The following is a 57,671-nucleotide window of genomic DNA, read 5'->3' as shown; positions in this document are numbered from 1 at the left end:
GATTTTGTATTTGAAAAGTAACTTCTTATTTTATTGTACAAAGAATTTTGCAATAAATAAAACAAAATGTATCGGAATCTTTTTGAACAATTTTTGTCATCATGGCATTTACTGTTGCAGAAGAAATCGAGTTTTGAGCTCAAATTTATTATCAAACGAAAAGTGTCGGGGAACCGAAGTTATTGCCAGAAGACGAGATGGAAAATTTGGCGAAGAAGTTTGAAGGGGATGGGCAGCAGTAGAATGAAATGAAAACCCCTCAAAGAAAAAATCTTGAGGGGGTTTTTTACGCTTTCTTCAACAACAAATACATAAAGTAAGGTGCACCAATTAAAGCAACGACAATACCTGCTGGAATACCGCTAGGTTCGACAATATTTCGTCCAATTGTGTCCGCTAGTAGCAATAACCATCCGCCGATTAAAACGGCGATAGGGATGAATATTTGATGTCTTGGGCCTACTAAAGATTTGGCGATGTGAGGAGCCATAAGTCCGATAAAGCTAATTCCTCCTGTTACGGAAACGGCTGCGGCAGCAAGCGCAACGGCTGCAATTAATAAGTATCTTCGTTCTTTTTCAATTTCGATACCGACTCCAATTGCTATTGGTTCGTTTAATGCAAGGATGTTTAATCGGTTGGCTTTATAGAAGACAAATGGAATTAATACGATTAGCCATGGAAGCATTGCTAAAACAAATGTCCAGTCATCTCCCCAAATGTTTCCGGCAATCCATTTTGAAATAAAGTCTACTTTCATACGATCTGCTGATGAGATTAGTACAATCATTGTTCCAGATAGTGCAAAGGCAAAACCGATACCTGTTAATGTTAATCGTATTGGCTGAAGTCCTTCTGTTTTACTGTATGAAAATACGTAAATGAGACAAGCTGTCAGAAAAGCACCGATAAATCCAACGACTGGTAGTAGATAAAGAAATGAACCTACATCTATCGGGAAGTATAAGAAGAAAACTGCAACTGCAACACCAGCACCAGAGTTGATTCCAAGAATACCGGGTTCAGCTAAATCGTTTCGAGTAATACCTTGTAATATAGCACCTGATAAAGCGAGTGCCATACCAGCTAATAATGTAATGACGATTCTAGGTAGTCTTAAAGAATATAAAACGAATTCCTCTTTAAATGTACCTTGTCCCATAAGTGTTGGGATTAATCTGTCATAGGAGAGAGAGGCAGAGCCGAGTCCCATTCCGATCACAATTGTTGTGATAGTAAGTATAAGTAATGCAAGTATGATAAGACGTTGTTTCTTTATAATAGATTGTTGCATCATGAGAACGTTCTTCCCCCTTTACGAACAATAAATAGGAAGACTGGTAATCCTACAATAGCGACAATTGCAGCAACTGGTGTTTCGTACGGAGCGTTAATTGTACGCCCAATTGTATCTGCGAGTAGCATAAAGGAAGCACCAGCGATTGCTGACATCGGTATGACAAAACGGTAGTCTGGCCCAACGATTGGACGAACCATATGAGGTATCATTAAGCCGATAAATGCCATATTCCCGACAAGCGCTACAGAAGCACCAGCAAGCAAGATAATAATGATAAATAAAATCGTTTTAATGACGATAATTTTTTGACCGAGTCCAATGGCAACTTCTTCACTGAAACTAAGGACTGTCAATTTCTTTGCAAGTAAAATAGCGATAAAGATACTTATCGAAATAACCGGAATAATAATTTTTAATTGGCTCCAAGTCGTTCCAATTACGCCCCCAGCCGTCCAAAGTGATACATCTTGTGAAATTTTAAAGTAAATGCCAATACCTTCTGAAATGGCGATTAGGAATGCTGAAACAGCAGCACCAGCTAATACAATTCGAAGGGGAGAAAGTCCGCCCTTTTTCACCATGCCAATTCCAAATACCATAATAGCGCCAATTGCAGCACCGATAAAGCAAGCTAGCGTTAAGTAAAGATAGCTAATGGAAGGATTGAAAGCGAGTGTGAGTGCAAGCGCAGCATTTGCACCGCCAGTTAGGCCAAGTAATCCAGGATCAGCAAGAGGATTTCGCGTTAAGCCTTGCATAATTGCACCAGAAACAGCAAGTCCAGCTCCTACAAAAATAGCAGCAACTTCACGTGGTAAACGTATTTCACGAAGAATAGATAACTTGTCGCCTTTAGCAGAGGAGGTGAGTGCTAACCATACATCTTTTATAGAAGTATCTGCAGCACCGAATACCATTGCTGCCATAAAAATAAGAAAGAATGCAATAACGCTCAAAATTAATTTGTATGTAAAAGCGGTGGAACGTAGATTGTCTTGCTCTTTTGTCATCAATTTCACATCTTTTCTTTTCATAGAATAAAGGAAGAGGAATTCTTAATTTAAGAATTCCTCATTGTTGTATTATTGACCAAGAAAGCTTTTCTTGAAGAAATCTAATTGGAAGTCTAATGTAAGTGGATCATTAAAGTAGAATTCCATCATGTTTGCTTCAAATACACGATTATTTTTTACTGCTGGAATGTTTTTGTATGATTCTGTCTCTTGGAATGAGTTATCAGTATCTTTGTTTTTACTTACGATTAAGTAATCACCAGCAAACTCAGGTAATACCTCAGTAGATAATGCGTAGTAACCTTCTTTTGATGCCTTTTCTTTTACTTTTTCAGGCATTTTTAATTTCATTTCTTGGTAAAGAATTTCTGTTCCACGGCCCCAGTTATCGCCATATACATAAAGCTGTTTGTTGAAGTTTTCAACAACAGAAACTGTTGCATCTTCACCGATCTTCGTTTTAATTTCTTTTCCAGCCGTTTGTGCGCGTTTCTTGAAATCATCAACCCAAGTTTTTGCTTCTTTTTCTTTGTTTAATAACTTACCGATTTCTAAATGTTGTGTTAAGTAATCAACTTTTCCATATGTAAATGTTACAGTAGGAGCGATTTTCTTTAACTTATCGACATTTTTAATATTTGATAAACCAATGATTAAGTCTGGATTTAATTCCGCGATCTTTTCAACATTCTCATCTGATACTTCAGCGACGTTTTTAAGTTTGCTATCAAAGCGAGGATTTTGTTTAGACCATGAATCTACCCCAACAAGATTTACACCTAATGACATTACGTTACCAGCGAATGATGATAGGACAACGACACGTTGTGGATTTGCTGGAACTTCCACTTTACCATTTTCAGATTGGTATGTAATTGTCTCTGACTTCTTACCTTGTGCGTCGTTTTTCTTGTCTGTTGAACCGTTGCTACAAGCACTCATAACAAGGACGAACAGAACTGTTAGTGAAATGAATAATTTTTTCATCGTCTTGCTCCTTTTGATAGCTGATATGTAATACATAATAATTTGTTTAACTTTGATTTTTTGAAAAGCTGGTGGTAATACAAAATTCTTATTAACAATCTTGAATTTGAGATTTCACTATAGAGTGTTCATCATAATTAATGAAAGAAGATGCAATCTACAACTTGCTAATAATTAACAAAATGATAATGATTATCACTATCGATTCTTTAAATAATATAATTGTATATAGATGTATTGTCAATAGTAATTTGGATTGTAAAATTCATAAAAACAAGTTATATTTTATTGAGAATGATAATCAATGATTAGTAGCTGAGGAGTGAGCATGAATGAATCAAGAAGAATTGTTTGATGTAACCGTGATAGGCGGTGGACCTGCGGGGCTTTATTCAGCTTTTTATAGTGGACTAAGAGAGATGAAAACGAAAATAATAGAATTTCAACCACAGTTAGGTGGTAAAATACATGTTTATCCAGAAAAAATGATTTGGGATATTGGCGGATTGTTACCAGTTACTGGTGAGAAATTAATTGAGCAACTTATACAACAAGGATTAACATTCCAACCAGAAGTTATATTAAATACAAAAATAGAATCGATTATTCGTAATCAGGATGGCATTTTTACGTTAAAAACAAGTACTGGAGAAGAACATTTTTCAAAAACAGTGATCGTCGCAACTGGAAGTGGTATATTGAATCCACAAAAGTTATCAATTGAAGGTGCTGAGAGATTTGAAGTCTCAAATTTAAATTATACAGTTAAATCTTTAAAGCGTTTCAAAGATAAAACGGTAATTATTTCAGGTGGGGGGAACTCTGCAATTGATTGGGCGAATGAATTAGAACCAATCGCAAAAAAGGTTTATTTAACATATAGAAAAGAATCATTATCTGGCCATGAAGCACAAGTAAAACAACTTATGAACAGTTCAGCAGAATGTTTCTTTAATACAGCAATTACAAAATTAATTGCTAGCGATAGTCATGAGGCGATTGAGTATGTAGAATTAACGAATCATGAAACTGGAGAGGTTTCTCATGTATCTGTTGATGAAGTTATTATTAATCATGGATATGAACGTGACATTACATTATTAGAAAATAGTGAGCTAGATGTTGCAATTGTGGATAATTATTTTATTGCAGGGAATGCAAATAGTGAGTCCTCGGTAGATGGATTATATGCTGCTGGAGATATTCTAAAGCATGAAGGGAAATTACATTTAATAGCAGGAGCATTCCAAGATGCTGGAAATGCTGTGAATAAAGCGAAACAATTTATTCAACCAGATGCAAGTGAGTACGGAATGGTTTCTTCGCATAATGAAGTATTTAAGAAGAGAAATCGAGAATTGATTAAGCAGATGATGAAATAAGAAAGGAACCAAGTATACCCCATTTACATCTCTATTTCTATGAATGAGAGGTGTAAATGGGGGTTTTCCTGTTTACTATATTTTCATTCATTATCATGACACCGGTTTCATTAGTTCATGTCATATGAATGTATTTCTCCAAAAAGGGAATACAAAGACTTGAACGTTTTATTTGTAAATCTTTCTTGAAAACAATGAATCTATGCTTGATTTGTGTTGGTCAACATCAAATTATGCTGTTCCTTTTGCTTGTTCGTTTGGAAATGGCATATTCTGTATGGAAGAAATGTATTGTTTTCCATGTTTTCGAGCTAACGATTCCAATATTTGACGAACGCGTTTTGTAAGATGACCTTGTTTTTTTATAGCCTCACAATATGCATCATAGAAAGCGTATTTAGCCCAAAGGAAATCATCTTGTTGGAATAAGAAATGATTTTTGTACCATTCACCAATCGTATGGTAACAATTGCTTTCATGTGCTGCTGCACTTTGAGAAAGAATGCGATCGGATAAAGACTTAGATAGATGAGAAATTGTGTTTTCTGTTTCAACTCGTAATGTTTTTTCTAACATTGTAATGATGTGTCGAGTAGCCATATGTTAACTCTCCTTTGTGTAAATGGGTAATACCATTCTATATTTAAAAAAATACTTACTATATTATTATACAATATATGGAATGCATCTACCTGCTTTTTAATTTGCATTTACAAAATCTTTTTTATTTGTTTACAAAAATAAAGTAAAGTAAGGTACAGTATATATATGAAAAAACAATAAAGGAATGAACACATTGTATATAACGATAGAAGAGGCCGCGGAGTATTTGAATTTACCAAAATCGTATGTTGAAGATTTAATTCAGCAAAAGAAAATTCGTGCGTTGTTCGATGGAGAGCAATATTTATTAAATAAAGAACAATTTAATACACATTTAGAACAAATGGAGAAATATAAACAGTTAGTGGAAGAAATATTAAACGAGCCAATTCCGGAAGATATGGATGTTAAAGACGAAGATTAAATTTATGAAAAGATCCCGTATTAAGATATACAGAAATGTATCTTAATACGGGATCTTTTCGTATTAGAAGGTTACATATTGCTCTGAAAGCAATTTCATAATTATAATTTAAAGGGATAAAATTTGAAATATTTTTGGGGTATTGATCAAGAGGAGTTTTTATATGAACAAATTCAAAAGCTTGGTTTATGAAGAAAGAGAAGCTTTAAAAGTATTTTTATTATTATTCTATATTATATTCTTTTTATATGACGTTATCTATTATTTTGTTTATCCTGCTATGGATATTAATGAGGCAACGATAGGTTGGCCAGAAGGTGGTATGGGGATAGGTGTATATATATTAGTAATATCTTTATTTCCTATTTCAATATATCTTCAAAAACAAGGGTATGTTTATTTTGTAAAATATTTATTTTTAATTGGGTACATGCTTACTGATCTTATTAATAACCTAATGATTTGTCTACACAGTGATCGTGTTTTTGAAAGCGGAAATATGGTTGAAATACTGTTAATTTTATTTGCACCGATTTTTGTGAATAGAAAATATTTTTATGTAGTTTCCTTTAGTGTAATTGGAAAATATGTATTTTTTACGTTGGTATTACAAGATATAAAAGTTGTGATTCCGCTTGTTTTATGTGTATTCTTTTTTATTATTTCACATTCTTTGTTAAAACGATTTCAGTCTTATGTAAGAACAGTTGTTGAGATGATGAATATTATGAAAGAGACCGAAAATTTAGCTGTAATTGGGACTATGTCTACAACAATTGCTCATGAAATTCGAAATCCATTAACAGCTCTAAAAGGATTTACACAAATCCAAAAAGAAAGAAACCCTGCTGATGTGATGAGCTATGAGATTATGCTACAAGAAATTGAGAGGATTAACGGGTTTGTTAGTGAATTGATGTTATTGGGAAAACCGAAACCGATTAATTATGAATGGTGTAATATACGAGAAATCCTTTTATATGTTGTACAGTTAATGGAAAGTTATGCGGCTCAATATAAAGTGAAATTCCACTTGCAAGTAGATGGAAATTTACCTGCTATAAATGGCGATGATAAGCAATTAAAACAAGTGTTGTTAAACATTATCAAGAATGGAATAGAATCGATGCCAGAAGGTGGAGACATTCATATTCGTGCATTCAAAAAAGCTGGAGATAATTTGTGTATTTCTGTCGAAGATCAAGGTTTTGGTATAGAGAATGAGAAGATAGAGAAAATCGGAAAGGCATTTTATACAACAAAGGAGAATGGTACAGGTCTTGGGTTAATGATTACATATAAAATTATTGAAGAACATCAAGGTAGTATCGCAATTCAAAGTAGTATGGGCGTAGGAACGAAAGTGAAAATTTATTTACCAACAGCGTAGTGCATTAGAAGAAAAATTTTTTCAGAAAAGTGCTCTTGTTGTGTAAATATAAACATTTTATAAAATGTTTCAAGAAGGGTTTTTTTTATAAAACACTTCGTTTATAATGGAGGAAAATATCGACATGAAGCTTTGAGCTCGTGTAACGGTTCGGTAGTGTTATGAAAAGAAAAGAAGGGGTGCACGCGCATCCTTTTTTCTATGCAGATATGATGAAAGGGGTGGTATGATGGAATTAACATTAAATTCGGCTGTATGTTTACACACGATTCAATTTCGAAAAGAGCAAAAGAATTATATTGTAAAAGATACGATTACAGGAGAAAAATATGAAATGCCGCCACTTTGGATTGATGCACTAGCAATGATGCGTGATGGTTTTTTATTGGGAGAAATTGAGGAGAAATTAAAAGAAGAGTATCCGGCAGAAGAAGTAGACATGTTAGCATTCACGAGGCAAATGTTAGAGCTAGAACTTGTCGGAATGGTAGATGGAGAAGAGATAGCTTGTACAAAGAAGAAAGATAAAGATTATTTAGCTTGGGTACGCCCACGGGTGGAACAATTCTTTCTTAATTTAAATAAAAAATATAGAAGCAAAGGTCAAAAGTGATCTTTGCTTTTTTTGTTGTCCTTAAGTAGTTCTTATTTTAAAAAATAACGGCAAATGCTCTGGCAAAAGCACCATCACTATTTTTAATTTTTAAAGGTGCTGCTGAGAAAAAGAAGCGCTTCGTTTTAATGGAATCTAGATTTGTTAAGTTTTCAATTAAATAAATGTTATTCCCTAGTAATATGTGATGAATAGGTGATGTTTCTGTAGTTACTTCATCAGGAGAAATAAAATCTAAACCGACAGATTTTATTTTTAATTTAACTAGTTCTTCAGCTAATTCTTCGGAAAGATAAAATGCTTCTTTCGCATAAGATTCCGTGTTCCATTTATTAGATAGATTGGAATGGAAAATAACAATATCTCCTTCCTTTATATCGGTAGTATTGAGTACGTCCTTAGGCAACTTTCGTTCTTGAACATGAGTTACATCGATAAGAACAGCTTCGCCTACAAATTGATCAAGGGGTAATCGATCAATTGTTGTTGCGCCAGAAATAAAATGCGCAGGAGCATCGCAATGCGTGCCGACATGAACGACAGAATGAAAATCTGTAACTTGATATCCTGTCTCTTCAACACTTGTAATTGCTTCTAGTTGGATTTTTGGTGTTCCAGGAAATTGAGACATATTGTTTTCAAACGTTTGTGATAGGTCAATTACTTTCATCCTAAATACCTCCAATATATGTTTTTAAAATAATAAAAAGCTCATCTTCCATAATCAAGAAAGATGAGCTTTACATACAGTAGTTAAGTTTTATCTTCCAAAATGCAAAGCATTTTGCAGGAATTAGCACCTATTCAGTTTTTATAAACTGAGGTTGCTGGGCTTCAAAGGGCCGGTCCCTCTGCCTCTCTTGATAAAGGTATATTCAGTTTTAATATTCGGAATTTTTTGTTTGTTTAATTGTAATTCATTTCCTTTTTTAGTGCAATACAAAATAGGTATTCACCCAAATAAAGTATCTCGCATATTGTAGCTTATGTAAGTAGAATGCTGCGAAGGGGTGGGTGCAGTGACAGGGAATGTATTGAACTATTTTGCTGGTGGAAATACAGCTAGAGGATTTTATAGCTTGTATGAAGAGAGTTTAAAAGGGCTAGATAGGTTGTTTATTTTAAAAGGTGGTCCAGGAACAGGGAAGTCTTCTTTAATAAAAGCAATTGGGCGTGAATGGGCTGAAAAAGGATATAATATTGAATTTTTACATTGTTCTTCTGACAATAAGTCAGTTGACGGTGTAATTATTCCGAAGTTAAATGTAGGAATTGTCGATGGGACATCGCCACACGTTATTGAGCCGAAAATGCCTGGAGTTGTAGAAGAGTATATAAATTTAGGGGTTGCTTGGGATTCAAATAAATTAAGAAAGCAGAAATTAGAGATTGAACGATTCGTTTCAGAAGCAAGTAAAGCCTTTCAAGCAGCTTATGGATGTTTTAAAGAAGCGTTAGTTATACATGATGAGTGGGAGAAAATATATATTAATAATATTGATTTTAATAAAGCAAACGAATTAACAGATCAGCTTATACAGAAACTATTTGCAGATAAAAGTGGAGATAAATCGATCGTGAAACACCGTTTTTTAGGGGCTGCTACACCGAAGGGAGCGGTTGATTTCGTTCCTAATTTAACAGAAGGACTGCCGCATCGCTATTTTATAAAAGGTCGCCCAGGTTCCGGGAAATCAACGATGCTTAAAAAATTAGCCAAGGCAGCAGAAGAAAAAGGTTTTGAAGTAGAAGTGTATCATTGTGGATTTGATCCAAATAGTCTCGATATGATTATTGTAAGGGAACTAGGATTTGCAATTTTTGATAGCACAGCACCGCATGAATATTTTCCAAGTCGTGAAGGTGATGAAATTATTGATATGTATGATCTCATTGTTACACCAGGGACAGATGAGAAGTATGCTACGGAAATTCGCGACGTTTCAATTCAGTATAAAACAAAAATGAGTGAGGCGATGTCTTTCTTAGCAAAGGCAAAATCAGTTCGTGATAAATTAGAGCGAATTTATATTGCTGCTATGGATTTTTCAAAGGTCGATGCGTATAAAGAAGAAATTCAAAAAGAGATTGAACGAATTGCAGTTGCTGTAATTGAAAAGAAAAAATAAGTATTTTGTTAGGCTGTCGGGAATTTTCTGACAGCTATTTTAGTATGTAGTAAAATTAGAAGTATATTTGTCGAATTTCCAGGGAAATGATCAAAAAATAGGGAGGGTATGAAATGAAAGGGAAAATTGAATTAGAATTAGAAAGAATTGAAAAAGAGAATGATGTGAAAATTTTATTTGCTGTAGAATCAGGGAGCAGGGCGTGGGGATTTCCGTCGAAAGATAGTGATTATGATGTTAGGTTTGTCTATATACGTCCTGTAGATTGGTATTTATCAATTCATGATAAACGTGATGTAATTGAATATCCAATTAGCGATGATTTAGACATAAGTGGCTGGGATATTAAAAAGGCATTGCAACTATTTGCAAAGTCAAATCCAGCGTTACTTGAATGGATTCGATCACCGATTTTTTATTTGAAAAACTCCAATCTTCCAGAACAACTTCAGCAAATGAGTGAAAAGGATTTTGATCCGAAATCAACAATATATCATTACTTACATATGGCTTCAAAAAACTATCGTGAATTTTTACAAGGTGAAAATGTAAAGTTGAAAAAGTACTTTTACGTATTACGTCCTATTTTAGCCTGTAAATGGTTAGAAGAGAAAGGGACATTGCCCCCAGTAGAATTTGACCGGTTAATTACGGAACTATCAGTAGAGCCTATTGTATTGAATGAAATTGAAAAGTTGCTAATAAAGAAAAAAGCGGGTACTGAATTGGATATTGGTCTAAAAATTAATGTGTTAAATCAATTTTTAGAAGAGCAAATTGATTATTATCAGCAATACGTGAAAGGGATTGAAAAGGGACTAGGCATTGATATTGAAAGCTTAAATACATTATTTCGAAATATGTTGTTTGAAGTATACAAAAAAGAGCATAAGTAAGTTTATGCTCTTTTTTGGTTTGTAGGAATAAAGAAAACAGAGATAGATGCGATAAGACCTGCAAATGAGAATAAGTAAAAATTCCATGCCAAGTCATACTGCATTGTCATAATAATACCGACAAGAACCGGACCGGCGATTGCGCCAATTCGTCCAAGACCAAGTCCCCAGCCTAAAGAGGTAGCTCGGATATGCGATGGGAAGTATTGTGTTACATACGCATTTAATATTTGAGTAATACCGACTGATCCAATTCCAGCAAGACCAATTAAAAGATAAATGATTGTAATGGATGGTTTAATTGTTAATAGTCCGATACATATGGCCGCCATAAGATAGGAGATGCTGATAACAATTTTGGCTCCTATACGATCCGCGATTGCCCCAGCAATTAATGCACCGATAGCTGCAGTAATGTTTAGCATAAGTAGAAATGATAAACTAGATCCCAGTGGATATCCTGCTTGGCGCATCATCTGTGGTAACCAAGTGTTTAAACCGTATATTAAAAACATTCCCATTATATAAGTGGTCCAGAAAAGTAGAGTTGCTTTCATGTATTCTTTTGAGAATAATGTAAGGAATCCGTTTTTCTTTTGTATATTAGTTGATGTTTGAGGAATTTCTTTTCTTACATGTAATTCAATTTGAAAACGATCACGAATTTGTTTCGCTTCTTCTTGCCGATTACGTGACAGTAAAAATTGAATGGACTCAGGTAAATAACGAACAATGAAGGGAATGAGAAGTAGCGGAATCATTCCGATGCCAAACATAATTCTCCATCCGAAATCTTCTAACATAAACATGGACAAAATGGCGCCTAGTACGATACCTAAGGGATAGCCGGTAAACATAATTGCATAAATAAAAGATTGTCGCTTTTGGGGTGAATACTCAACAGTAAGTGCCGAAGCTGTTGGGATAACGCCACCTAATCCAATTCCTCCGATAAATCGAGATAGCCCGAATAATTCCGGAGAAGGAGCAATTGCAGCTAAGCCCATTGTAATAGAAAAAAGGGCTAGACAGCATACGAGTGTCCATTTTCGTCCAATTAGGTCCGTAATGGTTCCAACTAGAATAGCACCAATAAACATCCCAAATAAAGCATAGCTGGCAATTGTTCCAGCGTGAGCTGGTGATAGTGCCCAGCTATTGTCCTCTAGGAGCTTTGGTAGGACGGCACCGTAAATACCTAAATCATATCCGTCAGCTAGAATGGCTAGCCAACAAATAAAAACAACAAGTTTTGTAATAGAGCTTGAAAAGGTAGTTTTTGTAGATTCTAGATGAGGTGGAGCAGAAGGTTGCATAGTATTCACCTCTTTTTTGTAAATTAATATATTATTTTGTTGAATATTAATATTTTCCTTCTTATGTCGAAAATTATCTGAAAAATCTTCATAAAAATAAAGAAGCTCAACGAAATTTCCGTTGAACTTCTTTATTTTTTACTCGTTATCAACTCGTTTCAATGGCTGATCTGCTGGACCTTCGATAACGTCCCCATCAATTGAAAAGCGAGATCCGTGGCAAGGACAATCCCAAGTGCAATCACCGTTGTTCCATTCAACTTCACAGCCGAGGTGCGTACAAGTTGTATCAACAATATGTAATTCTCCTTCTTTGTCTTTATAGGCACCTGCGCGTTTACCGTTGACACGTACAACAGATCCTTCACCAACTTCAAGATCTTCTGGTTTACGTAAAGCAATTTCAACTTTTCCTTCAATTAAATGTTTAGCAACATCAATGTTCTGTGTAAGGAATGACTTTATGTCCGGATTCGAGTGGAAGCGTGATGGTACAAAAAGTTCTTTATAAGGGTTGTGAATTTTTGTAATTGAATCTTTTAGTAAATGAGCTGCTGCAGTTCCAGTAGTCATACCCCATTTACGATATCCTGTTGCAACAAATATATTTGGATTACTTTCATTAATATGTCCGATATAAGGGAGTTTATCTAAAGTAATTAAGTCCTGTGCAGACCATCTATAAGGAACTTCATCTACTCCAAAAGTAGCTTCAGCAAAGGAATATAGTGCTTCATAATGAAGCATCGTATTAATTCCTTGCCCTGTTTTATGGCTTTCTCCACCGATTAAAATTAGTTGTTCACCATTGTCTGTTATATAGCGTAAGGAGCGTTTTGGATCATCAATACTTAAATACATCCCTCCTGGATAATCTGTTTTCGCTTTTATAGCAAGAGCATAGGAACGTTCTGCATACATTCGCGTAAAGAAAAAGCTATTGGCATCATAAAAAGGGAAATGTGAGCAAGAGACGACATATCCACAAGTGATGCGGTGACCACTCTTTGTAATTACTTGTGGATAAACCCCTTTTTCAATATCTAACGCTGTTGTTTGTTCATAAACTGTTCCACCCATTTCCACAAACTTTTCTAAAAGTGTTTTTAAATAAAGGAGAGGATGGAATTGCGCTTGATTCTTCATTACAAGTGCTGATTGTACTGGAATAGGTAGGGGTAGGGATTGAACATAGTCACAAGGAATATTTAATTTTTGATAGGCTTCATATTCTTTCGTTAAATTTCGTAATCCATTATCAGTAGTTGTGTATAAATAGGAATCTTCATTTGTGAAATTACAGTCAATTTTATATGCTTGCACAGTCTCGCTTATAAATTGTAGAGCTTTATTATTTGATTCGTAGTAAAGCCGAGCTTTTTCAACACCAAAATGATTTATTAATTCGTCATAAATAAGATCATGTTGTGCTGTTACTTTTGCAGTTGTATGTCCAGTTGTTCCATTTAAAATAGAGCCAGAATCAATTAAAACAACTTTCAATCCTTCTTTAGCGAGTAAATAGGCAGTGGTAATACCTGTAATACCAGCACCGATGACAGCAACATCTGTCTTTATATTTTCGGATAAATGAGGAAAAGTAGGAAACTGAGTGGATTTAATCCAATAGGATGATGGCAATTGTGGAAATGTGTCATCTGTCATTACGAAAACCTCCTGATTTAGAACAATTTTCCTTTTAATATCTCCATATTATATGGAATTCATGTGTGCTATTTTTGAAGGATTTTAATTTTAATGAACGAAAGATATAATTATTCTAAAATAATTATTTTTAGGGATTAGTATGAAGAGGTATGCTTTATATAAAACTAAATTCAAGTGATCGGATTTGTTAATACGTAGAGAGTTCTTGAGTGAGATAGAGTTTGTAGCTTTTAAGTATATTTATATATATAACGGATAAATCCTTATAAAACCTATACTTTCTCTTTATTGAAATAAGGTATAATTATAAAAATATAACCAACCTTTATTACTAGGTCATAAAAGTTGTTGACAATATAGAAAGTCTATTGTTATGATTCATCATGTGGAAAGGTTGATAGAGAGTAAAAAGAGAAATGTTTTTCATTGATAATAAAAGCGAAAAATAAGTGACGATAGAGTGAGTATATTTTCCTTATGATAAATGCTTTTTGGATCGCCTAGTAAAATCAATCTGGAAGCAAGAATTGATATATGCAAGTTGCGCAGGGCGCGGCATAAGAAAGGGGCAAAAGGATGAAGGAGCTTCATACGTTTGGGTGGTATGCAGCGCGTGTATCACCACATTTGCCAAAAAAAGCATTTAAACCAGTTCCTACTCGTTTATTTGGTGGACTGGCTTATTTACTTGTGGCATTGGCGGGGTTAATAACGATTGGTGTATTTGAATTGAATGTGTGGGCAAATCTAGGAATTGCAATTGTTCTTGGACTATGTTTTGCTTCACTTGGATTTTTAGGACATGAAATTTTACATGGAACGGTTGTAAGAAAGGCATGGCTTCGTGATTTTTTAGGTGCGATTGCATTTATGCCATTATCAACTGGTCCAAAACTTTGGAGAAAGTGGCATAATGCAACGCATCATGTTCACACACAGCATGAAGAGAATGATCCAGATGCATGGCCGACACTTGAGAAACTTAAAAAGAGTAAATTTTTGAGCTGGGTATATCACATGCCTCTTCATGTTCGTTCATTCTTTAGTTTTCTGTCACTAACAATTCAATTTACATTGCATTCGACTCGAATGTTCTTTCATTTTATTAAGGAATTTAAGTCATCCAATCAAAAATCTGTATGGCTTCAACTTCTTTTGCCTTGGACGGTTTGGATTAGTCTATTGTTTATTATGGGACCTGCAAAGTGGTTATTTGCATACGTGATTCCGTTGTTAATTGCTAACTTTATTGTAATGGCATATATCGCAACAAATCATCGCTTAAATCCAATTGTTCCAGTAAATGATCCATTAGCAAACTGTTTATCAGTAACAGTGCCGCGCTGGGTAGACGTTTTACATTTCAATTTCTCATATCATACAGAACATCATCTGTTTCCTGCTATGAGCTCTAAATACTATCCGTTAGTAAAAGAGAAAATTAAAGAAATGTGGCCGGAACGTTATCACGAAATGCCAATGACAAAAGCATTGGCAGCGCTTTGGAATACACCACGTGTGTACTATCAAGGAAGTGAGTTAATTGATCCTCATAAAGAACATTTCTACGGTTCTTTAGGAAATGGACTAGACCCTCATAATATTTCATATCGTGAGGAACATATAGAGGAAAAAGAGGCTATTAAAAAGGTAAATCAATAAAATTAGATATATTTTAAAGTGAAAAAGCAAGCTCTCTTGGAGCTTGCTTTTTATTATAAAGAAACTTCTTTCTTGTTCTTTGTATTGACGTGGACAGAGTTATTTTCTTTTCGTTGTAGTCGTTTTTCTAGAAGACTAACAAGATAAGTAAATAGAAGAACAAGTGCGAGATAGTATACACCAACAATGATATATGTATCTAATTGTTGGAAGTTACCTGCGGCAATCGATAAACCTGATCCCCATAATTCGGACATCCCTACGTAAGCAACAAGGGAAGAATCTTTCAATCCAATAATAAATTGATTCCCTAGAGGAGGAAGAGATAGGCGAAATGCTTGCGGTAAGATAATACGGCGCATCGCTAAAGGATAAGGCATGCCTAAAGAGCGAGCAGCTTCCAATTGTCCCCGGTCAACGGATTGAATTGATCCGCGGAAAATTTCTGTAATATACGCACCGTTATGAATTGCTAAAGCAATTGCTCCTGCCCAAAAAGGGGTAAAAACAACAACAGATGTAATCCCAAAATAGAGAATTGCGATTTGAACAATTAAAGGTGTACCACGAATAATGGCGATGTATACATGAGCAATACTATTTAAAACCTTATTGTTAGAGATTCGAAAGAAGGCGAATAGTAATCCAATTAGTGAACCTAGTAATAGGGATGTTAATGTTAATTGTAATGTGACAATAGTAGCCTTTAAGAGTGTAGGATAGGTAGAAATAAAAATTTCAAACATATGTGTCACCTCATATTGTATGGATTTTAGTAGGGAATGAAATGCCCCACATGAAAAGTGGGGCATGATTTATGGAATCATTGAATAGCTAACTTACTTCGCTTTTGCCTCTTCCCCAAGAATATTACGGCCAAACCATTTTTTACTGATCTTTTCATACGTACCATCTTTAATGATTTCATCTAAAGCTTTATTTACTTTCTCAACCATTTCTTTATCATCCTTGCGAATAGCAATTCCCATTTCATCAAGATTTAATGGCTTTCCAGCTTCTTTTATATTAGATTTTCCTTCTTTTATCATACGTAAACCAACCATCTGGTCAGTGATTACTGCGTCAACACGCCCAGGCTCTAAGTCCATAAGAGCGGTAATGTCACTATCGTATTCTGTAATTTGATCTGTATATTTTGTGACAAGATTTTTAAAGGTACTAGCTTTTACAACACCAATTTTCTTACCTTTTAAGTCTTCTGGAGAAGAGATAGATGTATTTTTTTTAGATACAAAAATTTGGGCACCAGAGCGATAATAAGGGTTTGAGAAATTGACAGCTTTTAATCGTTCTTCTGTGATTGCCATACTTCCTAATATCACATCATATTTTTTTGATTGTAGGCCTTGAATCAATGTTTCCCAAGGATTTGTAACAGGAGCAGGTTTCATTCCCATCTTTTTTGCGAGAGCTTCACCTATTTCTACATCAAAACCGACAAGTTTCCCGTCATTTTCTTTATAGTTAAAAGGCTTGTATAAGCCACTCATCGCGTAACGAAATTCCTTTTCACCGTTTGATGAAGTAGTAGAACTTTCCTTACTACAGGCTCCTAGTATGAAGGATGTACATAATGTAATACTCGCAACAATGGTTAATAATTTCTTCTTCATAAAACCCCTCCTATATATTGATCATACGGATGGTTTTAAGTATGTTATCGAGATATTTTATTTGGACAATTAGTTGTGCGCCGTATGAATGTATTTCTTTACGCTTGAAATAGAAGTAACATTATAAAACGTTACGTAAAAATTGCTTTGCCCGTTCATGTGATGGAGCTGAAAAGAATTGCGCTGGAGGAGCATCCTCTACAATTTTCCCATCATCCATAAAGATGACGCGATCAGCTACATCTCTTGCAAAATTCATTTCATGAGTAACAATAACCATGGTCATTCCTTCTTCAGCAAGCTCTTTCATAACTTGCAATACTTCTCCAACAAGTTCAGGGTCTAAGGCTGAGGTAGGTTCATCAAATAGCATAATTTTAGGATTCATAGCAAGAGCTCTTGCTATCGCAATGCGCTGTTTTTGGCCACCTGAAAGTAGGTGGGGCGTTACGTCAGCCTTATCCTGTAGGCCGACTTTTTGTAGGAGTTGATTCCCAATCTCCTTTGCATTTGCTGTCTCCAATTTTTTAACGTGAATAGGTGCTTCTATGATGTTTTCTAGTGAGGTCATATGAGGAAAGAGGTTAAAGTGCTGAAAAACCATACCGACATTTTCACGGACTTTGTTTAAATTTGAATGCTTTGGATCAATTCGTTCACCCTGAAGGTGAATTTCACCTTCATCGTACATTTCTAAAAAGTTAAGACAGCGAAGTAATGTACTTTTTCCGGAACCACTGGCACCAATTAAAACAACAACTTCTTTTTCTTTTACTTCTAAATCAATTCCTTTTAAAACATCAAGTGAGCCAAATGATTTTACTAGATTTTGAACTTGAATCATACAAAACCTCCAGTCAAAAATATATTTTACAAATGTTGCCCCTTATTTCTGTTATTAGTCATAAATTGTCAGAATCCTTTATTTTTTTCGGTGGATTTGATATTCAAGGAAATAATGATTTTTAAAATCTCTATATCTTTCTATAACGAAAATATGGATAATAATATATAGGTAGTACTTATATTGCTTATAAGAAGGGGGAAAGAAGAGATGGAAAAAGAAAGGAAAACATTTTCCTTTGGCTTGCGTATACAGCTTATGCTATTTACTACAGTTTTAGCTTTAATTACATATTCAACAAGTTTATTTTTTATTTACGTTATATATGATTATTTTCAAAGTTATGTAAGTCAAACTGTTTATAATATTATCGTTATGTTATTAGGTGTAGTATGGTCTGGAATTTTAGCATATGTGGCAGCAATATTCTTAATTAAACCACTTCGGAAGTTAGAGGAAGCTGCAAGGAAAGCGGCTGATGGTGATATTCGTGAAGATGTCCCATTGCCAAATACAGATGATGAGATTAAATCTTTAAGTGTTGCATTTAATATGATGCTAGGAAACTTAAGGGGCATGGTAAAAAATATTGATACTACATTTTCGTATACAAATAATCAAGTTCAGCAAATTAGAAAACAAACAGGCGAAGCGACTAAGCAAGCACAAGGTGTGTCTGAAACCCTTGCAGAGATTTCTTCTGGTGCTGAGCAATCCGCAGCATCGATTCAGGCGATTGTTTCTACTGTTGATACAACGACTTCTATTGCGAGTGAAGTAGAAGAAAAGGCGAAGCACTCTGATCAATTGTCCTCAGAAATGGTTCAAGCTTTAGGGCAAAGTACTCGTGTCTTTACTTCTTTAATTCAAGGTATTCAAACATTGGCGAAAGAAAATGAAGATTCGATGCAAAATGTACAGAAATTAGAAGAAAGAATGAAACAAGTGGAACAAATAGTTTCTGTTGTAAGTGAGATTGCTAGCCAAACAAATTTATTAGCATTAAACGCTTCTATTGAGGCGGCTCGTGCAGGAGAACATGGAAAAGGCTTTGCAGTTGTAGCAGAAGAAGTACGCAAACTTGCTGATGAAAGTGATCATTCTGCCAGAAACATATCGCAATTATTACGGAATATGCAGGAAGAAGTGCAACAAGTCGCCATGAAAATGACCGAGCAAGTGAAAACAGCTAAGGAAGAGGCGAAACGCGGAGAAGCTACAGAATTAATTTTAAAAGAAATGTCATCAAGTATTATGGAAGTCGCCGATGCAACCAAGCAAATTAGTAGTTATATGAATGAACAAGTGAGTCATATTCATCAAACGGGAGCACAAACAAAGGCTGTAGCAGCAATTGCTGAGGAAACGTCAGCTGGGTCGCAAGAAGTGGCACGTGTGACACTACAACAGTCTAAAAATATGGTAGTAATTGATCAATTATTAAAAGATTTAGAGAAGCAAGCAGCTGATTTGAAACGAACAATTGAACGGTTTTCAATGTAAAAAGGAAGAACAGCATTCTGTTCTTCCTTTTTATATATGAAAAGGGGGAATGCTTTGTTGAAAGTGAAAAACGTTGCAAGGGTCATAAAAGGTTTTCACTTTACGCAATCTTTGAAAGTTAGAGCCATAATAACTAGTTTGCCAATTCTTAATGTCGATATCGGGCCAATTGACATAGTCGCCTAGTGTATAAGGATCTAAACTTTCTCGTAAGTCTTTAACCCAGCGTATATTTTGATTTTCTTCATCGTCGCATTTCCAAGAAGTAATATATTCTTGAGCAATGATTGCCTTGCGATGGAAATAAGCGGTTTCATTAGGAGAAATATTTTCTACAGCACCTACGAGTGATTGATGCCAAATACTCGCATCTTTATTTGGTGCATGAGAAAGAAAATATTGCATGGTTTGAATGCCTTTAAGAGGGATAGGTTTATATACGTAGGAACCAGAGCGTTTAAAGTTTTCAGGAATATTACCGCTGTTAAAGAATTGAACAGCCTTTATATATGGGACTTCATCTATAAATAGAGAAGGATTACCAGTTTCAAGAAGAGGAGATAATAAGGAATGGAGTTCAGAGGGAGAGCCAACAAACTCACCTTGTGCTTCGATTTTATTTCGTTGCTTTGCGAATAATTCAATTGATGAAGTGAGACGTTCGTCTATATAAGGCGCCCAGTTTTGCCAAGCTTGAAAGGCAGCAATAAAGTCTTGCCATTCCCATGTAATTGAGAAGATTGATACATTTTTTATAGGATGTACTCGAAAAGTTAAGGATGTAACAATTCCGAAGTTTCCACCACCACCACCACAGCATGCCCAAAATAAGTTAGAGTTTTCTTGCTCGTTTGCACGAATGAGTTTTGCGCCAAATTTTCCGCACGCTTGTACCATTTCAACTTCTACTAATTGATCACATGTTAATCCAAATAAACGTGAAAGCATACCGATGCCACCGCCAAGTGTTAATCCAACAATTCCAACGCTTGCACTTGTACCAGCTGGTATTGTAACACCATAATTCCAAAGCTCTTTATAAACAGTGCCAAGATTTGCACCAGCTTCAATTGTTGCTGTTAATTTATCTGTATTAACAGTAATGCGATGCATTTCACTCACATCAATAATAAGTCCGCCATTTAAAAGAGAGAAATTTTCATAACTATGCCGTCCGCTTCTTAAGCGAAACGGTATATGACGTTCACGTGCCCATTTTAAGGCGTTACACACATCATTTTTATTTTGACAAAAAACAATAATACAAGGGAGTTTTGGAATGCTTAAATTTAAATTTATTCGCGCTATGTCATATTCGGGATCTGAGGGAACAACGATATGACCAGTTAATTTTGTTTGTTTCAATTTATATCTCCTTTCTAAAATAAAATGAGCTTGTATTAGTATATGAAGAGCGTGTTTAACGTGCGTGGACAAGAGAGGGGTAAGGATGAAATAAATAAAGCGTAAGAATAAGGAATCTACATAGAGTTTCATGAAAACAGTTGCAAACTGTTCATATTTTGTTATGATAGTGTTACGAAAACGTTTGCATAAATTTTAATGGGATGCAAAAGGAGAGAATGATTATGAATAAGACATGGTGGAAAGAAGCGGTTGCTTATCAAATTTATCCACGTAGCTTTATGGATTCAAATGGCGATGGTATTGGAGATTTACAAGGTATTATTGCAAAACTGGATTATTTAAAAGATTTAGGTATAGATGTAATTTGGATTTGTCCAATGTATAAATCGCCTAATGATGATAATGGTTATGATATTAGTGATTACCAAGATATTATGGATGAATTTGGTGCGATGGAAGATTTTGATGCGTTACTAGATGAGGTTCATAAGCGTGATATGAAGCTTATTATTGATTTGGTTATTAATCATACAAGTGATGAACATCCGTGGTTTATTGAATCACGTTCTTCTAAAGACAATCCGAAGCGTGATTGGTATATTTGGCGTGATGGTAAAGATGGCGTGGAACCAAACAATTGGGAAAGTATCTTTAATGGTTCTGCATGGGAATATGATGAAGTGACAGAGCAATATTATTTACATTTATTCTCGCGTAAACAACCAGATTTGAACTGGGAGAATAAAGAAGTTCGTGAAGTTTTATACGATACTGTTAATTGGTGGCTTGATAAAGGTATTGATGGTTTCCGCGTCGATGCGATTAGCCACATAAAAAAAGAAGATGGTTTAAAGGATATGCCAAACCCAAAAGGGTTAAAGTATGTGCCTTCTTTTGACAAACATATGAATGTCAATGGTATTCAGCCATTATTAGAAGAATTAAAAGAAAACACATTTGCTAAATACGATATTATGACTGTTGGGGAAGCAAATGGTGTGAAAGTTGAAGATGCTGATCTTTGGGTTGGAGAAGAGAACGGTAAATTCAATATGGTATTCCAATTTGAGCATTTAAGCTTATGGGATGCAGAAAAGAAGAAAGATCTTGATGTTGTTGAGTTGAAAAAAGTATTAACAAAGTGGCAAAAAGGTTTAGAAAATAAGGGCTGGAATGCTTTATACATTGAGAACCATGATAAGCCACGTATTGTGTCTACTTGGGGAAATGATAAAGAATACTGGCGTGAAAGTGCAACAGCTTTAGGAGCGATGTATTTCTTTATGCACGGTACACCGTTTATTTATCAAGGACAAGAAATTGGTATGACGAATGTTCAGTTCCAAAATATTGAAGATTATGATGATGTAGCAATTAAAAATTTATATCGCGAGAAAATTGCAGAAGGAGTATCTCATCAAGATATGATGGAAATTATATGGGCTTCTTGCCGTGATAATTCACGTACACCTATGCAGTGGAATGCTGAAAATAATGCTGGCTTCACAACAGGAACACCTTGGTTTGGGATGAATCCAAACTACAAGGAAATTAATGTTGAAAAGCAGAAAAATGAAGAGGACTCTATTTTCAATTTCTATAAAAAAATGATTGCCTTGAAAAAAGAGCACGATGTATTGAATTATGGTACGTATGATTTAATTTTAGAAGATGATTCGCAAATTTACGCATATACTCGTACATTGCAGGATGAAAAAGTAATTGTAATTAGTAACATTTCGAACCAGGAAGCTGTATATAATGAGAGTACATTCGCACTAGAACGCAAACGTTTGCTCTTAAATAACTATGAAGTTGCCGAACATGATCAATTAACTACAATTACGTTAAAACCTTATGAAACAAGGGTTTATCGCATTTCATAATAAAAAAGGATGCTCTTTGAGCATCTTTTTTTATTAAAAAAAATAAATTTCTATTGCAATGTGAAAACGCTTTTATTAAAATAGATTTATGAAAACGGTTGCGTAACAAAAAAAGAAGGGATGTAAGGAATCGTTTTCATAAGAGAAATAGAAATTATAATTCAAATCATTATGTTGTTATAAATAAAGGGGAGGAAGAACAGATGAAAATTACGTCTTTTGATTTTTGGCAAAAGTTCGGGAAAGCGTTATTAGTTGTTGTAGCTGTAATGCCAGCAGCTGGCTTAATGATTTCCATCGGTAAGTTAATTGGGATGTCTGCTGGGGATATTAACGCAGTTCATACAATTGCTCGAGTAATGGAAGACATCGGTTGGGCAATTATTACAAATCTACACATTTTATTCGCAGTAGCAATTGGGGGATCTTGGGCGAAGGATCGCGCAGGTGGTGCGTTTGCAGCGCTATTAGCATTCGTCTTAACAAACCGAATTACAGGAGCTATATTTGGTGTAAACCCTCAAATGTTAACGGATTCAAAAGCGACAGTTTCTTCGGTATTAGCAGGAGATTTACTTGTAAAAGATTATTTCACTTCTGTACTTGGTGCACCAGCATTAAACATGGGAGTTTTCGTAGGGATTATTACTGGCTTCTTAGGAGCTACTTTATACAACAAATACTATAACTATAATAAACTACCACAGGCATTAGCATTCTTTAATGGAAAACGCTTCGTACCATTCGTTGTAATTGTTTGGTCTACAGTTACTGCGATTGTATTATCACTTTTATGGCCATTTATCCAAAGTGGATTAAATGAATTTGGTCGCTGGATTGCAGCATCTAAAGATAGTGCACCAGTTGTTGCACCATTTGTATATGGAACATTAGAACGTTTATTATTACCGTTTGGATTACATCATATGTTAACAATTCCGATGAACTACACAGAGCTAGGCGGAACATATACGATGTTAACTGGTTCAAAAGTTGGACAAGTTGTAGCAGGACAGGATCCATTATGGCTTGCATGGATTACAGATTTAAATAACTTGTTAGCAAATGGAGACACGAAAGCGTATAATGATTTATTAAATAATGTTGTACCAGCTCGTTTCAAAGCTGGGCAAGTTATCGGTTCAACAGCAGCATTAATGGGTATTGCGTTTGCAATGTTCCGTAACGTTGATAAAGATAAGCGTGCAAAGTATAAACCGATGTTCTTATCAGCAGCATTAGCAGTATTCTTAACAGGTGTTACAGAACCAATTGAATTCATGTTCATGTTTATTGCGCCAGTATTATATGTTGTGTATGCAATTACAACAGGACTTGCATTCGCATTAGCAGATTTAATTAATTTACGTGTTCATGCATTTGGATTTATTGAGTTAATTACACGTACACCAATGATGGTCAATGCAGGTTTAACGAGAGATTTAATCAACTTTGTCATTGTTTCATTAGTGTTCTTCGGCCTTAACTTTACATTATTCAACTTCTTAATTAAAAAATTCAATTTACCAACACCAGGGCGTGCAGGTAACTATATTGATAATGAAGATGAGTCATCAGAAGGAACAGGAAATGTACAAGATGGTTCATTAGCAACAAAAGTTATTGATTTATTGGGCGGAAAAGATAATATTTCTGACGTAGATGCTTGTATGACACGTTTACGTGTAACAGTAAAAAATTTAGACGTTGTTGCACCAGAAGCACAGTGGAAACAAAATGGTGCTTTAGGACTTATTGTAAAAGATAAAGGTGTACAAGCAGTATATGGCCCGAAAGCTGACGTATTAAAGTCAGACATTCAAGATATGTTAGGTGCGTAATAATATGAAATTGCTAACTTTAAATTGTCACTCTTGGCAAGAAGAGAATCAAATTGAAAAAATAAAGTATCTTGCCAAGGTAATTCAAGAAGAAGATTATGATGTAATCGCATTGCAAGAAGTAAGTCAATCTATACAAGCTGAAAATGTATGCGGTAACAAGAAAAAAGATAATTTTGGACTATTACTACTAGAAGAGTTAAGAGCCTTACATGTAAAAGAGTACAATATTATTTGGGACTTCTCTCATATTGGATATGATGTGTACGAGGAAGGATTAGCAATTATAACAAAGCATAACGTTGTAAAAGAAGATACGTTCTTTATTTCAGAAAATAAGGATACAGCGTATTGGAAAACACGCAAAATTGTAAGTGCAACAATTACTTATGATGGTAAGAAGATAACGTTTTACTCTTGTCATCTCGGTTGGTGGAATGATGAAGAAGAATCATTCAAAGGCCAGGTCGATCGTTTAATAGAGCGTGTAGATAGCAATGAACTCTCCTTCTTAATGGGGGATTTTAATAACAATGCTCGTTTGCAAGGAGAGGGTTATGAGTATATTATGAAAAAAGGTTTATATGACACATATGAACTAGCAATGGAGAAGGATGAAGGAACAACTGTCCAAGGTGAGATTGCTGGTTGGGATGAAAATAAACAAAACTTACGAATCGATTTAATATTATGTAACCAAAGTAAAACGGTTAGTTCTTCAAAAGTTATTTTTAATGGTGCAAATCGAAATGTAATTTCAGATCATTTCGGTGTAGAGGTACAATTAGATATATAATAGAAGAAATCCTCACAGATAATAAAAAGCTGTGAGGATTTTTTTGATGAATACAAGTATTTCCAAGAGAAAATAATTGTACTTTTTATGACATTTCCTATATATTTGTTATTATTGAATGTAAAACTAATTTGGTCATTTTGTATGCATACTTTTTTTACTTCGTTATATAATGAAGTAGGTGAAATATTTTATGGGAAAAAATAGTGCATTTTCGTTTAATCCACGATGTAGAAAGTGATATAATTGCAAAATGTATGTATCATTTTCTAAAGAAGGAAAAATATATAATTAGGTGATAGCTTATATGAAACAGATTTGGCGTATTTATAAGACAGATTTACGGAATGTAGCCAAACATTGGGCTGCAATTGTTATTGTATTAGGTTTGATGGTTCTACCATCGTTATATGCATGGTTTAACATTAAAGCCTCTTGGGATCCTTACGGAAATACGAAAGGAATCCAGATTGCAGTTTCTAACCAAGATGTTGGGTCAAATTTAAGAGGGAAAGATATTAACATCGGGAAAGAAATTGTAGATTCACTTAAGAAGGACAAAAATTTTGGTTGGAAGTTTGTCGATGAAAAGCAAGCAATTTATGGAGTAGAGCGTGGAGATTATTCCGCAAGTATTACTATTCCAAAAGATTTTTCTGAAAAGATTGCAACAGTCTTGAATGAAAATCCAGAGAAACCGGAAATTAAGTATTACGTAAATGAAAAGGTGAATGCCATTGCACCGAAGATTACAGCTAAAGGTGCATCAGGTCTTACTGAAGAAATTAGTAAAAACTTTGTTAAAACAGCAAACGGTGAGATTTTTGAAATCTTCAATGACCTTGGAATCGATTTAGAAACTAACTTACCGAGTATTGAGAAGGTCAAGGATCTTGTATTTAAGTTAGAAGCGCAGTTCCCAGAAATGAATACACTCATGGATAAGGCGTTAGATGATGCAACTCGCGCGGAAGATGTTGTGAAAGTAGCTCAGAAAGAGTTACCAGTTGTAGAAAGTGTTATTAATGATGGGCAAGATACACTTAAGAGTTTAGATGCATTCTTTGCGAGAAATGATGAAACATTGAATCGTGCTCCGGGAACTATTAAGAATAATTTAATTGCAATGCAAACAGGTTTGAATGGTGCGGCGGCAATTACGGATTTCTTAAAAAATCCATCTGTTGATTTCAATCTAGCACTTCCAGATCCATCTAAATTCCCAGTGTTACCTAATATAACTATTCCACAGATACCAGAACTACCGCAGGTGAATGGTCAATTGTATAAAGATATTGCTAAAAATATTGATCAAACTGTAAATAATGTATTCGGCTCAATACGTGTTGGAACAACTTATGCACAAGGAGTTATAAACGGGTTACAAAATGGTAATTTTGACCCAGAAAAAGCGAAACAAGATCTTAACAAGGTTTCTGAGAATCTTCAAGGTCGTGCGGATAGTGTTTCATATTTAATTGATGTCTTTACTAAATTTAAAGAATCTGCACCAACTGATTCTGGAAAAGACTTCTTCCAAAAACGAATAGATAAATTAACGAATCTTAAATCAGCTATAGAAAATGCAAATGGCGGCGTTAAAGATATCGCTAATATTATAGGTACAGGGCAAGAAGTGAAACAAGATGTAAGAGATGCTACTAATAAAAAGTTAGATGCGATAAATAGTTTAGTAAACCAAGCGGAGGCAGATTATAATGCAACGTTTGTAGCAGATTTTGAAAAAGCAGTAAGTACGGCTGAACAATTAAAAGATAAAGCTGGAAATGCGCAACAGAATTTAAATCAAGAAATAAAAAAAGTTAACGAGATATTAGACAATGGTAGAGAAGGCTATGATCAGGCTGTAAATAATTACGGCAGATTAAAAACAGAGCTTGAAAAAGCCAGAGAAGACTTAAGTAATAAAGGTGTCAACGGACTAGATTCTACAAAAGTAGCTTTAAATGAATTAAATCGCCAGTTTAAAGCGGGGCTAAATTTAGTTAACGATATGATTCCCGTTATGGAAAATGCGAATAAAGTTTTAGCAGATGTAAATAGTGATAAGAACATGAATAACATGATTTCTAAATTGAATAAAGTAAAAGATGGTTTTCAAAAAGGAATCGATTTAACTGATAAAGGAATTGACTCTATTAATAAAGGTCAAAAACCAGCGGCAGATGTTATTGAGAGCATTAATGAAGTATCTAAAAATGTTTCGGGCCAAATAGGTGACATCTTAGCTAAATACGATTCAGAAATCGTTCCAAACTTTAATGAAGCAATTGCTCGCACAAAAGAGATGTCTAAAAATACATCTCAAATTTTAAGCGAAGCAAACAAAAAGCTTCCAGATGTTAAAAAAATATTAGAAGATTCATCAAAAGGCTTAGTGGACGGTAGAAAGAAATTAGCAGATATTAAAGCTGAAATGCCGGAGACTGAGAAAAAGATTAAAGACTTAGCAAATAAAATTCGTGATTTTGAATCAGAAGAGGATATAAAAGACATCATACGTTTATTGAAAAATGATGTTGAAAAGCAAAGTGATTACTTCGCAAATCCAGTAAATTTAAAAGAGAATAAATTATTTGCGATGCCGAACTACGGTTCAGCGATGTCACCATTCTATACAGTGCTTGCACTATGGGTTGGTGCACTATTAATGGTTTCGTTATTAACAGTAGAAGTACATGAAGAGGGCGCGAATTATAAGAGCCATGAAATATACTTCGGACGCCTATTAACATTCTTAACAATAGGGCTTTCACAAGCATTTATCGTATCGATGGGGGATATATTCTTACTCGGTACGTACGTAGTCGATAAATTCTGGTTTGTGTTATTTAGTTTATTTATTGGTGGAGTCTTTGTTTGTATCGTATACTCACTCGTTTCTATTTTCGGAAACGTTGGGAAATCGATGGCAATCATTTTACTTGTACTGCAAGTAGCAGGATCGGGCGGAACATTCCCAATTCAAATGACACCACCCTTCTTCCAAGCAATTTATCCGTTCTTACCATTCACATACGCAATTAGTGCAATTCGTGAAACAGTAGGTGGAATGCTTTGGGATATAGTAATTAGAGATTTACTCGTGTTAAGTGCTTTCGTAGTAGTCATCGTTGTTGCTGCGATATTGCTAAAAACACCAATTAACAAATCAAGTGAAAAGTTTGTTGAGAACGCAAAAGGAAGTAAAATTATTCATTAAAAATAAAAGGTTCCTACCGAGAGTGGTAGGAACCTTTTTATATTTAAAAATAGGTTTAATCAAATTTTAATTTCTTTAATGCTTCTGCGAATGGATTGTTTAATGGTTCTTCTTCTTTCTGCTGTTGTTTCATATATTTTTGGACGTCACGTTTATCAGCCTTGTTGCCTGATTCTTTCTTACGTCTCTCTTGGAACGTAGAAAGTTTTTCGCGATAGCCACATTTACATGCGAAAATTTGGCCGGATCCTTCACCACGTAGTTCTAGTTTCTTTTTACACTGAGGGCAGCGTGCGTTTGTAGTGCGGGATACACTTTTACGATGACCACACTCGCGATCTTGGCATACAAGCATTTTACCTTTTTTACCGTTTACTTCTAACATTGGTTTACCGCAGTCTGGACAAGACTTCGTTGAGATATTGTCGTGTTTATATTTTTTATCGCTCGATTTAATTTCAGCAACAATTTCTTTCGTATAGTTTTTCATTTCTGAAATAAATACTTCTTTTCTTAATTTACCTTTTGCGATTGCTTCAAGTTTTTGCTCCCATTCACCAGTTAGTGTAGGAGATTTTAGTTCTTCTGGCACTAAATCAAGTAACTGACGCCCTTTTGATGTAATGTGAATATCTTTACCACGTTTTTCAATTAAGAATGAATTGAAGAGTTTATCGATGATATCCGCACGTGTAGCCACAGTACCTAATCCACCAGTTGATTTTAATGTATCAGCAAGTTGTTTGTTTTGCGTATCCATGTATTTTGTTGGGTTTTCCATCGCTGAAAGTAACGTTGCTTCATTAAAACGTGCAGGTGCTTTCGTTTGACCTGATGTTTGGACAATTAGTTTTATGTTTAATGTATCGCCTTTTTCAATGCGAGGTAAGATTTGTTCTTTCAAATCGTCTACTGCATCATCATCTTCAAATCGATTTTCATATACTTCTTTCCAACCAGCATGCAAAATTGTTTTTCCGCGTGCGATGAACGTTTCGCCACCAATTTTTGTACGTAATGTTAGTTGTTCATATTCAAAGGCTGGGAATAAAACTGCTAAGAAACGTTTCACAACTAAATCATAAATTTTACGTTCTTTATCTGTGAAAGCTGAGAAATTTACATAGCTCTCTGTTGGGATGATTGCATGATGATCGCTTACTTTACTATCATCAACAAATGATTTATTAGATTTTACAGGTTTTTGCAATACTTTATGCGCTAAAGGACGGTATTCTCCGACGCCACATGCCTTCAGACGCTCTGGAAGCGTTCCGACGATATCAGATGAAATGTAGCGTGAATCTGTACGAGGATACGTTAAAACTTTATGTTGCTCATATAGTTTTTGCATAATGTTTAATGTTTCTTTTGCAGAGTAACCAAAGATTTTATTCGCATCACGTTGTAGTTCAGTTAAATCGTAAAGACCAGGAGCGAACGACTTCTTTTGTTTCTTATCAATATCTACAACAGTAGCATGTTGCTTACTGATTTTATTCACAAGTGCATCAATTTTTTCTTTATTAAAGCTGCGACTATTTCCTTTTATATCCTGCCAAGTTAGCTTTAATCTCTCCGCTGTTTGAGCTTCGATACCGTAGTAAGTTTGAGCTTTAAAATTCTTTATTTCGTCTTCACGGCCTGCAATAATGGCTACAGTAGGTGTTTGAACACGACCACAATTTAGTTGGGCATTAAAGCGGGTAGTTAATGCTCGAGTCGCATTAAGACCGATATACCAGTCAGCTTCTGAACGTGCGACAGCTGAAGCGTATAAATTGTCATATGCTTTGCCAGGCTTTAAATTTGCGAAGCCATCTTTAATTGCTTTATCAGTAACCGATGAAATCCATAAACGCTTAATCGGTTTGTTCATTTTAACTTTATCGATAATCCAGCGCGCTACTAATTCACCTTCACGGCCAGCGTCTGTAGCTATAATGATTTCACTTACATCTTTTCGAAGTAGCTGGCTTTTCACAGCGTTAAATTGTTTTCCTGTTTGTTTAATTACCGTTAGTTTTAAACGCTCAGGTAACATTGGTAAATCTTCTAAATTCCACTTTTTATATTTTACATCATAGCTTTCTGGATCTGCTAATGTAACGAGGTGGCCTAAAGCCCAAGTAACAATATATTTACTACCTTCAAGGTAGCCGTTTCCTTTTTTATCACATTTCAGTACACGTGCGATATCACGTGCAACAGAAGGCTTTTCAGCAATTACAATACTTTTTGCCATTTTAAAAACATCCTTTCAAATTTCCATACGTTAAATATAGCATACATCTTTGCTGGATTCAGTTATGCTACAGGTTTGAAATATTTCCGATTAAATGAATGAGGGAGGATTTACGTATATGAATAAAAGTTTGATATAAATGTCAGATTTTTGAGTGTATCCGTTGACATTGTAAATGAATTTCATTATCATTAAAGGAGGTTACCAAAATATTGCCAAAATAATATATGGGAAAGTTGATTAATACATATAAATTATGTTCTTAATTGATAATGAAATTCATTTTAATCATAAGAAGGCAAGAAAAGGTTTTACCAAAAGAGTTATGATTTCTATCATTCTATAAATAGATGAGGGGGATAAAATGATAGGATTATAATCTGTTTAAAATCAGATGATGGCGACAGAACATAATCTGCACCATGAATAACTATGAAAAAAAGATATTTGTTTATTATGCTTATTGTTTTATCGATTGCTTCTATTTTCATTGGTGTAAAAGATATAAGCCTCATGGATATTGTGCATTGGGATCAAGATAAAATGCAAGTTGTATTCATTAGTAGGTTGCCACGTTTAATCAGTATTATCGTTGCTGGTGTGAGCTTAAGTATAAGCGGCCTAATTATGCAGCAATTGAGCAAAAATAAATTTGTATCTCCGACAACTGCGGGTACGATGGATAGTGCGAAGCTTGGGGTGTTAGTGTCGTTAATGTTATTTACGACAGCGAGTCCTCTTGAGAAAATGCTTGTTGCATTTGTCTTTGCATTAGCTGGTACATTTTTATTTATGCAAATTTTAAAGAGAATTAAGTTTAAGGATGCGATATTTATTCCACTTGTAGGGATTATGTTTGGGAACATTATTAGTTCCGTTACAACATTCTTTGCTTATAAATATGACTTAATTCAAAATATCAATTCCTGGCTACAAGGTGACTTTTCAATGATTATGAAAGGGAGATATGAGATTTTATATTTAAGTATCCCGCTTGTAATCATCGCCTTTTTATATGCAAATCGCTTTACCGTTGCTGGAATGGGAGAAGACTTTGCTGCGAATTTAGGGATGAATTATAATCGAGTACTAAATATTGGACTTGTTATCGTTTCTTTAATTTCCGCGTTAGTTGTTTTAACTGTAGGAATGATTCCATTTTTAGGGCTTATTATTCCGAATATTGTTTCTATTTATCGCGGAGATAACTTGAAGAATAGCTTACCGCACACTGCCTTGTTAGGAGCAGTTTTCGTACTAGCTTGCGATATACTTGGTCGGGTCGTAATTTATCCGTACGAGATTTCTATTGGTCTTACAGTAGGAGTAATCGGAAGCGGAATTTTCCTTTATTTATTGATGAGGAGAAACGCATATGCAGCTTAGAAAACAAAGAAATTATAAGATGATTTTGGCATTACTAGCCATTGTATCAGTTATAGCCATTGGGATATTTTTATTTATTAACTTAAATATGAACACATTAGATTATGCCTTGCCGAGAAGAGGTAAGAAATTGTTAGCGATGATCATAACAGGCGGAGCGATTGCATTTTCGTCAATGATCTTCCAAACGATTAGTAATAACCGTATTTTAACACCGAGTGTTATCGGTTTAGATTCACTTTATATGTTTATTCAAACGTTTGTTGTGTTTGTATTTGGATCACAACATTTCACGATGATGAACACAAACGTAAACTTCCTTATATCAGTAAGTTTAATGGTGATTTTCTCACTATTTCTTTATAAGTTTCTGTTTAAAAGAGAAGGGAATAATATTTACTTCCTACTTTTAATCGGATTAATATTCGGTACATTCTTCCAAAGTTTATCGTCCTTTATGCAAGTGCTCATTGATCCAAATGAGTTCCAAATTGTACAAGGGAAAATGTTTGCAAGTGTAAATAATGTAAAAACAGAGCTACTTGTAACGTCTATCATTGGAATTGTATTGGTTATTGCTTATGTGTATAAAGAGCTGAAATTATTAGATGTACTATCACTCGGAAGAGATGAGGCAATTAATTTAGGAGTAGATTATGACAAAGTCGTGAAGAAGCTTTTAATTGTAATTGCAATTTTAGTATCTATTTCCACAGCGTTAGTAGGACCCATTACATTTTTAGGACTGCTTGTAGTAAACGTTGCACGTGAATGTTTGCATACATACAAACACAAATATTTAATAATAGGTTCTATCCTTATTAGTATTATCGCCTTAGTAGGAGGACAATTGATTGTTGAAAGAGTGTTTGAATTTAACACGACTTTAAGTGTCATTGTTAACTTTGTTGGTGGCGTGTACTTCATTTATCTTCTATTAAAGGAGAGCAAGTCATGGTAGAAGTAAGAAACATATCAAAGCAATATGGTAATAAAAATGTTGTTGAAGATGTCTCTATTAAAATAGCAAAAGGAAAGATCACATCTTTTATTGGTCCAAATGGAGCAGGGAAAAGTACGGTTCTTTCTATGATTAGTAGGTTATTAAAAAAAGATGCTGGTGAAATCTACATTGAAGATAAAGAAATTGGGGAATGGAAGAGCGATGAGCTTGCTAAGAAAATCTCAATTTTAAAGCAAACGAATCATATTAATTTAAGGCTTAGCATTCGAGAATTAGTTAGTTTCGGTAGATTTCCATATTCACAAGGTAATCTGACAAAGGAAGACTGGAGCCATATTGAGGAAGCTATTCGCTATATGGAACTTGAGGACATCCAGCATAAGTATTTAGACCAACTCAGTGGTGGGCAGAGGCAAAGGGCGTATATCGCAATGGTTATTGCTCAAAATACAGAATACATTTTATTGGACGAGCCACTGAATAATCTAGATATGAAACATTCTGTACAAATTATGAAAGTACTGAGACGACTTGTTGAAGAGCTTGGAAAAACGGTTGTTATCGTAATTCATGATATTAATTTTGCTTCTTGTTATTCCGATCATATCGTTGCTTTGAAAGATGGAAAAGTAATGAAAGAAGGTCCAACGAGCGAAATTATTGATAAAGCTGTTTTAAAAGATATTTATGATATGGACATCCATATAGAAGAGATATCTGGAAACAACATTTGTATTTATTTTTCATAAGAGGAAGTTATTTTTGATGGTGTAAATGTGCTATCGATTTAAATAATTTTAAAAATTTTATTGAGGTGATTGAAGTGAAGAAATTAGCGATGCTATTATTAACTTTCATGCTTGCTGTTGTCGCTGTGGCATGTAGTAATGGTGCTTCTACTGACAAGAAGACCGAGGCAAGTGAAAGTAAATCAAAAGAAATTACGATTAAGCACAAATTAGGCGAAACGAAAGTTAAAACGAATCCGAAAAACGTTGTAGTATTCGACTTCGGTTCATTAGATACATTAGATAAACTAGGTGTTGACGTGGTTGGTGTGCCGCAAAAAAGTGTACCAGAATACCTTTCTAAATATAAAGATAAAAAGTATAAAAACGTTGGTGGTTTAAAAGAACCAGACTTCGAAAAAATCAATGAAATGAATCCGGAATTAATTATCATTTCTGGACGTCAAGCTGATTCATATAAAGAATTCGAAAAAATTGCTCCAACAATTTACGTAGAACAAGATACAAAAGAATACATGAAATCATTTAAAGAAAACACAGAAACATTAGCAAAAATCTTCGATAAAGAAGATAAAGCGAAAAAAGAAATTGCAGCAGTTGAAAAAGACGTGGCAGAATTAAATGAAAAAGCGAAGAAAAGCGATAAAAAAGCTTTAGTTATTTTAGCGAACGATGGTCAAGTAAGTGCATACGGCCCTCAATCTCGCTTCGGCATTATTCATGATGTGTTTGGCGTAACTCCTGTTGACCCAGAAATTAAAGCAGATACACATGGTAATAAAGTTTCATTTGAGTACATCCTTGAGAAGAACCCTGATTACTTATTTGTAATTGATAGAGGCGTAGTAACTGGCGGGAAATCTTCTGCTAAGCAAGTTGTTGAAAATGAACTGGTAAGTAAAACAAACGCTGTGAAAAACAAAAACGTAGTTTACCTTGATGCAAACTACTGGTACTTATCTGGTGGTGGACTTGAGTCTGTATCAGCAATGGTGAAAGAAGTATCAAAAGCTATAAAATAATAGTATGAAAAGAGTGATAGGATTCCCTATCACTCTTTCTGTATAAGAAAGTAAAGAACTTGTTATTTCACTAGAATGAGAGTAGACTTTGAAGTAGATGAATAAAAAAGCACATGGGAGTTTGCGGATGCAAACTGAGAGTATGACTAACCCGTCATTGACCATTTGAACCTGTTGGATAATGCCAGCGTAGGGAGAGTGTAAAAGCACATGTTCAGACACTTTGCATACGCAAAGTGTCTTTTTGTGTATCTCCCATCATTAAAGTTAGGAGATGAAAAGAATGAATGTACAAGAAATTAGTAAAGTAGTGGAACTGGTAAGAGAGTCTAATCCACTCGTGCATAATATTACAAATGTCGTTGTAACAAACTTTACAGCAAACGGTTTGTTAGCGTTAGGAGCATCGCCTGTAATGGCATATGCGAAAGAAGAAGTAGCTGAAATGGCTAGCATTGCTGGAGCTCTTGTTTTAAATATGGGTACACTTCGTCCTGAAGAGGTAGAAGCGATGTTACTTGCTGGTAAATCAGCAAATACAAATGATGTACCGGTATTGTTTGATCCAGTCGGTGCAGGAGCAACTTCTTATCGAACAGAAGTTGCGAGACATATTCCAGCTGAAATAAATTTAGCGATACTTCGTGGAAATGCAGCAGAAATAGCTAATGTTATTAATGAAAAATGGGAAATCAAAGGTGTAGACGCTGGTACTGGAAATGGTAATGTAGTAAGTATTGCAAAACAGGCAGCGGATGAATTAAATACAGTTGCTGTGGTCACTGGGCAAGAAGATATCGTTACAGATGGAGAGCGAACTATTCTTATTCGAAATGGCCATAGCATTTTAACGAAAGTTACTGGAACAGGCTGTTTATTAACTTCTGTAATAGGAGCATTTGCAGCAGTTGAAAAAGATTATGTGAAGGCAGCTGTCGCAGCATTAACATTTTATGGAGTAGCTGCGGAACTGGCAGCAGCCAAAACGGTAGAAAAAGGACCTGGTAGCTTCCAAATTGAGTTTTTAAATCAATTAGCGAATACAACTTCAGAGGATATTGAGAAGTATGGAAAGGTTGAGTTTGTACAGTAAGGAGGGGAAATAGATGTCGCGTATTACAATGGATGAAATGTCTAAATTACTACCAGTATATTTTATTATGGGTAGTAACAATTGTACGAAGGAGCCACTGCAAGTATTGAGAGAGGCACTAGAAGGCGGTATAACACTTTTTCAATTTCGTGAAAAGGGAGAAGGGGCTTTAACTGGTGAGAAACGTATTCGTTTTGCGAAAGAACTACAAACACTTTGCAAAGAGTATAATGTGCCGTTTATTGTGAATGATGACGTTGAATTAGCTCTTGCATTAGATGCAGACGGTGTACATGTTGGACAAGATGATGAAGGAATAACATCTGTTCGTGAAAAAATGGGAGATAAAATTGTTGGAGTATCTACACATACAATTGAAGAAGCACGCTGGGCGATTGAAAACGGAGCTGATTATTTAGGAGTTGGTCCTATTTTCCCAACGAGTACGAAAAAAGATACGAAAGCAGTTCAAGGAACGAAAGGGCTAAAGTATTTTAGAGAACACGAGATTACAATACCGATTGTTGGTATTGGCGGAATTACAATTGAAAATACAGCTTCTGTTATAGATGCCGGTGCGGACGGTATTTCGGTTATTTCTGCGATTAGCTTAGCTGATTCTGCGTATGAAAGTACGAAGAAATTAGCTGATGAAGTAAATAAGAGTTTGTAAGAGAAGATCATGTGGCATAAAATGCTACGTGATCTTTTGTCGTATAAAACAAAATATGCCGCTTAAACTAGTATGTATAAACATATATTGTTTCGGAGGCGAAGGTATGATTGTATTCCAGGATATTATAACTGCTTATGAGAAAATGAAGGGTATTGTACATATGACACCGCTAGATTATTCGAGCACATTTAGTGAATTATCACAGAATGATGTTTATTTAAAGCTTGAGAATTTACAAAAGACAGGTTCCTTTAAAGTACGTGGCTCTTATAATAAAATGGTTTCTCTTGAGAAAGGTGATTTAGAAAATGGTGTTGTTGCGGCGTCTGCTGGAAATCATGCACAAGGGGTTGCGTATTCTAGTAATATGCTCAGTATTCCTTGCACGATTGTAATGCCAAAAGGTGCGCCGTTAAGTAAGGTGCTTGCGACGAAAAGGTATGGTGCTCATGTGGAATTACAAGGTGATGTATTTGACGATGCATTAGCTTACGCACTAGATTTAAAAGAGAAGACAGGAGCAAAATTTGTACATCCATTTGATGATGAAGCAGTAATTGCGGGTCAAGGGACAGTCGGATTGGAAATATTACAACAGCTTGAAGACGTAGAAGCTGTTATTTGTCCTATTGGAGGCGGGGGATTAATTGCAGGAGTTGCGATGGCAATTAAAGAACAAAAACCATCAGTAAAAATATATGGTGTGCAGACACTTGCTTGTCCAGGAATGAAACAATCACTTGAGGAAAAGAAAGTAATAACGGTAGATTCGGCGCCAACCATGGCAGATGGAATTGCAGTTAAAAGGCCAGGAGATTTAACTTTTGAACTTGTACAACGTTATGTGGATGATGTGTTTTGTGTAGATGAAATGGAAATCGCTCGGACGATGTTAATGCTTCTTGAGCGGAATAAATTGTTGGTCGAAGGGTCCGGCGCGAGTTCATTGGCTGCTTTGCTTTATCAAAAAATCCCAATAAGAGAAAAAAAGGTCGTATCCGTACTAAGCGGTGGAAATGTCGATGTAAACTTTATTTCACGTATTATTGAGCATGGAATGGTTGAAGCAGGGCGTTTCGTTCATATTGCGACAACGATTAAAGATAAGCCGGGGTATTTGCAACGCTTACTCGAGGTTGTAACAAGTTTTGAAGCGAATGTATTAAATATATATTTAGAACGAATTGGTACAAAGGTATTTCCAGGATATGCGCAATTGCACTTATCATTAGAAACTAAAGATAGAAATCATATCGAAGAAGTATTGAGTGGTTTAAAAAAGAAAGGATATACTGTAGAAGTTATCGATTGAAAAGATTTAAACAAACGTTTGATTAAAAAAGCACAAACCCCTTAAAATCATAGGTTTGTGCTTTTTCTTTAAAACATAATTGAAATTAAGAGCATTCCAATTCCGATAGAAGTAAAGGTTGCGATCAAGCCAGGAATCATAAAGCTATGATTTAAAACATATTTACCTATACCAGTTGTACCAGTGCGATCAAAGTTGATTGCAGCAACGATTGTTCCGTAGTTTGGAATGAAGAAGTATCCATTTACTGCAGGGAACATCGCAATAAGTAATGCTGGTGGAATGCCAAGAGATAATCCGAGTGGTATTAATGCACGAACTGTTGCTGCTTGGCTATACAGTAAGATAGATAGAATGAATAATGCGATAGCAAATAGCCACGGTGCACTTGTTACTAAGTGTTGAATTGATCCTTGAATCATATTTAAGTTACCGTTGAAGAAAGTATCTCCCATCCAAGCGATACCGAAAATGGCAACAACGGCTGTTGCGCCTGCTTTAAAGACGTTACCAGATACAATGCTTTCCACATTTGGTTTACAGAAAATAATAATAAGAGCAGCAATGGTTAACATAACCATTTCAATTGTGTTTGGCATTGAAAGATGAACTAATTTTCCATCCACCATCCACCCTGGACGCAGTGTTTCAAATGAGCCGAGAAGTACAACAAGGAAAGTTGAGACTAGGAAAAGGATAACTGATAATTTCGCGCCCTTTGTACCTACAAACTCTTTTTTCTCTTCAAGTTTAGGAATCATTCCTTCTTTTAATCGCTTCAAGTATTCAGGGTCTTCATTTAATTCCTTTCCCATTTTACTAGCAACGAATGCAGCTACCATACAAGCGATGAAGGTAGAAGGGATACTGACTTTTAAAATATCTAATAAAGTGATTTTATAGTCGGCTAACATTGCTAAAAGTGCAACAGTTGCAGCCGATATTGGACTAGCTGTAATTGCCTGCTGGGAAGCAATTACGGCAATTGACATTGGTCGTTCAGGTCTAATTCCTGATTCACGAGATACTTCGGCTATAACAGGAAGTACAGAATAAGCAACGTGACCAGTTCCCGCGCATAGCGTAAATAAATAAGTAACAATAGGAGCAAAAAATGTAATGCGCTTTGGATTTTTTCGTAATGCTTTCTCGGCAAGGTGGACAAGATAATCCATTCCTCCAGCAGCTTGCAGGGCGCCGGCAGCTGTAATTACTGCTAAAATCATAAGCATTACATCAATAGGAGGAGCTGTAGGTTGTAAGTGGAAGACAAAAACGAGTATTGCCATACCAACTCCACCCATTACTCCTAAACCAACTCCACCTAGGCGTGCGCCAATAAAAATACAGAGTAGTAAGGTAAGAAATTGTAGCCAAAACATGATAAACTACCTCCGAAATTCATAAGTTAAGATATATTCGAATAGTTTAATTTGAATGAAAATTAAATAATTATTCGAAGTAATCCTTGAATTATATACATTTTTTATTATATAACACAAAAAAAGTAACATTCACGCATTTTGTTAAATTATTTCGAAAAAATAATACATTAAAACTTTATATTTATATCTCTAAATAAGTGGACATCTTAATACTTATGTTGTAATCTTTGAAAGAGAATATTTTAATTCTCATAGAACTCCCATATCGTTCAACTCGTTCAGCGAGAAAGGCAAACTGATGGAAACATGAGGACGCAAAACTACAGGGGCTAAGGTCGAGAGGCTAAGCTAGCCAGTTACCGGACGGATAGGGTTGGTCTTGACCAATGCTTTTTACATTGGTCTTTTTTTTATTTGTAAACAAGTGAGAATGATTATCATTTGTTAAGGTTTATATTTTAATAGTTTTACTTTATATTACGTTAATTAAGAAAGGTGATGTTAATGAAAAGATATTGGCGCAAGCTTTCATTTCTTCAAAAAAATGTATTTTTAACTGTGTTAGTTATTTTGACGCTTGTTGGTACTATGGGAGCGTTAAGCTTTAACATGTTTCAAAATAGTATGATGTCTTTATTTGAACGGCATTCTTTTGAAACAGGAGATACGGTATTACATAAATTAGACGCAGAAATAGTGAGAGATGTTGAAAAAGACCCAACGGCACAAAGAGAAAAGAGAGAGAAGTTAACAGAGCAATTAGATGAAGTAACGAAAGAATTGAACAGTGTTGGACAAACGTATGTTGTTGGAGCAAAAACAAATGAAAAAGGTGAGTTACAAATCGTCGGTTTGGCTACAGGATTAGCAAATGTTGTTCAAGTAAAGCCAGGAGACTATTATAAACAACCAGATCGTTGGATGAAAGCATATGATAAAGTAATGAGCACGAAAAAAGCAAACATGACAGAAGTATATGAGGACGAATTAGGATCATGGGTAACGATATTAGAGCCAATTAAAGATGGAGAAGAAAATATTGTCGCAATTGTTGCCGCTGATGTAGATGCCTCTATTGTTCCTAGTACAAAGAAAAAATTCATTATACAAGGTTTAATGTTTATTTGTATTTCTGTTTTAATTGCAACTGTTATTCAATTCTTAATTGTGCGTAACGCACTTGCTCCATTGCGAGATTTACGTGAAGGCTTGCGCAAAGTGGGTGAAGGAGATTTAAGTATTAAATTAGAGGAAAGAGCAGATGATATTGGTATTATTAATACCTATTTTAATAATACAATCGAGAAGTTTAAAGGAATTATAGATAAAGTGAAGCAGACAGCAGAACAGGTTTCCTCATCTTCACAAGAATTGTCAGTGAGTACGAAAGAGAATAGCATGGCAGTTCAAGAAATCGTAAGTTCTATGGTTGGGTTAAGAGCTGGCGCTCAGTCTCAAGAAACTTCAGTACAACAGTATTTAGGTATTGTATATGAAATGGAAGATAAGATGGAAGAGATAGCGAATGCTGCAAAACAAATGGCGACAGCGTCTGAAGGTATGGAGCATCATTCAGTAAAAGGAAATGGCGTTATTGAACAGGCGATTAATCAAATGAGCATAATACAAAATGCAGTACAAGATTTATCTTCTATCATTTATTCTTTGGAAACAAGATCCAAAGAAATTAGTGATATTGTAACTGTAATTACAGGTATTTCAAATCAAACTAATTCGCTAGCTTTAAATGCTTCTATTGAAGCTTCACGTGCTGAGGTAACCGGAAGGGGATTTGCCGTTGTTGCTGATGAAGTGCGTAAATTAGCAGAGCAGACGGAAGCATCAGCAAAAGATATAGCAAAATTAATAGGAGAAACACAAGATGAAACGGAAGAAGCTGTTGTTTTAATGCAAAAAGGTTCAAAAGAAGTAGAATCTGGAATTAAACTTGTTCAAAGTAGTGGTGCTTTCTTTGAAAAAATTTCAAAATCAGCACAAGCTGTTACAAATCAAGTTAGAGCTGTTTCTAGCAATTCAAGTGATATACTGCAAAATAGCCAAAATATTGTTCGTGTTGTAAATGAACTATCACATGTCGCAAATACGTATGCGAATAGTAGTAGTAATATTGAAGAGGGGATGAAAGAACAGGAAATGTCTGTACAAGATATTGCCGAATTAGCTACTTCTTTAAGCTGGCTTTCACAGGAGTTACAAGAGTTAATTGGGGAATTTAAAAGTTAAAAGTTAAAAGTTAAATGAAATGATTATGCATGCTTTTGTTTGTTCAATAAAATAAATCATGCTACAATGAAAACGAATTAAGAACCGGGGAGCCAATTGGCTGAGAGGATGTAAGTATACATCGACCCTCAACCTGATCTGGATAATGCCAGCGTAGGGAGTTACTTTAAAGTGATGTAGCATAAGTTATTATAGAATAACTTGCATACAAGGCTTTCCTACATGGTAGGAAAGCCTTTTCTTTTTTCGAAAACATATTTTGTAAGGGGGATTTTATTATGTCACAACAAGTTACAATTTCATTTTCAGTAGTACCACAAGCGAAATCAAAAGATGTGTATTCTGTTGTTGATAAAGCGATTGAAGTTGTACAACAATCGGGAGTTCGTTATGAAGTAGGGGCAATGGAAACAACGCTGGAAGGAGAATTAGATGTACTTCTTGACGTCATTAAACGCGCACAACAAGCTTGCGTCGATGCTGGAGCAGAAGAAGTTATCACTTCTATTAAAATTCACTATCGTCCAAGTACGGGCGTAACGATTGACGAAAAGGTTTGGAAGTACCGTGATGAATATGCAAAACCAGAAGCGATCTAAAATAATTACAACAATTTGGCTTATCCTTCTCATTGCTATATGGGAAGGATCTGTTTCGTTATTTAAAATTGAGCCGTGGATTTTACCAAAGCCTTCTGCAATTGTACAAGAATTAATTGGAATGAAAGATTTATTATTACCAAACACAATACAAACGTTACAAGAAGTTGTTATTGGATTGTTTTTTGCGATTTTACTCGGAACGAGCATTGCTATCATTATGGATGTTATTCCTTTATTTCGGATTTTAATGAATCCGTTGCTCGTTATTTCGCAAACCATTCCAATCGTTGTGCTCGCGCCATTATTTATTATTTGGTTTGGGTACGGAATGTTGCCAAAGGTAATGGTTGTTATTCTTGTTTGTTTCTTCCCAATTGCGCTTAGCATTTTAGAAGGCTTCCAAACGGTAGATAAAAATATGCTGAAGTTGTTACAAACGATGAAGGCGACAAAGTGGCAAATTTATCAGAAAGTGAAATTTCCAGCAGTACTTCCATACTTTTTCTCAGGTTTAAAAATTGCCGTTACATATAGTGTGATGGGAGCGATTATTGGGGAGTGGCTTGGAGCGAGTGAAGGGTTAGGCGTTATGCTCACAAGAGCGACAAAATCCTTTTTAACAGCTCGTGTATTTGGTGTTGCAGCGATTATCGTCATGGTGACATTATTCCTGTACTTTATTGTTGAATTTATGGCAAGAATAACAGCACCATGGATATACAGAAAGGGCGGCAGAAAATGAAAAAAGGTTTGAAAATTATGTTAGCTGCATTATTAGCAGTTGGTGTTGCCGGATGTAATGCGGCGAAGAAAGAAGAGAGCACAAGCAAAGAAAAGAAAGTGAAAGTCGTTTTAGATTGGTTCCCAAATACAAACCATACTGGTTTATATGTGGCGAAGACTAAAGATTATTATAAAAAACAAGGGTTAGATGTAGAAATCATTCAACCAGGTGATAATGTTACGGCCGAACAAATGATAGCTTCAGGAAAAGCTGATTTTGCGATAAGTGCACAAGAAAATGTAACATTGGCTCGCGTTGAAGGTATTCCTGTTGTGTCGGTCGGTGCAATTATTCAACATAATACATCTGCTTTTGCATCGTTAAAGAAAGATAATATTGCTTCAGCGAAAGATTTTGAAGGTAAACGTTATGGTGGCTGGGGAGGACCAGCAGAAGAAGCGACGTTAAAGACAATTATGGATAAACATCAAGCTGATTTTAATAAAGTTGAAAAAATTATTCTTGGACAAACAGATTTCTTTAAATCAATCGGTCGTGATGCAGACTTTGAATGGATTTATTATGGATGGGATGGAATTGAAGCGAAGCGTCAAGGAAAAGAGTTAAATACAATTATGGTGAAAGACTTAGATCCAGCGCTCGATTTCTATAGTCCTGTCATTATTACAAGTGAAAAACATACGAAGCAAGATAAAGATTTTGTGAAAAAGTTTATGACTGCAACGACGGAAGGTTATAATTTTGCAATTAAAGAACCGAAAGAAGCTGCTGATATTTTAATTAAAGCTGTTCCAGATGTGAATAAAGAATTAGTACAAGAAAGTCAAAAGTGGTTAAGTACAAAGTATCAAGATGATGCAAAAGCGTGGGGAGTACAGAAGGAAGAGATTTGGACGAATTACATGAATTTCTTATATGACAACAAAGTTATTAAAAAGAAAATTGATGTAAAAGATGCTTTTACAAATGAATTCCTTCCAAGTGAAAAATGAGTGGATTACAAATAAAAGATATTGTAAAAGCTTTCGATGGAAAGAATGTATTAGCAAATATTAGTGCTTCCATACAAGAGGGAGAGTTTGTCTCCTTTGTAGGCCCAAGTGGTTGTGGAAAAAGCACATTATTAAATATGATTGCGAGTGTTGAACAACCAACGAGTGGAGAAGTGTTTTATAACGAGAATTATGTAAAAAAACAAGATGTTGTTAGTTATATGCCACAACAAGATTTATTACTACCGTGGCGATCTGCTTTACAAAATATAGTTCTTCCATTAGAAATCGAAGGGAAGCCTAAAAAACAAAGGCTGACAGAAGGAATGGAAGCATTAAAGCAGTTTGAGCTAGATGAATATGCAAATCATTACCCAGATGAGCTATCAGGTGGAATGCGTCAAAGAATTAGTTTCCTTCGCACATATTTATGTGAAAAGCCAATTATGCTACTCGATGAGCCTTTTGGAAAATTAGATGCATTTACAAAAATGGAAGTACACAGTTGGCTTTTAAATTCTTGGCATCAAGAAAAGCAGACAATTGTTATGGTTACACATGACTTAGATGAGGCAATTTTGCTTTCTGATCGCGTATTTATTTTATCTCAAAGACCGGCATCAATTGTTGGAGAGGTACAAGTGAAATTACCTCGACCGCGAACAATGGATATGTTAACATCTCTGGAGTTAAAGAAAGATAAGGAAGAAATTTTAAGAGTATTGGCTCCTTATATGAAAAAATAGAAAAAGCCTCTTAACAGTTTTAGTATAATTACTGTTAAGAGGCTTTTTTGCAGAACATGAAATGAATAAGAAGGAACAAAAGGAAAAATAGCGAATAGAATATAACAGAGTAGTTTATACTCGTAATATAACAAATGTAAAAGGAGTGAAAGGATAAAATGACTTTATCGACTGTTCTTCAAATGGTTTTAGCTTGATACGGGAGAAGTCTGCCCATTTTTAAAGATTAAGCTAAATTGAAGACAGCAGGTAAAGAACCTTAATCCTTTTTTACGATAATAAATTGTAATGGGTAAGGTGTATTCACCTTACCCATTTTTATATGTACAACTAAATAAGGCTTTATACTGTTGTTCTCTCTATTTAGCTTATGAACTATAAGTAGAGGAGAGAGATAAAATGAGTATATTAACAGTAGAAAATGTAAGCCATTCATATGGTGAGAAAACTATTTTATATAATGCATGTTTTCGATTATTAGAGGGCGAACATGTTGGGTTAGTAGGGAAAAATGGAATTGGAAAATCAACATTGTTACGCCTGTTAACAGGAGAGCTTATACATGATGATGGGAAAATTGAATGGTTTCCACATGTGAAGGTTGGCTTTTTACAGCAACATATGGATTTACAAGAAGGTATAACAATTGAAGAATACTTGCAAAGTGCATTTTCTAGTTTGTATGCGATTGAATGTGAAATGTTAAAAATTACAGAAGAGATGGCTATAACGGAAGAGATAGGGAAACTATTAGTAAAGTATGGCGAGCTACAAACGATACTTGAAGGTTCTAATTTCTATCAAATTCGTACAGAAATTGAAGAAGTAGCAACCGGTTTAGGCTTGTTTGAAATAGGGATGGAAAAGGATGTTTCAAAGTTAAGTGGTGGTCAGCGGACAAAGTTATTACTTGGAAAACTCCTTTTAGAAAAAGCGGATGTTTTATTATTAGATGAGCCAACTAACTATTTAGATACAGCGCATATAGAATGGTTGCAATCGTATTTAAAAATGTATGAAAAAGCTTATATTATCATTTCGCACGACGAGGCATTTTTGAACAATATTACGAATGTTATTTATCATCTAGAAGAACGAAAGGTTAAGCGCTATGTAGGAGATTATGAAGCCTTTTTGCAAAGTTATCAATTACAAAGGAAACAATTACAAGCGGCGTATGCGAAACAACAAAAAGAAATTGCACATTTAGAAACCTTTATTCAAAAAAATAAAATTCGAAAAGCGAAACAAGCAAAAAGTCGTGAGAAGGTATTAGAGAAAATGCAAAAGGTGGAAAAGGTTAACGATGTACCTCGTGCGCGTTTTGATTTTAATGTTTATACTGAGCCAGTGAGTCGTATATTACAGGTAGAGAAACTGAAAATTGGTTATGGTGAACCGTTATTTCCAGAATTGGATTTTCAAGTAAAAAAAGGGGAAAAGATTGCAATTGTTGGTCATAATGGGGTTGGAAAAACAACAGTGTTAAAAACATTACTAGGACAAATAAAGCCGTTAAGCGGTTCAGTTTTTATTGGTGAACGGGTAAAACCAGCTTATTTTGCACAAGAGGAATTCGCTTCAGAAATAACTGCACTAGAAAGAGTATGGGCAGGGAGACCAGATATGACAAGAAAAGAAATCCGACAAGCATTAGCAAAGTGCGGATTGAAAGAAGATCATGTTTTAAAACCTATCCATTTATTAAGTGGAGGGGAACAAACGAAAGTACGATTATGCGAACTTATCGTAACTCAAAGCAATGTTTTAATTTTAGATGAACCAACTAACCATTTGGATACAGAGACTAAGATGGCTTTGCAGGAAGCGTTAAAACAATATAAAGGTACGGTTTTAATTGTTTCACATGAGCCCTCTTTCTATAAAGCGTGGATAACAAAAGTATGGAATATTGAAGAATGGAACGTTTAAAAATAATCACAAAGAAAAGGCATTAGCTTTTATGAGCTAATGCCTTTTCTTTGTAATTAACATGATTTTCGAGAATTCTTACATGAGAATTGTATGAAGAAGCACTCTTATGGTGCGCTTATAAGCGTGCTTTTTCTGCGATTATATTTATAATAATACTAGATGCCTTTCCCTAATAGGCCACTATCTTTCTTTGTATATATATAGATAGTTTGAAGTGGAATAAAAATTATTCCTATATGTAAAGGATAATGTGATTAGTATGGGAAGACAATAGTAATTAAAGGAAATTCATGTAAAATTCAGCTGAGCTTCATACAAACTTCATATTAGAAACTAAATATAAATATAATATATTATTAGAATGTTGATTTTTTACTTTTTATAAAATTAAAAGTTTGAATTTAGGAATTAACGTTAAAAACTAAACGTAACCTTATTGAAATAATTAAATAAGGTTACGTTTAGTTTTCACTAATGACTGCATTTAAAAGTTCAGCAGGATTTCCTGTTCCTGCGCCTCTGATTCTAACGAATCCACCCGGAGGAATTTCGCCACTCCATCCTACATTAGTAATTACATAACGATTATTTGTTTTACTACTAATTTTAGAATCCAAAACTTGTGTGTCTTTGCTATTGCGTAATGTAGCAGAAAATTGAAATTTCATGTAAAATAATAGTAAAAATATGTAAAGGAGGGAATAGTGTGGATGTGTTTTTGAATATTGCTGAAGAAAAAATTCGTCAAGCAATACGGAATGGAGATCTCAATAATAGGCCGGGAAAAGGAAAACCACTACAATTAGAAGACCTTTCAATGGTACCTCCAGAATTAAGAATGAGTTATAAAATATTGAAAAATGCGGGTATGATTCCACCAGAAATGGAATTGCAAAAAGATATATTAAAAATAGAGGATTTAATCGCTTGCTGTTATGATGAGGTTGAGAGAATAAAATTACAAGAAGAACTAACAGTAAAAACTTTGCGTTTTCAGCAGTTAATGGAAAAGAGAAAAATTAAAGACAATTCAGCATTTCGTATGTATCAAGATAAAGTATTTCGCAAATTACGTTAAGAGGGATAAGATGAATCATTTTCAAACGGTAGAAGAATTAGCGACATATATTGAAGAACAGCAGTTAGTACTTCTGTTTATAAAAACGGAAAATTGTGGTGTTTGTGATGTTATGTTAAGGAAAGTAAATTATGTATTAGAGGGTTATGATTACGTAAAGAAAGTAGAGGTTTTACTACAAGACATGCAAGAGATTGCGGGTCGATATTTAGTATTTACAGGGCCGACAGTTCTATTATTTCATGAAGGGAAGGAGATTCTTCGTGAATCGCGCTTTATTTCACTTGAAAATATAGAGAGAGTACTTCAATTGTTAGAAAAATAAGGGAGGTTTTTATATGGGGTTTGTTATTGCAGCGTTACTATTTTGTGTTTTAGTTTGGATGATTGCAGCATCAGTTAAATCAAATAATCGAAGAGCAAACCTTACTAAAAAAAGTAATGCACATAATATTTCTAACACCTCATCACCATCATTTTTCTTTGCTGGATCTGATAGTAATAGTTCACATGATGGCGGTCATTCACATGATTGCGGAGGATCTTTTGGCGGAGATAGTGGAGGTAGCTGCGATGGAGGCGGCGGTGGTGATTGATGAGAAATACGCCTTATACGGGCGTATTTCTTTTTAAACAAACGTTTGATTAGTGGAATTACATACACATAAAAAACAGTTAAACAAACGTTCGATTAAAGTTTCACTTTATAAACATGTTATAAGGGGAATGGAAATGAAAAGGGAACCGAAAGTGAAAAACAAAGGGAAAGTAGCATTATTTTTATTAGTTGCTGGAGGCGTATTTCTTGTTAAACTGGGGTTTAAATTTGGAACAATACACATGATTCGAGTTTGGTTTGAAAATACGTTTTCGTAAATAAGGAATATAGCCTCTTGCGATAGAGGTTTTTCATTTGTTATTATTAGACTGAACGGTCGGTTTAAAGAGGTGTGAGAATGAGAAAAAGCGCAGAAGAGATAAAGAAAGAAATTGCATATAAAGCAGAGAGTCTGTTTTCACAAAAAGGCTATGCAGCTACATCTATGGAAGATATTTGTGAGATTACAGGGCGAAGTAAGGGAAGTATTTATTATTACTTTAAAAGTAAAGAAGAATTATTTTTATTTGTAGTGAAACAGCATACGTATGATTGGCTTGAGAAATGGAATGAAAAAGAGAAGTTGTATATTACTAGTACTGAGAAATTATATGGCTTCGCAGAATATCATGTAGAGGATATACAGCAACCTATTTCTAATGCAATAGAGGAATTTTCTATGAGTCAAGTTGTAAGCAAAGAGATTTTAGATGAAATGCTAGCTTTAACTAGAGAATCATATGGTATTTTTGAGAAATTAATTGAAACAGGTATACAGTCTGGAGAGTTCCGTGAAGATAACACTCGTGATCTTATGTATATTGTAAACGGCTTATTATCGGGGCTGGGAGTGCTCTACTACGAGCTTGATAATAACGAATTAAAACGAATTTATAAAAGGGCAATAGATGTATTGTTAAAAGGGATGGCAGCTGAATAATAAATCAGCAGCTTTTCTTATAAAATAAATTAGACCGAACGGTCGGTTTATAAAAGGAGGAGTGAAAATGAAAGCTTTATTTAAAAATCGAGCATTTATGCTCGTTATGGCATCTGATATTTTACAGCAATTTGCAATTTGGATAAGGAATATGGCTCTTTTGTATTTCATAATGGAGCGAACGAATAATGATCCAATGTCAGTGTCACTATTATCAGTTATGGAATATGCACCTATTTTTATTTTCTCGTTTATTGGTGGTGCGCTAGCAGATCGCTGGAACCCGAAAAGAACAATGGTCGCTGGAGATGTATTAAGTGTACTGTCTATTATAGGAATTGTTTTGTTGTTAAAGATTGATTACTGGCAGGCAATATTTTTTGCAACACTCGTTTCCGCAATTGTAGGTCAGTTCTCTCAGCCGTCATCTTCACGTATATTTAAGCGCTATGTAAAGGAAGAACAGATAGCAAGTGCTATTGCATTTAACCAAACATTACAGTCGTTATTTATGATTTTTGGACCAGTTGTAGGTTCAATTGTGTATACACAACTTGGCTTATTTACGTCACTATATAGCTTGATCATTTTATTTTTGTTATCGGCTATTGTTCTTTCGCTATTACCAAAATGGGTTGAACAAGAGCAAGCGGTGAGAGGTTCATTAAAAAATGATATAAAAGAAGGATGGAAATACGTTCTTCATACGAAAAATTTACGTATGATCACGATCACTTTCACAATTATTGGTTTAGCAGTTGGATTAACGAATCCATTAGAAGTATTCCTTGTGATCGAACGTTTAGGCATGGAAAAGGAAGCAGTTCAATATTTAGCTGCAGCTGACGGGATAGGTATGTTAATCGGTGGTATTGTTGCAGCAGTTTTTACTTCAAAAGTAAATCCGAAAAAAATGTTTGTATTCGGCATGAGTATATTAGCGATATCATTTTTAGTAGAAGGACTGTCTACATCGTTTTGGATTACTAGTTTGATGCGATTTGGCACAGGAATTTGTTTAGCCTGTGTAAATATTGTGGTCGGGACGCTTATGATTCAACTTGTACCAGAAAATATGATTGGAAGAGTAAATGGGACAATTTTACCACTGTTTATGGGTGCTATGTTAATTGGAACTTCACTAGCTGGAGGATTGAAGGAAATGACTTCACTAGTTATTGTATTCTGTATAGCAATGTCACTTATTTTATTGGCAATTTTGCCAATCTTACGTATGAGGATGAATAAAGAAGAGATTGTTAATCAAGAGGAACTAACGAATGCAGTGGTTTCGAAATAGCCATTGTAAGGGAGCAGAGCTGCTCCCTTTTTCTATGGGAATCTTTTGACAATGAAATGTACCAACTATATACTGATGTTGTAAAAATAATTTTACAGGTTAGGAGAAATAATGTGGAAAATCAAATCTATGAATTACGCACTGAAAATAATATTTCACAAGGTGCATTAGCTGATATGTGTAAAGTTTCAAGACAGACGATAAATGCAATTGAGAATAATAAATATGACCCAAGTTTAGCATTAGCATTCCGTTTAGCCGAAGTATTAGGAACAACTGTTGATAAACTATTTTTGTACAAGCAGTAGGGGGAGTAGTTGTTGGGGAAAGAGAAAATAAGTCTTTTAGTTACGGCATTAGTAGCTATAAGTACGCTAGTGTTTGCACTTTACTATTGGTTAACTGAACTTCAAGTAAACTGGTATGCACTATTTATTTGTAGCATCGCATTACATTATATGTTTAAAAGTTTGGTATCGCATAATGTTGAAGGGGCAACTGAGGAGAACGAAGATTTAGAAAAACATGTATTAAAAACAAGTGCAAATGTTACATATTATGTACTAGTTGTATTAATTTTTGGTTTGTTTTTCGCATCGGTAGGTTTTAATAAATGGATTGATTTTCATAACATACCGCTTCTGTTTGCGTTATGCGCTGCTATAGTTGTAAAGCCAGCTATAGAGTTTTTAATTGTAAGGCGTTATCGTTAAAAATAAAGAAAAAGATCCTCTTCTTGTGTGAAGAGGATCTTTTTCTTATATTGTTTTAGTTTTAGGATTAGGTGGCGTAACGGACGTATCATTTTCAGGCACTCTAGTTAATAGGAATCCCCCGATAATAAATAGGACAATAACACTAAGGACACCAGCGTTAGTTTTTCCTGTTAATTGTGTTGTGACACCAACTAATACCGGACCCATAATTGCTGCGAATTTACCGAAGATATTATAGAATCCGAAGAATTCATTTGCAGATTCTTTCGGTACTAGTTTTGCGAAGTATGAACGGCTAAGTGCTTGAATTCCGCCTTGAGAAGTAGCAACTAGCATTGCTAAGATCCAGAAATCAAGTGTCGTTTTTAAGAAATAAGCATATGTGCAGATAATGATATAAATAATAATACCGACATATAGCATTTTTTTACCGGTAAATGTTTCCGATAATTTTCCGTATAATAAAGCGAATGGACAAGCGACAATTTGTGTTACAAATAAGATGATTAATAGATTAGTTGCACTAATACCGAGATCTGTTCCGTAAGCGGTAGACATAGTAATAATTGTATCTACCCCGTCAATGTAGAAAAAGTAAGCTATTAGGAACATAAATACAGTTTTATATTCTTTAATATTTTTAAAAGTATTAGCAAGGCGCTTGAAGCTCATTGCAATTGGTCTTGGCTGACGTTCAATATAGTGTGTTTGCTCTACATTTTTTAGCATTGGAATTGTAAATAGTCCCCACCAAAGAGCTGTTATTGCAAAGGAAATTTGACTAGCAATGCCGACCGATAAGGGGATAGTTCCTTTTTGAGCAAGAATAATAAGAGCAATACAACCGATAAAAGGAATTGTACTCCCAATATAACCTAATGCAAAACCTCTCGTAGAAATTTGGTCCATTCTATCTTTAGAGGTAACATCTACTAAAAATGCATCATAAAAAATATTTGCCCCAGCAAAGCCGACTAATGCGAGCATATAGCAACCTAGTAATAAGTACCACTGAGATGTTGGAACAACTGCTAGCATACTTGTAAATACGATACCGAGTCCAAAGAAGAATGTGAAAAATCGTTTTTTAAATCCTTTATAATCAGCAACTGTGCCGAGAATAGGAGCAAGTATAGAAATTAAAAGTGTAGCAAACGAGTTTGCATATCCCCAATAAGCTGTTGAAGTTGCACCAGATAGTCCGGCTTCTTTTGCAGCTGCTTTAAAGTAAATAGGAAATACTGCAGTTGTAATGACTAGCGAATATACCGAGTTTGCCCAATCATATAATATCCAGCTTTTTTCTTGCCTGGACATTCTTTTCATATAATGTTCCCCCTTAAATTTGTTCTACTAACAGTGTACAAAAATAAAAATTGTAAAAAGAGAAACAAGGATGATTTTTACATAACTTTTACATATATACACAGTTCTTTACAATTGAAGTAAATCCTCTACAATTGCTCCGTCTGTTTCACCTAAGTACAAACCGAGTAATCTAGCGATAGTGGGACCTTCATCAATGAGTCTCATATAAGGGATTGTAACGCCACTTTGAATACCTTTTCCGGCAGCTATAAAAATTGTTTCATAGTTAGGTTTTGTTGGGGAATATCCGTGTGTTCCAAATGTATATTTTTTACTAGAAGTAACATCTTTTTTAGTAATCTCTTTTATGAAATCACCTATATGATTCTCAATGAAGTAATACCCTTCCATGGCTTCTAGCATAAATAAGCAATTACCATCAGCACCGCGTTCTTTTGCATCTTCATCGTGTAGAATAAATTCAATTCCGTTTTGTTTATTCTGAAGAAGCTCTTCGAGAAGAAGTTGAATCTCTTTAATCGTTTCAGTATCATTTTTATCTTTTACATGTACGTATGCAGATCCGTCACAGCTTTGGCAATAAGCTTTCCAATCTTGTACTTTTCCATTTTTGTTTACGGATATAAGCCCTTTTTGACGGAATAGGACATTTAATTGGATTGCTTTGTTTTCACTTAAAGCGCTATGATCGCCAAGTGCAATAATTGTACTTTCTTCGTATATACTACTTTCTTTTAATGCATGAATAATTTTTCCTAGACGTTCGTCGTGCCTATGGACTGCAGCTAGTGTTTCTTTAGACTCAAAACCATGATAATGTCTTTGCGTGTCTAAATCAGTAAAATGTACAAACATAACATTAGGTTTTTTCGTCTGAATTGTATGGACAGCGGAAGCAAGGACGAAATCATCAAGCTCAGGCTGTGACAATCCATTTCGTATATGGCCAAAACGACGATTTAAATCTAATTGATATAGAGGACTACCGCTAAATAATGAAACTAAAATTTGATTTTGCCATGGTCTATTTGGAAAGATTTCTGGTAAATTGTAATCAATATTTGCTCTTCCAGTAACAGGCCATAGTAGGGCAGCTGTCGTTAAATTTGCTTTACGTGCTTCATCGTATAAAGTTGTTCCTTTAATGGACTTTCGATACCAATGCCAATCTGGTGACTCACGTCCTGGTTGAAGTAATGTATTACTGACAACGCCATGTTTATTAGGATAATTACCGGTTATAATTGTTGTATGACTCGGATATGTTACAGAAGGATAAATCGGCTCTACTTTTTCCGCAACAGCGCCCTTTTTCATTAAAGATTGGAAATTAGGGAGTTTTTGTAATATCGGAAGATCTAAAGCTGATAAACAGTCAAAAGATAATATGATGACGTGATTTGTTAATGCTTTATCCATAAAGTAGACCTCCTGATTATATAAAACCTATTCTTATATATTACTATTAATACCTGGTGATAAAAATATGTTTTTGAATAAAATTTATTGTTTATTTTCAGAAAACTTAAACATATAATGATTATAAGGGAATGAATGTAAGGAGGGAATACTATGGATTGGCTGGATGGCTTTGGTACCTTTTATATCATTGGTGGAATCACAATTTTCCTTGTATTTGCAATTTCTTATTTACTAAAGAAACGTTTTCCAGACAAACAGTTTGATATTATATTTTCACTTATTTTAATACTTCTTTGTTTAGCTTTCTTTCCTGTTACAATGATCGTTATCGGTGGATGGGAAGGAATGGGATACGGATTTATTTGTTTCTTTGTTTTAATTGGTACACTTATTGGCATGGTTGCTCATCAACTTGTAAAAATCGTTCGGAAAAGTTATGTATAAAATAACAATAACTGAAAAGAATGTATAAAAATAAGAAAATTTACTCTTGTTTTGCAATAAAATTTATATTATGATATTCAACAAATTTATTTCGTTATAACGATGAAAAAGGACTAGTACATGTCTTACCTTTTTTGTAGAGAGAGAATCCTTTTGGCTGGAAGATTCTTAAAAAGGCGATATGGAACCTACCTTTGAGTTCTGCATATGCAGCGGGGAATTCCCGTTATCAAAAAGAGAGCATACTCAATTTTTTGTGTATGAATCAGGGTGGTAACGCCGACAAAGCTCGGTCCCTATTTGGGGACGCGGGCTTTTTTTATTTTCTAAAGGAGGAATAGTGACTATGGCAAAAGAACAAGTACAGGCCATTACGAAGATGGAAGATGACTTTGCTCAGTGGTATACCGATATTGTGAAAAAAGCAGAGCTTGTTGATTATTCAAGTGTGAAAGGTTGTATGATTTTACGTCCATACGGTTATGCATTATGGGAAAATATGCAGAAAGTGATGGATGAAAAATTAAAAGCATCTGGTCATGAAAATGTGTATATGCCAATGTTTATTCCAGAGAGTTTATTACAAAAGGAGAAAGATCATGTTGAAGGATTTGCTCCTGAAGTGGCATGGGTTACTCATGGTGGGGATGAGAAATTAGCGGAAAGACTTTGTGTACGCCCTACATCTGAAACTCTATTTTGTGAGCATTTTTCAAAAATTGTTCAATCATATAATGATTTACCAAAGTTATATAACCAGTGGTGTTCAGTAGTTCGTTGGGAGAAGACGACGAGACCATTTCTTCGTACAACTGAATTTTTATGGCAAGAAGGTCATACCATTCATGAAACAGCAGAAGAATCTCAAACTGAAACATTAAATATTTTAAATTTATATGCTGCTTTTTGTGAAGAGTATTTAGCAATTCCAGTTATTAAAGGGCAAAAAACAGAAAAAGAAAAGTTTGCAGGAGCGAAGGCAACCTATACGATTGAAAGTTTAATGCATGATGGAAAAGCGCTTCAGACAGGAACATCTCATAATTTTGGAACGAACTTCTCTGAAGCATTTGATATTAAGTTTTTAGACCGTAACGGTAAGTGGCAATACGTACATCAAACATCTTGGGGTGTATCAACAAGAATGATAGGTGGACTTATTATGGTTCATAGTGATAATAATGGACTTGTAATGCCACCGAAAGTGGCACCATTACAAGTTGTTATCGTTCCTATTGCTCAGCATAAAGAAGGTGTGTTAGAAAAAGCAATAGAGTTACAAGGTCGTATTCAGAAGGTTGCACGTGTAAAAATAGATGCTAGCAATAAAACACCTGGCTGGAAATTTAATGAGTATGAAATGAAGGGTACTCCAATTAGATTAGAGGTTGGTCCAAAGGATATTGAAAAGAATCAAGTAGTACTTGTAAGGCGAGATACGAAAGAAAAAGAGTTTATATCAATGGATCAATTAGAAGAACGTATTCCATCATTACTAGAGGAGATTCATCATTCTTTATTTAATAAAGCAAAAGTATTTCGAGATGAGAATACTTATAGTGTGACGAATTTCGAAGAGATGAAAAAAGCAGCTGATGAAAAGCAAGGTTTTATTAAGGCGATGTGGTGCGGAGAACTAGCTTGTGAAGAAAAATTAAAAGAAGAAGTTGGAGTATCTTCACGTTGTATTCCGTTCGAACAAGAAAGCTTAGCGGAAGAATGTATTTGCTGTGGTAAAGAAGCTAAGCACATGGTGTATTGGGGAAAAGCGTATTAATATTTTTGCATATAGATGATAAAAAGGACTTTGGATTGAATAATAAATTTCAATCCAAAGTTCTTTTATTTTAGTTTTATAATTTGTATCGTGTATTTTTTAGATGGAAGGATGTTGCTTTTTTATTTTGCATTTTTGCGACGAATAAATAGTACCATACCAATTAGGAATGCTGAAATCCCCATTAATACATCCTTTTGTAATATTTCATAGGGAAAAGGATTTTACACAAAAAACAATATATAGAAAAAGAAGTTCATAATTTTTATGTTCATATTCTAATATTCAAAATAAATATTCCGGAATGATATGTTAAGATTAATAGTAAGACGGATAAAAAAAAGGGGGGCTGAAGAATATAGGATTGCTTATATTCTTATAAAAATTATGAAGCAAATAACAAAACAAATCATAACAGGTACATTTCTAGCAACAGCAGCATCTTTTGTTTCGACTCATGCCTTTGCAGAAAGTGATAATCTAGCGACAGTAAATGCAACAAACTTAAATATACGTGAACAACCTACAACTCAAGGTAAAGTTGTAGGAACAGTAAAACAAGGAACAACTGTACAAGTTTTAAGTCAGGAAAAAGAATGGGCTAAAATCTCTCATGATGGAAAAGAGGGGTATGTTTCATTACAATTTTTGAAATTGTCGGGTAAAACCCCAGGTGCTGAACAACAACAACCAACAATTAATAATGGACAAAAAGAAGAGGGAATCGTTACGGCGACTCGTTTGAATGTACGTAATAGTCCAGTTTTAGGTAGTTCAATGATTGGCTATGTTCAAAAAAATGAAAAAGTAACGGTATTAGGAAAAGCAAATGGTTGGGCAAAGATTGAATATAAAGGAAAAGAGGGGTATGTATCTTTAGAGTTTTTAAAATTTGGAGATGCAATTCAAACGCCTGACGCTTCTAGTCAAAAACAGCAGCAACCAACAATTAAAAATGGTGCAGAAGAAACAGGAACAATAAACGCAACAAGTTTACGAGTAAGAAGTGCGGCAAATACAAGTAGCGCAGTTCTAGGAAACTTAAAAAATGGCGAAAAAGTAACAGTGTTAGGAAAAGCAAATGGCTGGGCGAAAATTAGTTATCAAGGAAAAGAAGGCTATGTATCCTTAGAATTTGTGAAATTAGAAGCAGGAAAACAAGAAGAAAAGCCAGCGGAAAACATTACAAATGGAACGCAAGAAATTGGAATAATCAATGCGACAAGTTTACGAGTAAGAAGTACAGCAAATACAAGTAGCGCAGTTCTAGGAAACTTGAAAAATGGCGAGAAAGTAACAGTGTTAGGAAAAGCGAACGGCTGGGCGAAAATCAATTATCAAGGAAAAGAAGGTTATGTGTCGTTAGAATTTGTGAAATTAGAAGCAGGAAAACAAGAAGAAAAGCCAGCGGAAAACATTACAAATGGAACACAAGAAGTAGGAAAAATTAACGCGACAAGCCTCCGAGTAAGAAGTGCAGCGAATACAAGTAG

The 57,671-nt window shown here is 34.8% G+C and carries 51 protein-coding genes, 1 pseudogene, 4 riboswitches and 1 other annotated feature; of the genes and pseudogenes, 37 read left to right on the top strand and 15 right to left on the bottom strand.

Features of this window, described 5'->3' with window-relative positions; genetic code table 11:
• Window positions 1-101: 101 nt before the first annotated feature.
• Window positions 102-242 (top strand): annotated as a pseudogene (locus tag BAU28_RS07900) (fuculose phosphate aldolase); the annotation flags it as partial.
• A 44-nt stretch (window positions 243-286) separates the two neighbouring features.
• Here the strand turns inward: BAU28_RS07900 and BAU28_RS07895 are convergent.
• From BAU28_RS07895 to BAU28_RS07885, 3 genes are read right to left on the bottom strand one after another with little or no spacing between them, the layout of a single operon-like run.
• Window positions 287-1,294, bottom strand: a complete 1,008-nt coding sequence (locus BAU28_RS07895) for a FecCD family ABC transporter permease (protein ID WP_071718280.1) — start codon at window positions 1,292-1,294, stop codon at window positions 287-289.
• Complete coding sequence (locus BAU28_RS07890) at window positions 1,294-2,334, bottom strand: FecCD family ABC transporter permease (RefSeq protein ID WP_071718262.1); 1,041 nt, start codon at window positions 2,332-2,334, stop codon at window positions 1,294-1,296. Before BAU28_RS07890 ends, BAU28_RS07895 begins: the two co-directional genes overlap by 1 nt.
• A gap of 48 nt (window positions 2,335-2,382) precedes the next feature.
• A complete protein-coding gene (locus BAU28_RS07885; RefSeq protein ID WP_071718261.1) occupies window positions 2,383-3,300 on the bottom strand; it encodes an iron-hydroxamate ABC transporter substrate-binding protein in 918 nt (305 codons plus the stop codon).
• Window positions 3,301-3,632: 332 nt separating this feature from the next.
• On the opposite strand from BAU28_RS07885, the gene BAU28_RS07880 reads away from it, so the two are divergent.
• Entirely contained in the window at window positions 3,633-4,682 is a 1,050-nt protein-coding gene (locus tag BAU28_RS07880) for an NAD(P)/FAD-dependent oxidoreductase (protein ID WP_071718260.1), read from the top strand.
• 231 nt (window positions 4,683-4,913) lie between these two features.
• On the opposite strand, the gene BAU28_RS07875 is transcribed toward BAU28_RS07880, so the two are convergent.
• Window positions 4,914-5,282 carry a hypothetical protein gene (locus BAU28_RS07875; protein ID WP_071718259.1) on the bottom strand — a complete coding sequence of 123 codons (369 nt, stop codon included), beginning with the start codon at window positions 5,280-5,282 and terminating at the stop codon, window positions 4,914-4,916.
• Between the two features lie 187 nt (window positions 5,283-5,469).
• Between BAU28_RS07875 and BAU28_RS07870 the strand changes: the two genes are divergently transcribed.
• The 3 genes from BAU28_RS07870 (at window position 5,470) to BAU28_RS07860 (ending at window position 7,712) form a co-directional block, all read left to right on the top strand.
• A complete protein-coding gene (locus tag BAU28_RS07870; protein WP_029953170.1) occupies window positions 5,470-5,709 on the top strand; it encodes a helix-turn-helix domain-containing protein in 240 nt (79 codons plus the stop codon).
• Between the two features lie 163 nt (window positions 5,710-5,872).
• Window positions 5,873-7,099, top strand: a complete 1,227-nt coding sequence (locus BAU28_RS07865) for an ATP-binding protein (RefSeq protein WP_071718258.1) — start codon at window positions 5,873-5,875, stop codon at window positions 7,097-7,099.
• 229 nt (window positions 7,100-7,328) lie between these two features.
• Complete coding sequence (locus BAU28_RS07860) at window positions 7,329-7,712, top strand: hypothetical protein (RefSeq protein ID WP_025150548.1); 384 nt, start codon at window positions 7,329-7,331, stop codon at window positions 7,710-7,712.
• A gap of 37 nt (window positions 7,713-7,749) precedes the next feature.
• Here the strand turns inward: BAU28_RS07860 and BAU28_RS07855 are convergent, their stop codons facing one another.
• Window positions 7,750-8,382: a cyclase family protein gene (locus BAU28_RS07855; protein WP_071718257.1), complete on the bottom strand. Its 633-nt coding sequence runs from the start codon at window positions 8,380-8,382 to the stop codon at window positions 7,750-7,752.
• Between the two features lie 87 nt (window positions 8,383-8,469).
• Window positions 8,470-8,582, bottom strand: a riboswitch (SAM riboswitch).
• Window positions 8,583-8,731: 149 nt separating this feature from the next.
• On the opposite strand from BAU28_RS07855, the gene BAU28_RS07850 reads away from it, so the two are divergent.
• Window positions 8,732-9,841, top strand: a complete 1,110-nt coding sequence (locus BAU28_RS07850) for a PRK06851 family protein (RefSeq protein WP_048375523.1) — start codon at window positions 8,732-8,734, stop codon at window positions 9,839-9,841.
• A 113-nt stretch (window positions 9,842-9,954) separates the two neighbouring features.
• A complete protein-coding gene (locus BAU28_RS07845; protein WP_071718256.1) occupies window positions 9,955-10,737 on the top strand; it encodes a nucleotidyltransferase domain-containing protein in 783 nt (260 codons plus the stop codon).
• Between the two features lie 2 nt (window positions 10,738-10,739).
• Here BAU28_RS07845 and BAU28_RS07840 read toward each other — a convergent pair whose 3' ends face one another.
• Together BAU28_RS07840 and BAU28_RS07835 are read right to left on the bottom strand one after the other, a co-directional pair.
• Window positions 10,740-12,053, bottom strand: coding sequence for an MFS transporter (locus BAU28_RS07840; RefSeq protein ID WP_071718255.1), 1,314 nt, complete (start codon window positions 12,051-12,053; stop codon window positions 10,740-10,742).
• Window positions 12,054-12,191: 138 nt separating this feature from the next.
• Window positions 12,192-13,718 carry an FAD-dependent oxidoreductase gene (locus BAU28_RS07835; protein ID WP_071718254.1) on the bottom strand — a complete coding sequence of 509 codons (1,527 nt, stop codon included), beginning with the start codon at window positions 13,716-13,718 and terminating at the stop codon, window positions 12,192-12,194.
• 579 nt (window positions 13,719-14,297) lie between these two features.
• Here BAU28_RS07835 and desB point away from each other — a divergent pair.
• Window positions 14,298-15,383 (top strand): Delta(10) desaturase DesB, encoded by a 1,086-nt coding sequence (gene desB, locus BAU28_RS07830; RefSeq protein WP_025150542.1) that lies wholly within the window; start codon window positions 14,298-14,300, stop codon window positions 15,381-15,383.
• Between the two features lie 53 nt (window positions 15,384-15,436).
• Here desB and BAU28_RS07825 read toward each other — a convergent pair whose 3' ends face one another.
• The 3 genes from BAU28_RS07825 to BAU28_RS07815 all read right to left on the bottom strand — a co-directional run bounded on the left by BAU28_RS07825 (window position 15,437) and on the right by BAU28_RS07815 (window position 17,861).
• Window positions 15,437-16,129 carry an amino acid ABC transporter permease gene (locus BAU28_RS07825; protein ID WP_025150541.1) on the bottom strand — a complete coding sequence of 231 codons (693 nt, stop codon included), beginning with the start codon at window positions 16,127-16,129 and terminating at the stop codon, window positions 15,437-15,439.
• A gap of 93 nt (window positions 16,130-16,222) precedes the next feature.
• Complete coding sequence (locus BAU28_RS07820; protein ID WP_071718253.1) at window positions 16,223-17,017, bottom strand: ABC transporter substrate-binding protein; 795 nt, start codon at window positions 17,015-17,017, stop codon at window positions 16,223-16,225.
• A 121-nt stretch (window positions 17,018-17,138) separates the two neighbouring features.
• A complete protein-coding gene (locus tag BAU28_RS07815) occupies window positions 17,139-17,861 on the bottom strand; it encodes an amino acid ABC transporter ATP-binding protein (RefSeq protein WP_000616905.1) in 723 nt (240 codons plus the stop codon).
• A 210-nt stretch (window positions 17,862-18,071) separates the two neighbouring features.
• Here BAU28_RS07815 and BAU28_RS07810 point away from each other — a divergent pair, with 210 nt between their 5' ends.
• Window positions 18,072-19,364, top strand: a complete 1,293-nt coding sequence (locus BAU28_RS07810; RefSeq protein ID WP_071718252.1) for a methyl-accepting chemotaxis protein — start codon at window positions 18,072-18,074, stop codon at window positions 19,362-19,364.
• A gap of 30 nt (window positions 19,365-19,394) precedes the next feature.
• Here the strand turns inward: BAU28_RS07810 and BAU28_RS07805 are convergent, their stop codons facing one another.
• Window positions 19,395-20,729: an FAD-binding oxidoreductase gene (locus BAU28_RS07805; protein ID WP_071718251.1), complete on the bottom strand. Its 1,335-nt coding sequence runs from the start codon at window positions 20,727-20,729 to the stop codon at window positions 19,395-19,397.
• A 224-nt stretch (window positions 20,730-20,953) separates the two neighbouring features.
• On the opposite strand from BAU28_RS07805, the gene BAU28_RS07800 reads away from it, so the two are divergent.
• From BAU28_RS07800 to BAU28_RS07780, 4 genes are all read left to right on the top strand, one after another.
• Window positions 20,954-22,618 carry a glycoside hydrolase family 13 protein gene (locus BAU28_RS07800; protein WP_071718250.1) on the top strand — a complete coding sequence of 555 codons (1,665 nt, stop codon included), beginning with the start codon at window positions 20,954-20,956 and terminating at the stop codon, window positions 22,616-22,618.
• 203 nt (window positions 22,619-22,821) lie between these two features.
• Window positions 22,822-24,459, top strand: a complete 1,638-nt coding sequence (locus BAU28_RS07795; RefSeq protein ID WP_071718249.1) for a PTS transporter subunit IIBC — start codon at window positions 22,822-22,824, stop codon at window positions 24,457-24,459.
• Window positions 24,460-24,463: 4 nt separating this feature from the next.
• Complete coding sequence (locus BAU28_RS07790; protein ID WP_071718248.1) at window positions 24,464-25,255, top strand: endonuclease/exonuclease/phosphatase family protein; 792 nt, start codon at window positions 24,464-24,466, stop codon at window positions 25,253-25,255.
• 307 nt (window positions 25,256-25,562) lie between these two features.
• The gene (locus BAU28_RS07780) at window positions 25,563-28,478 is read left to right on the top strand and encodes a YhgE/Pip domain-containing protein (protein ID WP_071718246.1); all 2,916 of its coding nucleotides are present in this window, start codon (window positions 25,563-25,565) and stop codon (window positions 28,476-28,478) included.
• 55 nt (window positions 28,479-28,533) lie between these two features.
• Here the strand turns inward: BAU28_RS07780 and topB are convergent, their stop codons facing one another.
• On the bottom strand, window positions 28,534-30,723 hold the full coding sequence (gene topB, locus BAU28_RS07775; protein WP_071718245.1) for a DNA topoisomerase III: 2,190 nt from the start codon (window positions 30,721-30,723) through the stop codon (window positions 28,534-28,536).
• A 432-nt stretch (window positions 30,724-31,155) separates the two neighbouring features.
• On the opposite strand from topB, the gene BAU28_RS07770 reads away from it, so the two are divergent.
• The 7 genes from BAU28_RS07770 to ilvA all read left to right on the top strand — a co-directional run bounded on the left by BAU28_RS07770 (window position 31,156) and on the right by ilvA (window position 37,925).
• Window positions 31,156-32,109 (top strand): ABC transporter permease, encoded by a 954-nt coding sequence (locus BAU28_RS07770; RefSeq protein ID WP_071718244.1) that lies wholly within the window; start codon window positions 31,156-31,158, stop codon window positions 32,107-32,109.
• A complete protein-coding gene (locus BAU28_RS07765; protein ID WP_082148035.1) occupies window positions 32,099-33,070 on the top strand; it encodes an iron chelate uptake ABC transporter family permease subunit in 972 nt (323 codons plus the stop codon). Before BAU28_RS07770 ends, BAU28_RS07765 begins: the two co-directional genes overlap by 11 nt.
• Window positions 33,064-33,822 (top strand): iron ABC transporter ATP-binding protein, encoded by a 759-nt coding sequence (locus BAU28_RS07760; RefSeq protein ID WP_002174674.1) that lies wholly within the window; start codon window positions 33,064-33,066, stop codon window positions 33,820-33,822. Before BAU28_RS07765 ends, BAU28_RS07760 begins: the two co-directional genes overlap by 7 nt.
• A gap of 74 nt (window positions 33,823-33,896) precedes the next feature.
• Window positions 33,897-34,844 carry a siderophore ABC transporter substrate-binding protein gene (locus tag BAU28_RS07755; RefSeq protein WP_071718243.1) on the top strand — a complete coding sequence of 316 codons (948 nt, stop codon included), beginning with the start codon at window positions 33,897-33,899 and terminating at the stop codon, window positions 34,842-34,844.
• 103 nt (window positions 34,845-34,947) lie between these two features.
• Window positions 34,948-35,057: riboswitch (TPP riboswitch) on the top strand.
• Between the two features lie 70 nt (window positions 35,058-35,127).
• Window positions 35,128-35,937 (top strand): hydroxyethylthiazole kinase, encoded by an 810-nt coding sequence (gene thiM / locus BAU28_RS07750; RefSeq protein ID WP_071718242.1) that lies wholly within the window; start codon window positions 35,128-35,130, stop codon window positions 35,935-35,937.
• Between the two features lie 13 nt (window positions 35,938-35,950).
• Window positions 35,951-36,610 carry a thiamine phosphate synthase gene (thiE, locus tag BAU28_RS07745; RefSeq protein ID WP_071718241.1) on the top strand — a complete coding sequence of 220 codons (660 nt, stop codon included), beginning with the start codon at window positions 35,951-35,953 and terminating at the stop codon, window positions 36,608-36,610.
• 106 nt (window positions 36,611-36,716) lie between these two features.
• A complete protein-coding gene (gene ilvA / locus BAU28_RS07740; RefSeq protein ID WP_071718240.1) occupies window positions 36,717-37,925 on the top strand; it encodes a threonine ammonia-lyase in 1,209 nt (402 codons plus the stop codon).
• 68 nt (window positions 37,926-37,993) lie between these two features.
• On the opposite strand, the gene BAU28_RS07735 is transcribed toward ilvA, so the two are convergent.
• A complete protein-coding gene (locus BAU28_RS07735; RefSeq protein ID WP_002174679.1) occupies window positions 37,994-39,307 on the bottom strand; it encodes an anaerobic C4-dicarboxylate transporter family protein in 1,314 nt (437 codons plus the stop codon).
• A 282-nt stretch (window positions 39,308-39,589) separates the two neighbouring features.
• Window positions 39,590-39,674, top strand: a riboswitch (cyclic di-GMP riboswitch).
• A gap of 140 nt (window positions 39,675-39,814) precedes the next feature.
• Here BAU28_RS07735 and BAU28_RS07730 point away from each other — a divergent pair.
• The 14 genes from BAU28_RS07730 to BAU28_RS07660 all read left to right on the top strand — a co-directional run bounded on the left by BAU28_RS07730 (window position 39,815) and on the right by BAU28_RS07660 (window position 51,203).
• Window positions 39,815-41,554 (top strand): methyl-accepting chemotaxis protein, encoded by a 1,740-nt coding sequence (locus BAU28_RS07730; protein WP_071718239.1) that lies wholly within the window; start codon window positions 39,815-39,817, stop codon window positions 41,552-41,554.
• A gap of 75 nt (window positions 41,555-41,629) precedes the next feature.
• Window positions 41,630-41,731, top strand: a riboswitch (TPP riboswitch).
• A 101-nt stretch (window positions 41,732-41,832) separates the two neighbouring features.
• Window positions 41,833-42,153, top strand: a complete 321-nt coding sequence (locus tag BAU28_RS07725) for an MTH1187 family thiamine-binding protein (protein ID WP_002174681.1) — start codon at window positions 41,833-41,835, stop codon at window positions 42,151-42,153.
• A complete protein-coding gene (locus tag BAU28_RS07720) occupies window positions 42,125-42,898 on the top strand; it encodes an ABC transporter permease (RefSeq protein WP_002174682.1) in 774 nt (257 codons plus the stop codon). Before BAU28_RS07725 ends, BAU28_RS07720 begins: the two co-directional genes overlap by 29 nt.
• The gene (locus BAU28_RS07715; protein ID WP_002174683.1) at window positions 42,895-43,893 is read left to right on the top strand and encodes an ABC transporter substrate-binding protein; all 999 of its coding nucleotides are present in this window, start codon (window positions 42,895-42,897) and stop codon (window positions 43,891-43,893) included. Before BAU28_RS07720 ends, BAU28_RS07715 begins: the two co-directional genes overlap by 4 nt.
• Entirely contained in the window at window positions 43,890-44,639 is a 750-nt protein-coding gene (locus BAU28_RS07710; protein WP_025150523.1) for an ABC transporter ATP-binding protein, read from the top strand. The genes BAU28_RS07715 and BAU28_RS07710 overlap by 4 nt, the downstream gene beginning before the upstream one ends.
• A 399-nt stretch (window positions 44,640-45,038) precedes the next feature.
• Window positions 45,039-46,571 (top strand): ABC-F family ATP-binding cassette domain-containing protein, encoded by a 1,533-nt coding sequence (locus BAU28_RS07705; protein WP_071718238.1) that lies wholly within the window; start codon window positions 45,039-45,041, stop codon window positions 46,569-46,571.
• Between the two features lie 709 nt (window positions 46,572-47,280).
• Window positions 47,281-47,652: a DnaJ family domain-containing protein gene (locus BAU28_RS07695; RefSeq protein ID WP_071718237.1), complete on the top strand. Its 372-nt coding sequence runs from the start codon at window positions 47,281-47,283 to the stop codon at window positions 47,650-47,652.
• A 10-nt stretch (window positions 47,653-47,662) separates the two neighbouring features.
• Window positions 47,663-47,977, top strand: coding sequence for a thioredoxin family protein (locus BAU28_RS07690; protein WP_002174687.1), 315 nt, complete (start codon window positions 47,663-47,665; stop codon window positions 47,975-47,977).
• A 13-nt stretch (window positions 47,978-47,990) separates the two neighbouring features.
• Complete coding sequence (locus tag BAU28_RS07685) at window positions 47,991-48,248, top strand: hypothetical protein (RefSeq protein WP_071718236.1); 258 nt, start codon at window positions 47,991-47,993, stop codon at window positions 48,246-48,248.
• Between the two features lie 136 nt (window positions 48,249-48,384).
• Entirely contained in the window at window positions 48,385-48,528 is a 144-nt protein-coding gene (locus BAU28_RS07680) for a hypothetical protein (protein WP_025150520.1), read from the top strand.
• Between the two features lie 80 nt (window positions 48,529-48,608).
• Window positions 48,609-49,190, top strand: a complete 582-nt coding sequence (locus tag BAU28_RS07675; protein ID WP_071718235.1) for a TetR/AcrR family transcriptional regulator — start codon at window positions 48,609-48,611, stop codon at window positions 49,188-49,190.
• 67 nt (window positions 49,191-49,257) lie between these two features.
• On the top strand, window positions 49,258-50,490 hold the full coding sequence (locus BAU28_RS07670; protein WP_071718234.1) for an MFS transporter: 1,233 nt from the start codon (window positions 49,258-49,260) through the stop codon (window positions 50,488-50,490).
• Window positions 50,491-50,546: 56 nt separating this feature from the next.
• Window positions 50,547-50,798: a helix-turn-helix transcriptional regulator gene (locus BAU28_RS07665; RefSeq protein ID WP_083594600.1), complete on the top strand. Its 252-nt coding sequence runs from the start codon at window positions 50,547-50,549 to the stop codon at window positions 50,796-50,798.
• 12 nt (window positions 50,799-50,810) lie between these two features.
• Window positions 50,811-51,203 carry a hypothetical protein gene (locus BAU28_RS07660; protein WP_071718232.1) on the top strand — a complete coding sequence of 131 codons (393 nt, stop codon included), beginning with the start codon at window positions 50,811-50,813 and terminating at the stop codon, window positions 51,201-51,203.
• Window positions 51,204-51,248: 45 nt separating this feature from the next.
• On the opposite strand, the gene BAU28_RS07655 is transcribed toward BAU28_RS07660, so the two are convergent.
• Together BAU28_RS07655 and BAU28_RS07650 are read right to left on the bottom strand one after the other, a co-directional pair.
• On the bottom strand, window positions 51,249-52,532 hold the full coding sequence (locus BAU28_RS07655; RefSeq protein WP_071718231.1) for an MFS transporter: 1,284 nt from the start codon (window positions 52,530-52,532) through the stop codon (window positions 51,249-51,251).
• 108 nt (window positions 52,533-52,640) lie between these two features.
• Window positions 52,641-53,954 carry an alkaline phosphatase family protein gene (locus BAU28_RS07650; protein ID WP_071718230.1) on the bottom strand — a complete coding sequence of 438 codons (1,314 nt, stop codon included), beginning with the start codon at window positions 53,952-53,954 and terminating at the stop codon, window positions 52,641-52,643.
• A gap of 153 nt (window positions 53,955-54,107) precedes the next feature.
• Between BAU28_RS07650 and BAU28_RS07645 the strand changes: the two genes are divergently transcribed.
• The 3 genes from BAU28_RS07645 to BAU28_RS07635 all read left to right on the top strand — a co-directional run.
• Window positions 54,108-54,401: a YesK-like family protein gene (locus BAU28_RS07645; protein WP_048375479.1), complete on the top strand. Its 294-nt coding sequence runs from the start codon at window positions 54,108-54,110 to the stop codon at window positions 54,399-54,401.
• A 93-nt stretch (window positions 54,402-54,494) separates the two neighbouring features.
• Window positions 54,495-54,702 (top strand) — a binding site (T-box leader).
• A 45-nt stretch (window positions 54,703-54,747) separates the two neighbouring features.
• Window positions 54,748-56,178 carry a proline--tRNA ligase gene (proS, locus tag BAU28_RS07640; RefSeq protein ID WP_071718229.1) on the top strand — a complete coding sequence of 477 codons (1,431 nt, stop codon included), beginning with the start codon at window positions 54,748-54,750 and terminating at the stop codon, window positions 56,176-56,178.
• 387 nt (window positions 56,179-56,565) lie between these two features.
• On the top strand, window positions 56,566-57,671 hold a 1,106-nt coding region (locus tag BAU28_RS07635; RefSeq protein ID WP_165615153.1), incomplete at its 3' end, for an SH3 domain-containing protein.

It is taken from the genome of Bacillus paramycoides (assembly GCF_001884235.1).
In the GTDB taxonomy this organism is placed as follows: domain Bacteria; phylum Bacillota; class Bacilli; order Bacillales; family Bacillaceae_G; genus Bacillus_A; species Bacillus_A paramycoides.
This window is presented reverse-complemented; position numbering and strand designations above follow the sequence as displayed.

Excerpts from the sequence above, each read along its gene's own strand:
- BAU28_RS07835 (WP_071718254.1), bottom strand. The coding sequence starts at position 13,718 with ATGACAGATGACACATTTCCACAATTGCCATCATCCTATTGGATTAAA.
- BAU28_RS07735 (WP_002174679.1), bottom strand. The coding sequence starts at position 39,307 with ATGTTTTGGCTACAATTTCTTACCTTACTACTCTGTATTTTTATTGGC.
- BAU28_RS07880 (WP_071718260.1), top strand. The coding sequence starts at position 3,633 with ATGAATCAAGAAGAATTGTTTGATGTAACCGTGATAGGCGGTGGACCT.
- BAU28_RS07650 (WP_071718230.1), bottom strand. The coding sequence starts at position 53,954 with ATGGATAAAGCATTAACAAATCACGTCATCATATTATCTTTTGACTGT.
- BAU28_RS07730 (WP_071718239.1), top strand. The coding sequence starts at position 39,815 with ATGAAAAGATATTGGCGCAAGCTTTCATTTCTTCAAAAAAATGTATTT.
- BAU28_RS07665 (WP_083594600.1), top strand. The coding sequence starts at position 50,547 with ATGTACCAACTATATACTGATGTTGTAAAAATAATTTTACAGGTTAGG.
- thiE (WP_071718241.1), top strand. The coding sequence starts at position 35,951 with ATGTCGCGTATTACAATGGATGAAATGTCTAAATTACTACCAGTATAT.
- BAU28_RS07655 (WP_071718231.1), bottom strand. The coding sequence starts at position 52,532 with ATGAAAAGAATGTCCAGGCAAGAAAAAAGCTGGATATTATATGATTGG.
- BAU28_RS07710 (WP_025150523.1), top strand. The coding sequence starts at position 43,890 with ATGAGTGGATTACAAATAAAAGATATTGTAAAAGCTTTCGATGGAAAG.
- BAU28_RS07760 (WP_002174674.1), top strand. The coding sequence starts at position 33,064 with ATGGTAGAAGTAAGAAACATATCAAAGCAATATGGTAATAAAAATGTT.
- BAU28_RS07815 (WP_000616905.1), bottom strand. The coding sequence starts at position 17,861 with ATGATTCAAGTTCAAAATCTAGTAAAATCATTTGGCTCACTTGATGTT.
- BAU28_RS07875 (WP_071718259.1), bottom strand. The coding sequence starts at position 5,282 with ATGGCTACTCGACACATCATTACAATGTTAGAAAAAACATTACGAGTT.
- BAU28_RS07890 (WP_071718262.1), bottom strand. The coding sequence starts at position 2,334 with ATGAAAAGAAAAGATGTGAAATTGATGACAAAAGAGCAAGACAATCTA.
- BAU28_RS07765 (WP_082148035.1), top strand. The coding sequence starts at position 32,099 with ATGCAGCTTAGAAAACAAAGAAATTATAAGATGATTTTGGCATTACTA.
- BAU28_RS07705 (WP_071718238.1), top strand. The coding sequence starts at position 45,039 with ATGAGTATATTAACAGTAGAAAATGTAAGCCATTCATATGGTGAGAAA.
- ilvA (WP_071718240.1), top strand. The coding sequence starts at position 36,717 with ATGATTGTATTCCAGGATATTATAACTGCTTATGAGAAAATGAAGGGT.
- BAU28_RS07680 (WP_025150520.1), top strand. The coding sequence starts at position 48,385 with ATGAAAAGGGAACCGAAAGTGAAAAACAAAGGGAAAGTAGCATTATTT.
- BAU28_RS07825 (WP_025150541.1), bottom strand. The coding sequence starts at position 16,129 with ATGTTTGAAATTTTTATTTCTACCTATCCTACACTCTTAAAGGCTACT.
- BAU28_RS07795 (WP_071718249.1), top strand. The coding sequence starts at position 22,822 with ATGAAAATTACGTCTTTTGATTTTTGGCAAAAGTTCGGGAAAGCGTTA.
- BAU28_RS07810 (WP_071718252.1), top strand. The coding sequence starts at position 18,072 with ATGGAAAAAGAAAGGAAAACATTTTCCTTTGGCTTGCGTATACAGCTT.
- BAU28_RS07845 (WP_071718256.1), top strand. The coding sequence starts at position 9,955 with ATGAAAGGGAAAATTGAATTAGAATTAGAAAGAATTGAAAAAGAGAAT.
- BAU28_RS07725 (WP_002174681.1), top strand. The coding sequence starts at position 41,833 with ATGTCACAACAAGTTACAATTTCATTTTCAGTAGTACCACAAGCGAAA.
- BAU28_RS07780 (WP_071718246.1), top strand. The coding sequence starts at position 25,563 with ATGAAACAGATTTGGCGTATTTATAAGACAGATTTACGGAATGTAGCC.
- thiM (WP_071718242.1), top strand. The coding sequence starts at position 35,128 with ATGAATGTACAAGAAATTAGTAAAGTAGTGGAACTGGTAAGAGAGTCT.
- BAU28_RS07770 (WP_071718244.1), top strand. The coding sequence starts at position 31,156 with ATGAAAAAAAGATATTTGTTTATTATGCTTATTGTTTTATCGATTGCT.
- BAU28_RS07670 (WP_071718234.1), top strand. The coding sequence starts at position 49,258 with ATGAAAGCTTTATTTAAAAATCGAGCATTTATGCTCGTTATGGCATCT.
- BAU28_RS07840 (WP_071718255.1), bottom strand. The coding sequence starts at position 12,053 with ATGCAACCTTCTGCTCCACCTCATCTAGAATCTACAAAAACTACCTTT.
- proS (WP_071718229.1), top strand. The coding sequence starts at position 54,748 with ATGGCAAAAGAACAAGTACAGGCCATTACGAAGATGGAAGATGACTTT.
- BAU28_RS07885 (WP_071718261.1), bottom strand. The coding sequence starts at position 3,300 with ATGAAAAAATTATTCATTTCACTAACAGTTCTGTTCGTCCTTGTTATG.
- desB (WP_025150542.1), top strand. The coding sequence starts at position 14,298 with ATGAAGGAGCTTCATACGTTTGGGTGGTATGCAGCGCGTGTATCACCA.
- BAU28_RS07820 (WP_071718253.1), bottom strand. The coding sequence starts at position 17,017 with ATGAAGAAGAAATTATTAACCATTGTTGCGAGTATTACATTATGTACA.
- BAU28_RS07800 (WP_071718250.1), top strand. The coding sequence starts at position 20,954 with ATGAATAAGACATGGTGGAAAGAAGCGGTTGCTTATCAAATTTATCCA.
- BAU28_RS07860 (WP_025150548.1), top strand. The coding sequence starts at position 7,329 with ATGGAATTAACATTAAATTCGGCTGTATGTTTACACACGATTCAATTT.
- BAU28_RS07865 (WP_071718258.1), top strand. The coding sequence starts at position 5,873 with ATGAACAAATTCAAAAGCTTGGTTTATGAAGAAAGAGAAGCTTTAAAA.
- BAU28_RS07790 (WP_071718248.1), top strand. The coding sequence starts at position 24,464 with ATGAAATTGCTAACTTTAAATTGTCACTCTTGGCAAGAAGAGAATCAA.
- BAU28_RS07690 (WP_002174687.1), top strand. The coding sequence starts at position 47,663 with ATGAATCATTTTCAAACGGTAGAAGAATTAGCGACATATATTGAAGAA.
- BAU28_RS07645 (WP_048375479.1), top strand. The coding sequence starts at position 54,108 with ATGGATTGGCTGGATGGCTTTGGTACCTTTTATATCATTGGTGGAATC.
- BAU28_RS07685 (WP_071718236.1), top strand. The coding sequence starts at position 47,991 with ATGGGGTTTGTTATTGCAGCGTTACTATTTTGTGTTTTAGTTTGGATG.
- BAU28_RS07715 (WP_002174683.1), top strand. The coding sequence starts at position 42,895 with ATGAAAAAAGGTTTGAAAATTATGTTAGCTGCATTATTAGCAGTTGGT.
- BAU28_RS07895 (WP_071718280.1), bottom strand. The coding sequence starts at position 1,294 with ATGCAACAATCTATTATAAAGAAACAACGTCTTATCATACTTGCATTA.
- BAU28_RS07870 (WP_029953170.1), top strand. The coding sequence starts at position 5,470 with ATGAACACATTGTATATAACGATAGAAGAGGCCGCGGAGTATTTGAAT.
- BAU28_RS07855 (WP_071718257.1), bottom strand. The coding sequence starts at position 8,382 with ATGAAAGTAATTGACCTATCACAAACGTTTGAAAACAATATGTCTCAA.
- BAU28_RS07675 (WP_071718235.1), top strand. The coding sequence starts at position 48,609 with ATGAGAAAAAGCGCAGAAGAGATAAAGAAAGAAATTGCATATAAAGCA.
- BAU28_RS07720 (WP_002174682.1), top strand. The coding sequence starts at position 42,125 with ATGAATATGCAAAACCAGAAGCGATCTAAAATAATTACAACAATTTGG.
- topB (WP_071718245.1), bottom strand. The coding sequence starts at position 30,723 with ATGGCAAAAAGTATTGTAATTGCTGAAAAGCCTTCTGTTGCACGTGAT.